Origin of the sequence: Georgenia ruanii (genome assembly GCF_009193175.1) — a bacterium.
Lineage (GTDB): Bacteria > Actinomycetota > Actinomycetes > Actinomycetales > Actinomycetaceae > Georgenia > Georgenia ruanii.
In genome coordinates this window covers 54,337-108,991 of sequence record NZ_VUKE01000016.1, presented here as the reverse complement: position 1 = coordinate 108,991, position 54,655 = coordinate 54,337, and the positions used below count along the sequence as shown (strand labels likewise).

The window sequence follows — 54,655 nt, the reverse complement described above, 5'->3', positions numbered from 1 at the left end:
AGCGGGTGCGCCCGAGGTCCAGGACGGTGCCGGTGAGGGGGTCGGTGACCAGGCGTTTCCAGGTCCCGCCCAGGGCCAGGGCGCGGGCGGTGGCGGGGTCGATGGGGCCGTAGCCGTCCAGGTGGCCCGCCTGGCCGCCGCCGAGGAGGGTCGTGAGGGGGACGGTGACGTGGATGCGCACCGGCACCCCGCCGACCTGGCCGAGCGGGAACCACGGCGCGGGCGGGGCCGCCGGCGCCGTCGTCGTGGCGGCCGCGTCCGTCTGCGTCGGCGTCGTCGTCGCGGTCGGCGTGGTCGTCGCCGTGGTCGCCGTGGTCGCCGCGGTCGCCGGCGTCGTCGGGGCGGCGGCGCCAGAAGCGGGCCTCGGCGCCGTAGTCGGCGTGGTCGCCGTGGGGCGGGGTGGTGGCTGGGGTGGGAGGCCGAAGCCGCCGCGGGTCAGGGCGTCGGCGCCGGCGGCGGTCAGGACGTCGGCGCGCAGCTGGTCGATGGTGCGCCGGTCGCCGCCGGCCTTGACCGCGCGGGCGGCCCCGTCCAGGGCCAGGTCCAGGGCGAGCGCGTCGGCGGCGGGCAACACCGCGTAGACCGAGGCCATCCCGTCCGCCAGCGGGCGCGGGTGGCACACCCGCCGCCGCGCCCGGGCGCCGCGCTGGCGGGCCTCGGCCTCGTGGTGGTCCACCGCGATCAGCGCCTCGACCACGTCCCGGGCGACCTGGGGCGCGGTGCGCCCGGGCGCCCGGGGCAGCACGACGTCCTCGACGTCGTGGCAGACCTGGTAGGGCAGGTGCTCCAGCCCGGCGGCGATGACGTCGGCCTTGCGCGGGTCCAGCGCCCCGCGGGCCAGCGCCTCCCCGGTGGCCTGCAGCGGCCCGGTCAGCGCCATCGCGGTGCGCACCAGGCGGGTGGCGCCCGGGCGGGAGATCCCCTGGCGCATGGCCACCTCGGTCGCCACCGCGGTCACGGCGTTGACCCCGTCGCGGTCGATGGCCTGCACGGCCAGGACCGCGAGGGTCTCGGCGCGCTGGTAGTGGGCCCAGGCGATCACCCGCGACCACTGCGCGGCCAGCTCGACCAGGTCGCCCGGGTCCTGCCCGTCCGGGACCACCGCGGCCAGCCCGACCGCCAGCGGCAACCCCACCAGCGCGGACACCGCCTGAAGCACCCCCGCCAGCCCGGCCGGCCCGTCGGCAGCGCTGGCCGCCTCGAGGCGATGCTCGGCGTCGCCGGCGGCGCCCGGGACGTCGTCGTGATCCACGGCGCCGGCGCCGTCGCCCGGAGTGTCGGGGGCGCCGTCGGGGACGGAACCATCGCCACCGGTGGGCCTGTCGTCCTGCTCATCATCGAACATGCATACAACCTATGACACCCCACCGACGTCGCGCCGAGCGCCGGCCCGGGCTGTGGATATGAACGCGATAGGCCAGCCACACGAGTACACCCATCGTCCCGCGCAGGCTAAACGGCGAGGCCACTCTCCATTCACGCCCAGAAGGCTCCCTCTCGCCGTGACCGCATATCTGGTACATCAGTACTACAGCGAGAGAGCCGGGGAAGCATCAGCAAGCTCGGCGACGGCGTCGCTGCATCATGCGAGTCGCCCCGCCCGCGAAGGCATCGCGTCCCGCTATCGTCTGGGGCCACGCCCCGGGCAATGGCGCCGGACGCGCCACGTCGCCAACTACGCTGAGCGCATGTCCGAGAGCGCTGACCGCACCACGTACCTCCTCGTCGACGGCGAGAACATCGACGCCACCCTGGGGATGAGCGTTCTCGGCCGCCGGCCCGAGCCCGCGGAGCGGCCGCGCTGGGACCGCATCCTCCACTTCACCCAGGAGGTCTGGCACGAGGACGCCCGCGGGCTGTTCTTCCTCAACGCCACCAGCGGGCAGATGCCGATGAGCTTCGTCCAGGCGCTGCTGGCGATGGACTTCCGCCCCATCCCGCTGGCGGGCACCGGCACCGAGAAGGTCGTCGACATCGGCATCCAGCGCACGATGGAGGCCATCCTCGCCCAGGGCAGCGGGGACGTGCTGCTCGCCTCGCACGACGGCGACTACATCCCCCAGGTCGAGCGCCTCCTCGACGACGGCCGCCGCGTGGGCGTGCTCTGCTTCCGTGAGTTCCTCAACTCCGAGCTCGCCGGGCTCGCCGACCGGGGCCTGCAGATCTACGACCTCGAGGACGACCTGGGCGCCTTCAACGCCGTCCTGCCGCGCGTGCGGATTATCCCGCTCGCGTCGTTCGACCCCAGCCGCTACCTGTAGGCCCCGTGCCCTCGCCGGCCGCGGCCTCCCGCCCCGGCGCCGTCCCGCCCGGGCCGGATGCCCGCACCGCCCCGCTGGTGCTGCGGCGGGTGCGGCTCGTGCCGGTCGCCGCGCGCGCCGGCCGCGCCCCCGCCCCGGCGGCCCCCGACGGCCCGGTCGACGTGCGCATCGCCGACGGCGAGGTCACCGCAGTCGCCCCGCACCTGGACCCGCGGCCCGGCGAGCCGGTCCTCGACGCCGGCGGCCGGTGGGCCGTCCCGGGGCTGTGGGACCGCCACGTGCACCTGGGGCAGTGGGCGGGCACGTTTGGCCGCCTGGACCTCTCGACGGCGGGCAGCGCCGCCGCCGTCCTCGACCTCGTCCGCGCCCGGCTCGCCGCCCACCCGGCCGGCCGGCCCCTGCTCGGGTTCGGCTTCCGCGACGCCCTGTGGCCCGACGTCCCCACCCTCGGCGCGCTCGACGCCGTCGCCGGCGCCACCGCGGTCGTGCTCGCCTCCGGCGACGTCCACAGCGGCTGGCTCAGCTCCGCCGCGCGCGCCCTGCTCGGCCTGCCGGCGGGCGGGCCCGCCGACGACGGGCTGGTGCGCGAGGGCCCGTGGTTCACCGCGCTCGCCAAGGTCCCGTCGCTGCCCGGCGCGGACGCGGCGGCCGGCTACCGCCAGGCGCTCGCGGACGCGGCGGGCCGCGGCGTCGTCGGCGTCGTGGACGTGGAGTTCGCCGCGAACGAGCGCGAGTGGCCCGAGCGGATCGGCCAGGGCCTGGACCTGCTGCGGGTGCGCGCCGGGGTCTACCCCGACCGGCTCGAGGCGGTCCTCGCGGCCGGGCTGCGCACCGGCGACCCGCTGCCCGGCGGGGCGGGCCTGGTCACCATGGGGCCGCTGAAGATCATCTCCGACGGCGCCCTCAACACCCGCACCGCCCACTGCCGCGACGCCTACCCCGTCCCCGGCGACGCCGGGCACCCGTGCGGGGTGCAGTCCGTCGGGCCTGATGAGCTCGACCGGCTGCTGCGTCGGGCCCGCCAGGGCAGGCTCGCCGTCGCCCTGCACGCCATCGGCGACGCCGCGGTGGGGCTGGCCCTGGACGCCTTCGCCGCCACCGGCGCGCGCGGCAGCATCGAGCACGCCCAGCTGCTCACCCCGGCCGACGCCGCGCGGATGGCCCGCCTTGGCGTCGTCGCCAGCGTCCAGCCGGCGCACCTGCTCGACGACCGCGACGTCGCCGAGCGGGTCTGGCCCGGGCGCACCGGGGACGCCTTCCCCTTCCGGACCCTGCTGGACGCCGGCGTCCCCCTGGCCCTGGGCTCCGACGCACCGGTGGCGCCGCTGGACCCGTGGCTGGCCATGGCCGCCGCCGTGCACCGCAGCGGCGACGACCGGGCCCCCTGGCACCCCGAGCAGCAGCTGAGCGTCGCCGAGGCGCTGGTGGCGAGCACCGACGGGCAGGGCACGCTGGGGGTCGGCTCGCGCGGCGACGTCGTCCTCCTCGACGCCGACCCGCTGGCCCCGGCGGCGACGACGGCGGAGGCGGCCGCCGGCCTGCGGGCGATGCCGGTGGCCGCGACGGTGCTGGGCGGGCGCGTCACCCACGACGGGCACTGATCCCGGGGACGCGCGCTGAGCCGGGCCGCCGCGCCGGTGTGTCGGCGGCCCCCGCTACGGTGAGCACCATGAACCCGCGCCGCTTCGCCCAGGTCGACGTCTTCTCCGCCGAGCCCTTCCGGGGCAACCCGGTAGCCGTCGTCGTCGACGGCGACGGCCTGAGCGACCACGACATGCAGGCGTTCGCCCGCTGGACCAACCTGTCCGAGACCACCTTCCTGCTGCCGCCCACCACCGCCGAGGCGGACTACCGGGTGCGGATCTTCACCACCGACGAGGAGCTGCCCTTCGCCGGGCACCCCACGCTCGGCTCCGCCCACGCCTGGCGCGCGGCCGGCGGCACCCCGCGCACGCCGGGCCGGCTGGTCCAGGAGTGCGCCGCGGGCCTGGTCGAGCTGCGTGAGCGGGAGGGCCGGTGGGCCTTCGCCGGGCCGCCGCTGACCCGGTACGAGCCGGTCGACCCGGCCACGCTGGCCCAGGCCGTCGCCGGGTTGCGGCTGGACCCGGCGGACGTGCTCGACAGCTCCTGGCTGGTCAACGGCCCGGTGTGGATCGGCCTGCGCCTGGCCTCGGCCGAGCAGGTCCTCGCCATCCGCCCCGACTCCGCCCGGCTCGGCGAGCTGTTCGTCGGGGTTGTCGGCCCCTACCCGGAGGACGACGGCGCCGCCGGCGGGGACGAGCGGCCCGACTTCGAGGTCCGCGCGCTCATGGGCACCGGCACCGAGGACCCGGTCACCGGCAGCCTCAACGCCGGCTTCGCGAAGTGGCTCATGGACACCGGCGAGGCCCCGGCGGCCTATCTCGCCGCCCAGGGCACCGTGCTGGGCCGCGCCGGGCGGGTGCACGTGGCGGCCGAGGACGGCGAGATCTGGGTGGGCGGGGACACCGCGACGATCATCGAGGGCACCGTGCAGATCTGAGCGGCGTCCCAGCCTCGCACCAGCCCGCTCCCAGGCAACCCCCAGCGCCACGCGTCACACTGGGAGCCATGGACGCCACCACCACCTCCCGTTCCCCGCGCCGCCCCGCCGGGGAGAAGCCGGCCGAGGCCCAGCTGCTGGTGGTCGACGACGAGCCGAGCATCCGCGAGCTGCTCTCCGCCTCGCTGCGCTTCGCCGGCTTCGACGTCGTCACCGCCGAGGACGGCAACGCCGCCGTGCGCGCGGCGGCCCAGCAGCGTCCCGACCTCGTCGTCCTCGACGTCATGCTGCCGGACATGGACGGCTTCACCGTGCTGCGGCGCCTGCGCGCACACGGCGACGCCATCCCGGTGCTGTTCCTGACCGCCCGCGACGACATGAGCGACAAGGTCCAGGGCCTGACCGTCGGCGGGGACGACTACGTCACCAAGCCCTTCAGCCTCGAAGAGGTCGTCGCGCGGATCCGGGCGATCCTGCGGCGCACCCGCCCCGCGGAGGAGGACGACGACGCCGTGCTGCGCTACGCCGACCTCGAGCTGGACGAGGACGCCCACGAGGTGCGCCGCGCCGGCCGGCTCGTCGAGCTCTCCCCCACCGAGTTCAAGCTGCTGCGCTACCTCATGATCAACGCCGAGCGGGTGGTGTCCAAGACGCAGATCCTCGACCACGTGTGGGACTACGACTTCGCCGGCGACGCCGCGATCGTGGAGTCCTACATCTCCTACCTGCGCCGCAAGCTCGACTCCGCGACCGCGCTGGGGCTGGCGCCGAACGCCGACATCCGCCCGCTCATCCACACCCGCCGCGGCGTCGGCTACGTGCTCCGCCAGCAGAGCTGATGCGGCGCCACCCCCGCGAGCGGCAGCATCCGCGCGAGCGGCAGCATCCGCGGGAACCGCGCCACCCCCGCCAGCGGCACCACCCGCTGGAGCGGTGGCGCGCCGTCCCGCTCAGCGCCCGGCTCGTCACGATCATCACGGTGCTGCTGCTCGTCGGCCTGGCCAGCGCGGGGGTCACCACCCTGACGGTGCTGCACGCCCACCTCGTCCAGCAGGTCGACGACGAGCTGACCTCCCGCGGGGAGGAGCTGGCCGAGCGCACGGTTGACCAGCTCGTGGCGGGCCGCGCGCAGCAGGCGATCCTGCCGTCGAACTACTACCTGGCGATCCAGCTCGCGGGCGGGCACACCGTCGAGATCCCCAACCCGCACCTGCAGCAGCAGCTCGGCACGCCGCGGCTGCCGGCCGTCGACCTCGACGACCTCAACCGCACCCCCACGCCGGTCACGCTGGACGGGCGCGGCTCGCACATCCACTGGCGCGCGGTGACCTACCCGCTCAGCGCCGGCGGGCCCACCGTGGGTGCGGTGACCGTGGCGCTGCCGCTGGTGTCCGTGGACGCCACCATGGCGAGCACCGGCAAGCTGCTGGTCGTCTCCGGGCTGCTCATCGCCGCCCTGGGCGCGCTGGCCGCGTGGGCGGCTGTGCGCCGGTCGCTGCGGCCGCTGCGCGAGATCGAGGCCACCGCCGGGGCGATCGCCGCCGGCGACCTCTCCCGCCGCGTCCCGACCCAGCCGCCGACGACGGAGGTCGGCTCGCTGGCCCACTCCCTCAACGTCATGCTCGCCCAGATCGAGCAGTCCTTCGCCGCCCAGCGCGCCTCGGAGCAGCGGATGCGCCGGTTCGTCTCCGACGCCTCCCACGAGCTGCGCACCCCGCTGTCGACCATCCGCGGCTACGGCGAGCTGTACCGCATGGGCGGGGTGGCCGACGTCGGGCAGGCGATGAGCCGGATCGAGGCCGAGTCCAAGCGGATGGGCGCGCTCGTGGAGGACCTCCTCCAGCTCGCCCGCCTGGACGAGGGGCGCCCGCTCGACCTGCGCCAGGTGGACCTCGCGGCCGTGGCGGCCGACGCCGTCGCCGACCTGCGGGCCGTGGCCCCCGACCGCCCCTCCCGGGCGGTCGCGCTGACCGGCGAGGGCGCGCCGGCGCCGCTGACCGTGCGGGCGGACGAGAACAAGATCCGCCAGGTGGTCGCCAACCTCGTGGGCAACGTCCTGCAGCACACCCCGGCCGGCACGCCGCTGGAGATCGCGGTCGGGCTGCCCGAGGCCGGCTGGGCGCTGCTGGAGGTCCGCGATCACGGCCCGGGCATCGCCGCCGAGGACGCCAACCGGGTCTTCGAGCGGTTCTACCGGGTGGACCCCTCCCGCACCCGCAGCTCCGGCGGCTCGGGCCTGGGCCTGGCGATCGTCGCCGCCATCATGGGCACCCACGAGGGCGGGGTGCGCATCGTGCCCACCCCGGGCGGGGGCACCACCGTGCAGGTGGCCATGCCCGTGGCCGGGCCGCGGGAGCACCACCCGCAGGGGCCGGAGGACGCGTCCGCGCCGGCGACCCCCGGCGGGGCGGGAGGCCTAGGCGAGCCGGCGGCCCCCGGCGGGGCGGGAGGCCTGGGCGAGCCGGCTGCGTCGCCGGCCGACGGCGACGCCCGACCGGCCCAGTCACCGGAGGAAGCCGGTGACGCCGGACCCCGCGAGGACACCGGACCGGCCCAGGCTGCGCCGTCGTCCCCGCCGGCGCCCGCACGCACCGAGGCGCCGAACCAGACCCCCCGGCGGTGACCGGCACGGCCCGGCGAGGTCGCGCTTCTCCGGCGAGGTCGAAGGCCCGGGCGAAGGCTCGGCCCCGGACACGAAACGGCCGGACGCCCACCCGGGCGCCCGGCCGTCCCTCGCCGCTGACCGCGGCTCACCAACGCTGAGCGCGGCTCACCGTTCGCCGGCAGCACGTACCCGCCGGCACACCGTCGAACCCGGCCCGCTCACCACTCCCGCTGGGCCGGGATGAGCGTGCCGGGGTTGAGGTTGCGACCCGGGTCGACCCCGCGCAGCAGCGCGACCATGACGTCCGTGCCGGCCTCGGAGATGTCCTCCTCGAGCCAGTGCGCGTGGTCGGTTCCCACACCGTGGTGGTGGGAGATCGTGGCGCCGGTGTCGATGAAGGACTGCTGGACGGCGCTCTTGACCTCCCAGTAGCGCGCGAGCTGCTCCTCGACGTCGTCGGTGCCGGGCGGGAACGCGAACGTGAAGTACAGGCACGCGCCGGAGTGATAGCTGTGCGAGAGGTGGCACATGATGAAGCCCTTGACCCCGAGCCGGTCGAACGCCTCACGGGCCGCGCGCACGCTGCCGGAGTAGACGTCCATGAGCTTCGACCACGGCGCGGCCGTCTCCGAGACGTCCGCGAGGCCACCGACGTCGAGCAGGAAGTCGCGGATGTAGGGGGTGTCGAACTTCTTCTGGTCGTACAGGGCGCCGGGGCCGGTGCCGAGCTTGATGCCGCCGTGCGCCTTGACGATCTTGCCGACGATCGCCTTCTCGCGGGCCACGCGCTCCTTGCCGCCCTCGTACCCGATGTAGGACAGGCACGCCTGGTCCAGGTCCCAGCCCCGCCGCTCCAGGACGGCGAACAGGGCCTTGGAGACCTTGCTCTTGACCCCGCGGCTCTTCTTCTGCGTCGCGAGGGAGAACTGCGTCTCGTTGGCGTCGGAGACCCGGGTGACCGACGGCGCGGCGTCGGAGGCCGAGATCTCGGTCATCGCGGCCAGCCCGGCCGCCCAGGTCGGGAACAGGTAGGCGATGATCTCGCGGTTCTCCGGCACGCGGTGGACGTTGACCCACGCCTCGGTGACCACGCCCAGGCGGCCCTCGGAGCCGAGGATCATCTCGCGCACGCTGGGGCCGGAGGAGGTCGAGGGCAGCGGGCGCAGCACGACCACCTTGCCGGGCTGGACCACCCGCAGGCCGCGGGTGATGTCGGCGATGTCGCCGTACTTGTCGGACTGCATGCCCGAGGAGCGGGTCGCGATCCACCCGCCCAGGGTGGAGTGGCGGAAGCTGTCCGGCTGGTGGCCCATGGTCCACCCGCGCGCGCCGAGCTGGTCCTCCAGGTCCGGGCCGAGCACGCCGGCCTGCACGCGGGCCAGGCCCGCGGCCTCGTCGACCTCGAGCACCCGGTTCATCCGGCCCAGGTCCAGGGAGACGACGACGCGTCCCTCCTCGGCCGGCGGGGTGAGCGAGCCAGAGATGTTCGACCCGCCGCCGAAGGGGATGAGGACCGCGTCGGCGGCGACGACGGCGTCGACCACCGCCCGGACCTCGTCCTCGTCGCCGGGGTAGACGACGACGTCGGGCACCCGCGGGAGGTGCCCGGCGCGGACCTTGACCAGGTCGGCCAGGCCCTTGCCGTAGGTGTGCACCACCCGGTCGAGGTCGGCGGTGACGAGGTAGTCCTCGCCGACGGCGCGGCGCAGCGTGGCGGCCAGCTCGTCCCCCAGCCGGGTGGCGGGCACGGCGAGGTCGTCGAACGCCGGCGGCGGGGTGCCGGGGGCGTGCAGGTCGATGCCGACCTTGTCCAGCACGAACGGCGCCAGCTTGGGCTTGTCCTCGTGGTGGAAGGCGACGCCCTCCACCCCCCAGCCCCACCACTTCTGGTGCGTGACACCGTTCACGAAGCCTCCTCCTGCTGCTTGTCCTCGGGGTGGTCGGATCCGCCCTGCGGCCCGTCGGCGAGCACGTAGGGGGTCTGCATGGTGAGCATGGTGGCGATGCGGGCCTGCACGCGGGCGTTGAAGTCGCGGGCCTTCTCGCCGGGGTGGGGCCGCATGGGCCGCCCGAGGAGCATCCGCACCGGGGGCCGGCCGGGCACCGGCCAGGACCGGCCCACCGGCATGGCCTCGGCGGTGCCGATGAGCGCCACGGGCACGCACGGCACGTCCTGGCCCACGCACAGGGCGGCGGCGCCGGGCGTGAAGCGCTTCATCCGTCCGTCGCGCGAGCGGGTGCCCTCGGGGAAGATCAGCACCGGCATCCCGGCGGCGAGCAGCCGGGCGGACATGCCCTTGCCGCGCCCGCCCCCGGTGCGGTGCACCGGGTAGGAGTTGAAGAACAGCGAGGTCGGCGCCTTGACCCACCACTGCTTGTAGAAGTAGTCGGCCGCGGCGGCCACGGCCAGGTGGGCGGTCAGCCGGCGCGGCAGGCCGGTGACGATCAGCGTGGCGTCCAGGTGGCTGGTGTGGTTGGCGACGACGACGAACGGGCCGCCGGCCAGCCCGTCGAGGTTGTCGGCGCCCTCGACGCTGACGTCGGTGGTGGTGCGCACCACCGAGCGCAGCACGAGGCGCTGGGCGACGAACCGGGCCCACCGGTGCCAGCGCGCCCGGTAGCGGCGCAGGCTCAGCGGGGCGCTCATCGCCGGCTCCGCGACAGCTGGGCGGTGACCCGGCGCACGGCCGGGCGCGGGCCGTGCTCGGCGAGGAAGGCCAGCACCGCGAACCGCTTGGACGGCACCGAGCGCAGCCGGCCCTTCTCGACGTCCTGCAGGCACTCGGCGACGACGTCGTCGGCCTCCAGCCACAGCGCGCCGGGGATCGAGCTCGCCCGGATCCCGGCCCGCTCGTGGAACTCCGTGCGCACCCAGCCGGGCAGCAGCGTGGTCACCCGCACCCCGGTGCCGGCCAGCTCCAGCGCCAGGCTCTCGGAGTAGGTGCGCACCCAGGACTTGATCGCCGAGTACATGCCCATGGGGATCAGCCCGGCGACGGAGGAGACGTTGATGATGACGCCGTGGCCGCGCGCGCGCATGGCCCGGCCGGCCGCGCCGCCGAGGACGAGGACGGCGCGCACCATGAGGTCGAGCGCGCTCTCGTGCTCGGTGGTGTCGGCGTCGAGGAGCCGCACGTGCACGCCCCGGCCGGCGTTGTTGACCAGCACCTCCACGGGGTTGTCGGCGTCCTCGAGGCGGGCGGCAACGGCGGCGACGTCGCCCCGGTCGGCCAGGTCCGCGCGCAGCGTCTCGACGTCGACGCCGTAGCGCCAGCGCAGCTGCTCCGCGGTCTTGTCCAGGCGGGCCGCGTCCCGGGCGACGAGCACGAGGTCGCAGCCGCGCGCGGCCAGGGCGTGGGCGAAGGAGAGCCCGATGCCCGAGGTGCCCCCGGTGATGAGGGCCCGCCCGCGCAGCACCGAGTCGCCCGGCGGCACGGCGCGCCGTGCCCCGAGCGTCGGACCTCGCTGTCCGGTTCCCGTGCTCATCGCCTCTGCGCCCCCTTGATGCTCCGCAGGACCGGGGAGAGCCGGCCCTCCGCGGTGGTGGTCCAGGTCAGAACGGGCCAGCGCCGCGACTTGGCATAACGGTAGAGGCTGGCGTCGGGGTTCACCGCGTGCGGGTGCCCGACCTCCTCCAGCCAGGACCGGTCGGCGTAGCTGTCGCCGTAGGCGTAGGAGGCGCTGAGGTCCAGGCCCTCCTCGCGGGCGTAGCGGCGCAGCCAGGCCGCGCGGGCCTCGCCCACCAGCGGCGAGGCGGCCAGGTGCCCGGTCCAGCGCCCGTCCGGGCCGACCTCCATCTTCCCGGCCTCGATGTGGTCGAACAGCGGGGCCAGGGGCTCGACGAAGACGTCGATCTCCCCGGTGAGCAGCACGGTGCGGTGCCCGGCGGCGCGGTGGGCCGCGACCCGGCGCAGCGCCTCCTGCAGCAGCCCGCGCCGCAGCGACGGCGTCACCCGCTTGGCGACCACCTCGCGCAGCTCGGCCTCGCTGACGCCCTCGTAGCGGCGCATGAACTGACGGATGAAGTCCCCGCGGTCGCGGCGCTCGGCCTGCAGGTAGCGCGGGCCCAGCGCGACGAGGTTGGCCAGCGAGGCCGGCCAGCTCGTCGCCGGCTTGGCGGCCAGCTCGACCCACAGGTACTGCTCCACGAGCGTGGCGGCGGCGACGGTGCGCTGCAGGTCGAACACCGCGAGGACGTCGGTGCGCTCGGTCAGCTCCGCCGGCGCCGTCGGCGAGGACGCCCCGCCGCGGCTGCGCATGAGCCCGGGGACGTTGGGGATGTGGATCTCCTGCAGGTAGCGGCGCCAGTCGATCTCGGTGACGTCGAACCCGTGGGCGTCCTGCCGCTCCGCCGGCAGCGCCGCGTGCAGCTCGCGCAGCCGGGCGTCGTCGAAGATCACCTCGGTCTGGGTGTACGGCTGGTAGAGGTTGGTGAACTTGCGCAGCGTGCCGAGGTCGCGGCGCGCCCGGTGCAGGCCGGAGATCCACTTGCGCGTGCGCACCGTGGCGGGCAGGCGGCCCACGGCGCGGTCGGCGAGCTCGACGGCGCGCTCGCGCCGGCGCAGCGCCCGCTCGACGGCCCCGGTGTGCGGGAAGGACCACGCGGGCACCGCCACGTGGGCGCCCTCGGCGTCGGTGAGGGGGTGCGCCTTGAAGTACTCGCGCACGAGCCGGACCAGCTGGCCCAGCGGCAGCGGGTTGGTCAGCCCGGAGGAGACCTGGTAGTAGTTCGCCCCGCCCGGCGCCGGCGGCGCGGCGGCCGCGGCGAGGATGGCGTTGACGACGAAGTCCACCGGGATGACGTCGAGCACGGTGTCCGCGAGCGCGGGGAACTCCGGCAGCATGCCGCGCCCGTAGGCCGCGATGAGCGGGTCGGCGACCTTGAACCCGTCGATCCAGCCCGGGTAGGGGTGCTTGAGCGCCGACTCGATGATGGTCGGGCGCACCACGGACAGCCGGTGGCCGGCGCCGGCCCACAGGTCCTCGGCGACGCGCTCGCCGAGCGCCTTGGTGAAGGTGTAGACGTCGGTCCAGCCCAGGGTGTTGGCGCGGGTGCGGCCGGCCTCGACGAGCTCGTGGCGCACCCACTCCTGGCGGGCCTCCTCGGCGGCCTCGGCGACGGCGCGGGCGCCGGCGCGGCGGTGGGCCGTCTGCGCCTCGGCCAGCAGCTGGCGCAGCACCTCCGGGCGGCGCGAGGCCGCCTCGACCTCCTCCCGGGCGGTCAGTGCGAAGGCGAACTCGCGCTCGCGGTCCACCGAGTGGTCCAGGGCGCGCTCCTCGGCCACGCCCTTGCGCAGGCCGGCGACGTAGCTGGTGGAGACGTGGACGACGTGCGGGTCCGCCCCGGTGGCGAGCAGCGCCTGGTACAGGGACAGCGGGCCGCCGACGTTCGCCGTGAACGCCTCGTCGATGGGCAGGTCGAAGGAGACCGTGGACGCGGAGTGGATGACGACGTCGACGTCGCCGGGCAGCGGGGGCAGGGCGCCCAGGTCGCCCTCGAGCACGGTGACGCGCTCGCGCACCGCCGCCGCGGCCGCCTCCTCGCCCACCGCCTCCCGCCAGGTGCGGAAGGCGGGCTTGCGCAGGAGCTTGTCCACGCGCATCTGCGCGGTGAGGTCGCCGCGGGGTCGGACGAGCACGCTCACCCGGGTGGTCGGGTAGGCGGAGAGGATCTTCTCGAGGACGGCCTGGCCGACGAATCCCGTGGCGCCCGTCAGGAGCACATGCGCCCCGTCCAAGGATGATGACATTCCGCTGACAATACCGGGGATCGGTGCCCGTACCCGACACCCTTCGCGGCCGGAACGGCGACGTGGGCGGGCCGCCGGCACCGTGGGTCGCCGTCGCCCGACGGCGGGGCGTTACGTTCGCCCGACGGCCGGGGTCACCGTCGACGGCGCGGGGTCACGTTCGACGGCGCGGGGTCGCCTTCGCCCGACGGCGCGGGTGACCTCCCCGACCGCCCTGGGCCTGGCCGGGCCGGGCCACGGTTGCCGTCAGGCCGGCGTCGGTGAGACGCGCCACCCCGGACGGTGCCGTCCCTATCGGGACTTGATTCCCTGCGGCGTCGGTCTACGCTCGGGGCTCTGGACACGAACCGTCAAGGGAACGGAGCCATGGGCGTCACCGACGTACCACAATGGTTGCCCTCCGCCTTCGTCCGCAGCGTCCTCGCCGTCGGCGCCACCGCGCCCCGGGAGGAGATCGAGGAAACCTGCCGCAGGCTTCTCGCGCGCTGGCAGGAGCCGGACCGCCACTTCCACAACCTCAAGCACCTCGTCGACGTCCTCGCGCGCGTCGATGAGCTCGCCGAGGAGACCCACCACCCCGACGTGGTCCGGCTCGCCACCTGGTACCACGGCGCCGTGTTCAGCTCCACGCCGTCCAAGGCCTACTCCCGCAGCGGCGGCGAGGACGAGGTGGCCTCCGCCGAGCTGGCCACCACCGAGCTCACCGCGCTGGGCGTGCCCGAGAAGGTCACCGCCCGGGTGGCCTACCTCATCCTCAACCTCAAGCGGCACGACGCCGACCCGCGCGACATCGACGCCCTCGCCCTGTGCGACGCCGACCTCGCCGTGCTGGCCGCGGACCCGCAGCACTACCGCGCCTACCGCACGGCGGTGCGCGAGGAGTACGCGCACCTGCCGCTGCGGCACTACCTCGAGGCGCGCCGGGCGATCGTCACCAAGCTCCTCGGCCGGCGTCAGATCTTCCTCAGCCCCCTGGGTGGGCAGTGGGAGGACAGCGCCCGCGAGAACCTCCAGGCCGAGCTCGAGCGGCTGCGCGGCGAGCTGGCCGTGCTCGGCACGCCCGCGCCCGGCGACTCCGTCACCGAGGCCGAGGCGGCGCACGGCCTGGTCGCCAGCGAGGCGGGCCCGGGCAAGCGGGGGACGGCGGAGCCCCACGCGTCGGTGGTCCGTCCCCACGACCTGGGCCCCTTGTCCGCGGCCACCCCGGCGTCGACCGTCGGCCCGCGCGGGGCCGAGTCCGGCCCTCCCGGGGTCCCCGGCGCCGGCGCCGCCGTCGTCCCCGTCCGCCCCGCGCCCAGCGCCGTGTCCCCCGCCCGCGCCGCCACCTCGCCCACGCCCGCCGAGGCGGGCCGGACGCCGGTCCCGGTGGAGCCGCGGACTGCGCAGGTCTCCTCTCTCGAGGCCATGCCCGACGATCTCGACCCGCTGGCGCCCCGCCCCCAGGTCGACGACGACGCCCCGGCCGGCCGCCGGGCGGCCGCGCAGAGCTCTCGCGAGCGGATCGAGGAGGCGGTGCGCCAGGCCCGCGCGGAGCGCGAGCGCAGCCAGCGCGACCGGCTCGCCGCCGTGCGCGCCGAACGCGAGGAGGCCCAGGCGGCCTTCCGCGAGCGCCGGCAGGCCCGCTCCGCTGCCTCGCCCGACACCGCCGACCCGGGCCTCGACCGCCCAGCCGGCCCGCCGGTGCCGGTCCCGCCCCAGCACGGCATGGAGCGCGAGCCGGAGCTGCTCGAACCGCGCCGCAAGCGGGACAAGCGGGCGCGCTGAGCCGGGCGCCCGGGCCGTCATTGCCGCCGCGTCCACAGCCCTCCACCACGGTGACGCGCACCGTCCCCGTGCGTCCCTAGCCTCGCCGGCGAGAGCGCACCGCAGGAGGTGCGCGCGAGCGAGGGAGGCAGCCATGGTGCGCTACCAGGTCGACAGCGCCGAGGTCGCCCAGGCGGCGGCGCAGACCCGCGCCACCGCCGGCACGATCCGGGCGGAGGTCGCCGCGATGCTGGGGCACCTCGTCCAGCTGCAGGGCAGCTGGACGGGCGGGGCGTCGGCGGCCTTCGGCGCCTGCGCCGACCAGTGGCGGGTGGCCCAGGCGCAGGTGGAGGCGGCGCTGGAGCAGATCACCGGCGCGCTGGACGTGGCCGCGCGGACCTACGCCGACGCCGAGGCCAGCGCCCACAGCCTGTTCTCCGGCTAGCGCCCGGACCTTGGCCCCTTTCCAGGCCCGGGAGCGCGCGGGAGACTGTCCGCACAGACGGTCGACGGTGCCCGTCGGCGGCGACGAGGTCGCCGCGTGCCGGCGGCCGCCGTCCGCGCGAGAGGGGTCCCGCCATGTCGTCCTCGTCCACCCCCGCCCCCGCCCCGCGGCCGGCCGTCACCCCGCACGGGACGAGCGGCGTGATCGTCGGGTTCGACGGGTCCGACCTGTCCCGGCAGGCCCTGGCCTGGGCGGCGGAGGAGGCGGTGCGGCGCACCGCGCCCCTGCACGTCGTCCAGGTGGTGCCCGACCTGTCGCTGAGCGCCGCATACGGGATCTTCGCCGAGGACCAGCCACCCCCGACCGCGGACTCCGACGTGGCGCAGGCGGCCGAGGAGGTGCGAGCGGCTCACGAGGGACTCGCCGTCACGTCGCAGTTCCTCCTGGGGCGCCCCGCACGCGAGCTGGTGCGGGCCTCGCTCGGCGCCGCGCTGGTGGTCGTCGGGGCTCACGGGCACGGTCGCCTCACGGGCAAGCTGCTCGGTTCCGTCTCCCAGCAGGTGGCGGCCCACGCCCACAGCTCGGTGGTGATCGTGCGCGGCGGCGAGCCCCGCACCGGCCCGGTGGTGGTCGGGGTCGACACCTCGCCCGGCGCCTCGATGGCCCTCGACTTCGCCCTCGCCCACGCGGCCCGCAGCGGGAGCCCCGTCCTGGCGGTGCACGCCGCGTACGTCGAGCCCGGCCTGCCGCTCAACGTGCCCCCGGGCTTCTGGGTCCGGTCGGAGGACGCCGCGCTGGAGGAGGAGGCGGAGGCGACCGCGGCCGCCGTCGACCGGGCGGCGGAGCGCTACCCGGACGTCACGGTCACCCTCAACAGCGCGCGCGAGCACCCCGTCGAGGCGCTGCTCCGGGCGGCGTCGGGCGCGTCCCTGGTCGTGGTGGGCAGCCGGGGCCTCGGCGGGTTCACCGGGCTGATGCTCGGCTCGGTGAGCCAGGGGGTGCTCAGCACCGCCGAGCGCCCGGTCGCCGTCGCGCGGACGGCGCGGTGAGCCGCGCCCCGTAGCATCGCGACGTGGCCATCCTCGTCGACCCGCCCCGCTGGCCCGCGCACGGGACGGTCTGGGCGCACCTGGTCTCCGACGCCTCGCTCGAGGAGCTGCACGCCTTCGCCCGGGCGGCCGCCGTGCCGCCGCGGGCCTTCGATCTCGACCACTACGACGTGCCGGCCGAGCGCCTGCCCGAGCTCGTGGCGGCGGGCGCCGAGCCGGTCAGCGCCCGGGAGCTGCTCACCCGGCTGCGGCGCTCCGGGCTGCGGGTGCGCGGCGCCGATCGGCCGGCGGTGCGCGCGCGCCGCCGGCGCGACGACCTGGCCCGCCGCTGGGCGTCCCTCGCCCACGAGTCCGACCCGTCCGCCTGGGCGGCGCTCGGGGCCTCGCTGCTGGCGCGGTGGACCGAGCCGCACCGGCGCTACCACGACGACGCCCACCTCGCCGACGTCCTCGAGCACCTCGAGGTGCTGGCCGCGGCCGGGGCGACGGTCACCCGCGCGGTGGTGCTCGCCGCGTGGTTCCACGACGCCGTCTACGACGGCGCGCCGGGCGCGGACGAGGAGCGCTCGGCGGACCTGGCCGACGGCTGGCTCGCCGACCACCTGCCCGCCGACGAGCGCGCCGAGGTGGTCCGGCTCGTGCGGCTGACCGCGACCCACGCGCCCGCCGCGGGCGACGTCGCCGGGGCCGCGCTGTGCGACGCCGACCTGGCCATCCTCGCCTCCTCGCCGACCCGCTACCGGCGCTACGCCGCCGCCGTCCGCGCGGAGTACCACCACGTGCCCGAGCCTCAGTTCCGCGCCGGCCGCGCCGAGGTGCTGCGCGCGCTGCTGGCCCACGCACCGCTCTTCGCCACCCCGCAGGGCCGGGCCCGGTGGGAGGACGCGGCGCGGCGCAACGTCACCGCCGAGCTCGAGCGCCTCGCCGGGGACTGACCGGCAGGCCGGCACCCGGGGCGGCCGTCGCGCGCGGGTATGGACGCCGTCCCCGCACGCGCCGGACCATGGTGGGAAACCGGCGAAGGAGCGTGCGTCATGACCGAGACGAGCAACGAGACCTGGAGCATCGCGATCGACGTCGTCATCTCCGGCGACAACGGCACCGCGCACGCGGTGCTGACCAAGGAGGGCGGCCAGCGGGTGGAGGGCTACGGGCGCGCCCGCCGCAACCCCGACGACGAGCCGCACCCCGAGGTCGGCCAGGAGCTCGCCACCGCCCGCGCCCTGCGGGACCTCGCCGACCGGCTGCTCAAGGCCACCTCCGACGACCTGTCGAAGATCGAGCACCAGAAGATCCGGCTGGCCCGGTAGCCGCCCGCCGCACGAGCCGTCACCCAGGTGGCCCCTCCGGCGGGCGCGGGCCCGGCCGCGCCGGGCGACCAAGGTCTCTGGACGCCGTCGGACCCGGTGCCGGACGATGGAGGGGCGACAAGGCCGTCGCCGCGAGAGGAGGCCCGTCATGGCGCACACGTGGAACGTCCGGATCCAGCTGTTCACCGCCGAGGAGGTCAGCTCGGACGAGCCGATCACCACGGCCCACGCCGTCCTCACGACCTCCGCGGGCGGCACGCTCGACGGTTACGGGCGGGCCCGCCTCAACCCCGACGACCACGACGTCCCGGAGATCGGCGAGGAGCTGGCCGCCGCCCGGGCGCTGCGCGACCTGGCCGACCGGCTGCTCCGCACCACCTCGGACGACCTGGCCGCCATCGAGCACCACAAGGTCCACCTGCACCCCTAGCGGTCGCCGCCCCCGCGGGCCCGCCGACGCGAACGGCCGGGCGGGTCCGCAGACCCGCCCGGCCGTCGCCGTCGTCCCGTCAGAACCAGCGCGGGATGTCCGGGATCTCCCCGTCCGAGCTGGTCAGGCGCCGCACGCCGCGGCCGGTCAGCCACCGCACGAGGTCCGGCAGGGCGCCGGAGACGGTGGGGCCGCCGTTCCCGACGACCACCGGCTCGCCCCCGGTGGGTGCGAGGGTGAGGCCGACCCGCTCCTCCCGGCGCGCCCAGGACCGCTGGACGTCCGCGAGCAGCTCGGCCAGCAGGTCGGGCGGGACGTCGTCGAAGCTCCCGCCGTTGTCCAGGTCGACGGCGTGCACCCACACCTCGCGGGTGCGCATCCACGCCGTCTCCCGCGCCGGGACGAGCCGGCCCTGCGCGGTGCGCACCTGGGCGTCCCACCCGGCGTCGGTCAGGTCGCGCCATTCGACGTTGAGGTGCACCTCGGCGTGGGCGAAGAGGTTGCGCAGCGCCCGCGCCGGCAGGGTCGCGCCCCGCTCGATCTCGGCATTGCGCTGCTCCGTGGAGGCGTACATGGGCGTCTCCACCCCGGTGCGCGCCCACTCCACCAGCCGGGTCAGCGCCCGGGCGTTGTAGCCCACGTGCGCCACCAGGTGCGCCCGGGTCCAGCCCGGCAGCAGGCTCGGGTCGTACAGCTCGGCGTCGGTCAGCTCGTTGAGCTTGCGCGCGAAGTACGCCGTCCCGCGCCGGGCCCAGGCCAGCTCGCGGGCCGGGGCGGCCGGGGAGTCGTACCGCGCCCCGGCGCCCTGCCGCTGGCGCAGGGCCTCCCGGGCGGCCTCCTCCGAGGTCACGCTCATGCCCGGGCCGCCTCCCCGGCCGCCGCGACCGCGTCCACCCGCTCGGCGACCGCGACGTTGACCAGCTCGCCGATCCCGTCGATCGTCGTCGTCAGGGTCTGCCCGGCGCTGATGTACCGGGCGGGCTTGCGGGCGTGGCCGACCCCGCCGGGGGTGCCGGTGGCGATCACGTCGCCGGGGTTGAGCGTGAAGATCGTCGAGATGTAGCGCACCAGGTCCACCGCGTTGAACACGAGGTCGTCGATCGGGGTGCGCTGGAGCTCCTCGCCGTCGAGCCGGGTGACCATCTGCGCGTCGCCCGGGATCTCGTCGGCGGTGGCCAGCACCGGGCCGATCGGGGTGCTGTTCTCCCAGGCCTTGCCCTGGAACCACTGCGGGGACCGGTACTGCCAGTCCCGCATGGTCACGTCGTTGAGGACGGCGTAGCCGGCGATCGCGGCCTCGGCCTCCGCGGCGGAGGCGCGGCGCACCGTTGTGCCGACGACGACGGCGAGCTCGCCCTCCCAGTCGATCTTGTCCGACTCCGGCGGGATCTGGATCTCGTCGCGCGGGCCGATGAGGGCCTCGGGGAACTTGGTGAACAGCGTGGGGTACTCGGGCAGCTCGCGACCCATCTCGAGGATGTGGTTGCGGTAGTTCAGCCCGACGCACACGATCTTGCCCGGCGCGGGCACCACCGGGGCGAGGTCGGCGCCGGCGAGATCGTGGCGGGCGCCGTCGGCCGCCGCGGCGGCCTCCAGGCCGCCGGCGCGCAGCAGCGCGCCGACGTCGGTGTGCCCGGTCTCGACGCCGGTCTCACCGTCCACCCGGACGGCGACGGTACGGCCCTCGGACAGGCGCAGGGTGGCAAGCTTCATCGGTTTCCTCCGTCGACGTGGACGCGGTCGAAGTGCAGACGCTCCATGATCGGAGCGTCCGAGAATCGGAACAGGTCGAACTGCTCCTCGGCCTGGAGCGACCACGGCACCCACGACGGGATGACGAACAGGTCGCCCTTGTCGAGCTTGTGCTCGGTGCCGTCGAGCACCACGGAGCCGTGGCCCTCGAAGACCTGGAACACGCTCGAGCCCACCTCGCGGCGGGTCGGCGTGGCGGTGCCGGCGCGCAGGCGGTGGAACTCCGCCCGGATCGTCGGCATGACGTCGCCGCCGGTGGTGGGGTTGACGTACCGGACGGCCGCGTGGCCCTGCTCGATCGTGGCCGGCTGCCCCTCGTCCTCGAGCAGCAGCTGCTCGGTCAGGGCCCGGTCGGTGAACTCCCAGCGGTACGCCCCGATCGGCGAGGAGACCGTGTTCTGCAGGCCCGACAGCGGGCGCAGGCCCGGGTGGCACCACAGCCGCTCGCCGCGGGAGAAGTTCGGGGTGGCGTAGTCGGTGACCCGCTCGGAGCCGAACTCGAAGAAGCCGACGTCGTTCTGGTACGAGAAGGGGATGTCGAGGCCGTCGATCCAGGCCATCGGCTGGTCGGTCTCGTTGTGGTGGCCGTGGAAGTTCCAGCCCGGGGTGAGCAGGAAGTCGCCGCGGGACATGCGCACCGGGTCGCCGTTGACGACCGTCCACACGCCCTCGCCCTCGACGACGAACCGGAACGCGTTCTGGGAGTGGCGGTGCTCCGGCGCCGTCTCCTTCGGGCCGAGGTACTGGATCGCCGCCCACAGGGTCGGGGAGACGTACGCGCGCCCGGGCAGCCCCGGGTTGGCCAGCGCGATGGCCCGCCGCTCGCCGCCGCGCCCGACCGGCACGAGGTCACCGGAGCGCTGGGCCAGCGGGTACAGCGTGGACCAGCGCCACACGTGCGGCACCGCCTTGGGCTGGGGGTGCATCGGCATGAGGTCGTCGATCTGGGTCCACAGCGGGATGAGGTGCTCGGCGCCGAAGTCCCGGTACAGCTGCCCCAGCTCGGGGCTGTCGCCCTGGGTCATCTGGTTCTGGACGGACGCGTGGTCGATGGGCTCGTCGGTGGTGGTCATCGTCGATCTCCTCCTCAGGCGTGGGCGGGGGTGCGGGTCGTGGACTCCGCCGGGGCGGCGGACGGGACGACCGGGGCGGCGCCGACGGGCTGCGCGGCGCCGTCCGCGGCCGGCTGCGCGGCGACGGCGTCCTGGACGGGACCGTACAGCCAGTCGACGAACGAGTAGTCGTACACGTCCCGGCTGCGGAACACCTCGTCGCGCAGGATCATCGGCACGTAGCCGTCGACGTGCCAGATGTCGCCCCAGGTCCGGGCGGTGGACTGGACGGTGCCGGCGAAGGCGACGCGCTCGTCCTCGTAGGTCTGGAGCGCGTCGGCCAGCGCCTCGCTGGACCAGGCGCCCTCCCCCAGAACGGGGAGCGCCCGGGCCAGGGCGGCGCCGTCGAGCAGGGACTGCCCGGCGCCCTGGGCGAGGTACTGGAGCATGGCGTGCGCGGCGTCGCCGAGCAGCGAGACCCGGCCCTTGGTCCACGTCGCGGCGGGCTCGCGGTCGAACATGGCCCAGCGGGCGTTGCGCTGCAGGGACGGGATGGCCACGCGCACCGACTCGCACATGCCTGCGTAGGTGCGGTCGAGCTCTTCGGGCGTGCCCCAGTCCTCCTTGCCCTCGAGGAACTCCTGGCTGCGGAAGACGGCGACCTGGTTGTACAGCTTGCCGGCGCGCACGGGGTACTGGACCAGGTGCATGCCCGGGCCCATCCACACGACGACCTCGTCCATGGCCATGCGGCGGTCGACGTCCTCCACCGGCACGGCGCCGCGGTAGGCGACGTAGCCCGAGTTGATGGGCTCGTCGTGGACGATCTCCTTGCGCACCCGCGAGTGCAGCCCGTCGGCGCCCAGCAGCAGCTCGCCGGTGTACTCCTCGCCGGCTGCGGTGCGCACCACGACCCGGTCGCCGCGGTCCTCGATGCCCTCGACCATGGAGTGGGTGTGCAGCGTGATGTTCTCCTCGGCCTGCGCGGCCTCGAGGAGGGCGTTGAGCAGGTCGCTGCGGTGCAGGACCACGTAGGGCGCGCCGTAGCGCCTCTCGGCGTCCGCGAGGTCGAGCGTGGTGAGCTGCTCGCCGGTCTTGGCGTTCATGAACACGAGGCGCTTGGGGAAGACGGACACCGGCGCGATCTTCTCGAAGACGCCGACCTCCTTGAGCATGCGGGTGATGTTCGGGGCGAGCTGCAGGCCCGCGCCCACCTCACCGAACTCCGGCGCCCGCTCGAGCACGCGGACCTTCACGCCCCGGCGGGCGAGCATGAGCGCCGCCCCGAGGCCACCGATTCCTCCACCGGCCATGATGACCTGGTCTGTCGACATGAGTGCCTCCTCCTCGAGAGCGCGGGGCGGTCGGCCGTACGGACGCGTCGTGACGACCACCACAAGGTTGATAGGACTTTAGCCACAGACTTCCACTGAACGCAACGAGCCGCTACGGTCGTTCCGTGCAGCAGAAAAGTGATCCGTACCGCATCGAGGCGGTCGACCGTGCCCTCACGTTGCTGACGCTCCTGGCCGACCGCGGCACCCTGAGCGTCACCGAGGCCGGGCGCGAGCTCGACGTCGCGGCGTCGACGGCGCACCGCCTGCTCTCCACGCTCGCCCACCGCGGGTTCGCCGTCCAGGGCGACCGGCGCCTGTACCACCCCGGCCCCGAGCTGCTCGGGCTGGGCCGGACGGCGGCGGCTCCCCCGCTGCCCGAGCGGGTCCGCCCCTACCTGGAGCACCTCTACGCCGAGGTGGGCGAGACGGTGCACCTCATGGTCCGCGACGGCGCGGAGGTGCGCTTCGCCGACGGCATCGAGGGCACCCAGCCGCTGCGCGTGGGGCTGCGCACCGGCGCGAACATGCCCGCGTACTGCACCTCCGGCGGCAAGGCGATGCTCGCCGACCTCGACGACGACGCCGTCGACGCCCTCCACCCCGGCGGCCTGACCCCCTGGCCCGGCGAGCAGATCGACAGCCTGCCGGCCCTGCACCGCGAGCTCGCGGCCGTGCGCGCCCACCGCTTCGGACTCAACCACGACGAGAGCGAGCCCGGGGTGACGGCGATCGGCGCGTCGCTGGGCGTCATCGACGGCGAGCACGCCGCCCTGACCGTCGCCCTGCCCACCGCCCGCTTCGCCACCGTCGACGCGACCGCCCTGGCCGACCGGCTGCTGCGGGCGTGCCGGCACGCGCGCCGGGCGCTCACGGGCGCCGGGGACGACAGCCCCAACTGACCGCGCCCACCGCACGGCCCCAGCCGAGCCGGAACGCGCGCGGGGTCAGCGGATCCGCTGCACCCGACGGCGCGCCAGCTCCTCGGCCGCGTCGGCGTCCTCCCGGCGCTGCAGGCGGCACCGCGCCATGGCCTCCGTGGCGGTGGCGAGGCCGGCGCGCACGCCCGCCCGCACGAGCACCGCGCGGCAGATCGTCACCTCCGACAGCACCGCCCCTGCGCAGCGCCGTCCTCGGAACTCCTGCACGAGCCGCTGGCCGACCTCGAGCAGGTCCCGCCGCTCGTCCACCACGCGCATGGCCGTGTGCCCCATCTGCAACCCCCCAGTCGCATCGCCAGCCGTCTCACGCTGGCCGTCTCCACTATGCCCCGGCGCGGGCGACAGATGTCGCGAATCTGGCACGGTCTCACGTGGTGGGAGGCGCGGCGCGGCGCCCGCCCGGGTACGCCGAGGGGCGGCACCCCTTCCGGGATGCCGCCCCTCGTCTGTGATCAGTCCTGGCGGCTGGCGCCAGGGGCTGGGCTCAGAAGCCCATGCCGCCCATGTCGGGCTCGCCACCGCCGGCCGGCGCAGCGGCCTTCTCCGGCTTGTCGGCCACGATGGCCTCGGTGGTGAGGAACAGGCCGGCGATGGAGGCCGCGTTCTGCAGGGCAGAGCGGGTGACCTTCACCGGGTCGTTGACGCCGGCGGCCAGCAGGTCCTCGTACTCGCCGGTGGCGGCGTTGAGGCCCTGGCCGGCGGGGAGGGAGCGCACCTTCTCGGCGACGACCCCACCCTCGAGGCCCGCGTTGATGGCGATCTGCTTGAGCGGGGCGTCCACCGCGACCTTCACGATGTTCGCGCCGGTCGCCTCGTCGCCCTCGAGGGAGAGGTTGGCGAACGCGTCCTTGGCGGCCTGGATGAGGGCCACGCCACCACCGGCGACGATGCCCTCCTCGACGGCGGCCTTGGCGTTGCGCACCGCGTCCTCGATGCGGTGCTTGCGCTCCTTGAGCTCGACCTCGGTGGCCGCGCCGGCCTTGATGACGGCGACGCCGCCGGCCAGCTTGGCGAGGCGCTCCTGGAGCTTCTCGCGGTCGTAGTCGGAGTCGGAGTTCTCGATCTCCTTGCGGATCTGCTGGACGCGCCCCTCGATCATGTCGGCGTCGCCGGCACCCTCGACGATGGTGGTCTCGTCCTTGGTCACCACGACCTTGCGGGCGCGGCCGAGCAGGGACAGGTCGGCGTTCTCCAGCTTGAGGCCGACGGTCTCGGAGATGACCGTGCCGCCGGTGAGGATCGCCATGTCCTGCAGCATCGCCTTGCGGCGGTCGCCGAAGCCGGGGGCCTTGACGGCCACGGACTTGAACGTGCCGCGGATCTTGTTGACGACCAGGGTGGCCAGCGCCTCGCCCTCGACGTCCTCGGAGATGATCGCCAGCGGCTTGCCGGACTGGATGACCTTCTCCAGCAGCGGCAGCAGGTCCTTGACGTTCGAGATCTTGGACTCGACGAGCAGGATGTAGGCGTCCTCGAGGACGGCCTCCTGGCGCTCCGGGTCGGTGACGAAGTAGGCGGAGAGGAAGCCCTTGTCGAAGCGCATGCCCTCGGTGAGCTCGAGCTCCAGGCCCAGGGCGTTGGACTCCTCGACGGTGACGACGCCCTCCTTGCCGACCTTGTCGAGCGCCTCGGCGATGAGCTCGCCGATCGCGTTGTCGCCGGCGGAGATGGCCGCGGTGGCGGCGATCTCGTCCTTGGTCTCGATCTCCTTGGCCTGCTTGAACAGCTGCTCGGTGACAGCCTCGACGGCCTTGTCGATGCCCCGCTTCAGGGCGATCGGGTTGGCGCCGGCGGCGACGTTGCGCAGACCCTCCTTGACGAGCGCCTGGGCGAGCACGGTGGCGGTGGTGGTGCCGTCACCCGCGACGTCGTCGGTCTTCTTGGCGACCTCCTTGACGAGCTCCGCACCGATCTTCTCGTACGGCTCGTCGAGCTCGATCTCCTTGGCGATGGACACGCCGTCGTTGGTGATGGTGGGGGCGCCCCACTTCTTCTCCAGAACGACGTTGCGACCCTTCGGGCCGAGGGTGACCTTCACGGTGTCGGCGAGGGTGTTGAGACCCCGCTCCATGCCGCGACGGGCCTCCTCGTTGAAGGCGATGGTCTTGGCCATGCTTCAATCCTCCACTGATGGCGGGTGTGGCTGACCAAGCGCCCGCGACGGACGACCCGGGCGCCGCCGGTCATGTCCCGACGGATCCCTGGCCTCGCCGGCCAGCCGGTAGTTCTTGTCACTCTCACCGGGAGAGTGCTAACTCGATATTGGCACTCTCGACCGGCGAGTGCAAGGCCCGCCCCCAGCCGTCTGCGACTCCCTCCGCTGGGCGCGAAACATGGCGTTCCGCGCCACGCCGAACGTCGCGCCACCTCGGCGCGCATGGGCCCCGGCGCGCGGCGGTCCCGCGCGAACCGCACCGCAAAATGCCACGAACGGTGCTGGAGTGACGCACGGGACGCGGATGGTCCCGAGATTCGCACCATCTGCACCGCTTGTGGCGCTCTGGCGCCTCTTCCCGTCGACGTCCTGCCGAGGCCCGCGTGAAGGATCCGCCACAGAAACCGGCGCCGGCCCGAGCAGGGCGGCATCACCCCGGTCACGTCAGATCTCAGAGCCGGGCGGTCGCCCACACCTGCCCGGCCGGGGTGACCAGCTGCAGCTCGCCGCCGGCCCGCGCCGGCGCGGGCACCACCCAGGTCGCCGCGTCCTGACCCAGCGTCCAGCGCCCCATCGTCTCGCTGGTGCCGTCCTCGTGAACCAGGCGGCACTCGTAGGTCGCGCCGGGCCGGCCGGCGACGTCGAGGACCAGCACGGGGCCGCCGTCGTAGTAGCTGGTGGCGACGCTGCCCACCCGGTCACCGCCGGCGGTGACCATCGGGGTCCCGGCGGCGACCTGCGCGGCGGGCTGGTCCCCCACGACGGTGGCGGTGACGACAGCGCCGAGCGCCGCGCCCGCCGCCGCGGCGACGGAGGCCGCGAGCACGAGGGCGCGGCGCCGTGGCCGGCGGGGACGGGCGGCGGGCGCCGTCGCCGGACGGGCAACAGCCGCCGTGGTCGGACGGGCGCCGGGCGCGGTGGTCGGACGCGCGCCAGCCGCCGAGGTCGGACGGGCGCCGGGCGCCGTCGCGGTGCGCTCCGACATCCCCATCGCCGCGAGGACGGCGCGGTCGAAGCCGGGCGGCGGGTCGGCGGCCGGGGCGGCGACGAGCACGCGGTCGACCCCGGCGACGAGCTCGGCGTAGTCGCGCCGGCACGCCTCGCACGTGGTGAGGTGGCGCAACAGCGCGCCGCGGCGGGGCTCACAGGCGTGGCCGAGCGCCAGGTCGAGGAGTGCGTCCGGGTCCGCGTGCCGGTCAGTCACGGTGGGCCTCCTCCAGCTGCTGGCGCACCCGGCGCAGCCCGGTGCGGATGCGGGTCTTCGCGGTCCCCAGCGGGATGCCCTCGAGGCGGCTGATCTCCAGCGCGGTGCACCCGCCGATGACGGCGAGCACCACCGCCCGCGCCTGCTCGGGCGGCAGCTCGCGCAGCCGGCGGAGCACCAGGTCCCGCTCGACGTTGCGCAGCGCGGTCTGCTCGGTGTCCGGCGCGCGCAGGGTCTCGGTGAGGATCTCCTCGAGCTCGGCCCCCTCGGTCGGGGTCGCGCGGCGCATGCGGACGGCGTCGATGGCGGCGTTGCGGGTGATGGTGAGCAGCCAGGTGAGCACGGAGGCGCGGCGCACGTCGTAGCTCGCCGCGGCACGCCACGCCCGCACGAACACCTCCTGGCTGACGTCCTCGGCCAGGGCCGCATCACGGGTGATGGACAGCGCGAGCCCGTAGACCGGCCGCTGGAAGCGGCGCACGAAGGCGGCGGCGGCCTGCGCGTCGTCGAGCGCCAGGCCGTCGACGAGCGCGGCGTCGGCGGCGCGGTCCGCCCGCGGGTACAGCTGCACGCCTGGAGGTACGGGGCCGGGCGGGGGCGGGATTGCGGGCAATCCGCCCGAGCCGTCGGGCCGTACCACTGCCGCGGGTGGGGGCCGCCGGGGTCTTCGCCGCATCGGCTCGCCTCTCGGAGGGGAACATGCGCACACACATCGGGCTGCGGGCGACGGCGGCGGGGCTGTTCACCGTCGCGCTGCTGGCGGGCTGCGGCGGGGGCGGCACCGGCTCCGGGTCCGCCACCGAGTCTGCCACCGGCGGGGCGACGACGAGCCAGCCCGGCACGGCCACGACCTCCCCGGGCGGCCAGCCCGGCACGGCGTCCGGGGAGGAGATCTCCACCGCGAGCACCGGCCTGGGCACGATCCTCGTCGACGAGGACGGCAAGACGCTGTACGTGTTCACCCAGGACTCCCCCGGCAAGAGCACCTGCGAGGGCCAGTGCCTCGCCATGTGGCCGCCGGTGAAGGGCCCCGCGAAGGCCGGCAGCGGCGCCGACGCCGCGCTCCTCGGCACGGCCCAGCGCAGCGACGGCTCCACCCAGGTGACGTACAAGGGGGCACCGTTGTACTACTTCTCCGCCGACCACAAGCCCGGCGACACCGGCGGCCAGGGCACCGGCGGGGTCTGGTGGGTGGTCAGCCCGCAGGGCGAGCCGATCAAGGGCAAGGCGCCGGCCGCGACGTCCTCCGGAGGCTCGGGCTACTGACGCCCGGAACGCGCCGCAAAGTCATCGTGGGGCACACGCTCACCTGCGCGTTTACCGAGGCGGGTAGCGCTCTGGGCGGACATTGTGGCGCGATCCGACGAGGCACGTCCTCCCACCGGATACCGCGCATTTACCGACGGGTCACATTCAGTAATCTCGGCGGGTGACGTCCCCGCTCGCCGCGCCGGCGAAGGCCCCGGCCGGCCGCGCGGCCCGCCTCCCCTTCCGGCTGCGCCCCTACCAGCGACGGCGCTGGCGCGGCTGGACGGCGGCCGCCCTCGTCTACGTCCTCGTCGCCGTGTGGTCCGTGCACCTGAAGGCGACCGAGTCCACCGAGGAGTTCGTGGACCTCTACCTGGACGGCATCCACCTGCAGGCCGACGGCACGGTCGCCGACGTGCCGGCGCGGGAGTCGGTGGAATACCTGCCCGGCTCCCGGGTGCTCGCGACCGACGCCGCCGACCCGGCCGCCCGCGCGCTCGCCGCCGAGCAGCGCGCCTGGCTGGCCGCCGGCACCGTGCCCGGCGCCGGCACGCCCTACGAGGGGCTCGTCGAGGGCGCGCTGCTCGACCTGCACACCCTCACCGGCGCCCGGTTCGACGTCGACGGCCGCACCATCACCGCCGCCCCCGGCGCCGCGGTCGCCGGCTGGACCAGCCGCTGGCGCTACGTCTGGCCGCGCGACGCCTCCTTCGTGGCCGCCGCGCTGGCCGAGACGGGCCACACCGACGACGCCGTCGCCGTGCTCGGCTTCCTCCGCGACGTGCAGAGCGGCGAGGGCGGGTTCCAGGCCCGCTACCTCGCCGACGGCTCCGGCGTGCCGGACGGGCGGGGCATCCAGCTCGACGGCAACGGGTGGGCCGTGTGGTCCGCGGCCACCGTGCTCGACGCCATCCCCGACCCGGCCGCGCGGGCGGCGGCCTGGAGGCAGCTGCGTCCGCTGGTGGACGGGTCGGTCGACCGCATCCTCACGCTCACCGCCGCGGCCCCGCACCTGCCGCCGGCCTCGGCGGACTACTGGGAGGTGGAGGAGGACGCGCTCACCCTCGGCACGGTCGCGCCGCTGCTGGCCGGGCTCGAGCACGCCGTGGCGATCTATGACGCCGCCGGGCTGCCCGACCGGGCCGCGGCGGCCGCGGAGCGCGCCGCCGAGGTGCGCGCCGCCGTCGAGCAGGAGTTCGGCGCCGCGGGCTACACCCGTTACGCCGGGACCGGCGGGCCGATGACCGCGCTGCTGGGCACGGACGGGCGGGACGCGGCGACGGCGATGCTGCTGCCGCCGTTCGTCGCCGAGCCGCCGGCGGGCGCCGAGGACGCCTGGCTCGCCTCCGCCGCCGAGATGGCGCGCCCGGCCGGCGGGCTGGCGCCGGGCGCGGGGTGGAAGCGCGACGGCATCTCCTGGACGCCGGAGACCACGCTGTACGCCCTCACCGCCGCCGCGACGGGCCACGAGGAGCAGGCCCGGGCGTGGCTGGACTGGGTGACGGCGCACCGCACCGGCTCCGGCGCGATCCCCGAGAAGGTGCTCGCCGGCGGCGCGCCGGCCGCCGTCGCGCCGCTGACGTGGTCGGGCGCGAACGTCATCCTCGCGGTCGCCGCCCTGGAGGACGCCGGGGCGTTGTGACGGCGGGGCGTTGTGCCGGGGGGGCGTAGTGCCGCCGGGGCCTTGTGACGGCGAGGCGTTTGTGACGGCGCCGGTCGCCGCGCCGAGCTGCCCCGCGCGGATCACGGCGCCCGCCCGCGCGGATGACGACGCCCGCCCGCCGGGACGCACCCGTGTGCCGGGACGCACCCCGCGTGCCGGGACGCGCCCCGGGTGCCGGAGGCATCATCGGGGGATGACCGTGCCGACCTCGTCCGCGACCACGCAGCCCCCGGCCGTCCGCGCGGCGCCGCCGTGGGGCCGGTTCGTGGCGCTGGGCGACTCGATGACCGAGGGCCTGTGGGACCTCGACCCCGCCGCGCCCGACACCCCGCGCGGGTGGGCGGACCTGCTCGCCCAGCGCCTCGCCGAGCGGCGCCACGCCCGCGACGCCGGTGCCCTGGAGTACGCCAACCTCGCTGTGCGCGGGCGGCTGCTGGGCGAGATCATCGACGAGCAGCTGCCGGTGGCGCTGGCGATGCGACCAGACCTGGTCAGCCTGGTCGGCGGCGGCAACGACCTGCTGCGCCCCGGCGCCGACCCCGACCGGCTCGGCGCCCGGCTCGAGCGGGCGGTGGTCCGGGCCCGGGAGGCGGGCGCCGCCGTGCTGCTCGCGACCGGCATGGACCCGCGCGCCACCCCGGTGATCCGCACCACCCGCCCGCGGGTGGCCGTCTTCAACGCGCACGTGTGGTCGATCGCCCGCCGCCACGGCGCCCACGTCCTGGACGTGTGGGGGCTGCGGGCCCTGCAGGACTGGCGGATGTGGGCCGCGGACCGCATCCACCTCACCACCGCCGGGCACGAGCGGGTCACCCAGGCGGCTCTGGTCGCGCTGGGCCTGCCGCCCGACGACGTCGCCTGGGAGGACCCGCTCGCACCGCTGCCGCCGGTGGCCCGCGCCGCCCGGCTGCGCCAGGACCTGGGCTGGGTGCGCGAGTACGCCGGGCCGTGGGTGGGCCGGCGGCTGCGGCACCGCTCTTCGGGCGACACCCGGCTGCCCAAGCGGCCGGAGCTGGGGGTGGTGGTCCCCGCCGCGCAGGGCTGAGGGGCAGCGGACGCTGAAGGTCAGCGGACGCTGACTGTCAGCGCACGCTGACTGTCAGCGGACGCTGACTGTCAGGGGACGACGACGCCCACGCCGCCGTCGCCGTAGCCGCGGATGCTCACCCCGGCGTCGACCCGGGGGCCGTAGCTGCGCAGCCAGGTGGCCACGTCGGCGGGGAGCAGCTCGGTGGGCCCGTGCACGCGGTGGAGCCGCACGTGCGGGGCGTCGTCGGCGTTGAGCAGCGAGGCCATGACGTTGAGGATCTCTGCGACGTTCTCCATGAGCTGCTCGGGCAGGTACTGGTGGCCGATGGCCGCCTCCGCCGTGCGCGAGGGCAGCAGCGCCAGCGCCGCCCCGGCCCGGGCGGCCAGCGGCACGTCCAGCGCGATCAGCGCGGCGGTGCGCAGGCCCTCGGTGGTGTACACGCCCACGACCACCCCGCCGGGGGTCGCCGGGGTCAGGGCGTCGATCGTGCCGGTGACGTCCACGTCCCGGCCCAGCATGGCGTGCAGCAGGTCGCGCACGTCCTTGATGCTCGGCAGCGGCGTCTGCCCCGCCAGCACGCTCATCGCAGCACCGGCTCCAGCACCTCGCGGAACGTCTCGGCGGTGAACGGCTTGGCGATGAGGAAGGACGCGCCGGACTCCTCGGCGAGCTGGCGCATCGGGGTCGAGCCCTCGGAGGTGACGAACCCGATCGGCATGGCGGCGCCGCCGGCGCGCAGGGTGCGCAGCACGTCGAGGCCGGAGAGCTCGGGCATGTTCCAGTCCAGCAGCACGAGGTCGAGCGGCTCGGTCTGGGCGATCTTGAGCGTCTCGGCGCCGTCGGCGGCCTCGAGGATCTCCCAGCCGTCGTACCCCGCCTGGCGCAGCGCGCGGACGACGATGCGCCGCATGACGCGGCTGTCGTCGGCCACCAGCACCCTCATGTCACGTCCCCCGTCATCCCGTCAGCGCGAGCATCGAGACCACGATCTCGTCCCCGCGCCACTCCAGCGTCACATCCACGCGGTGCTCCCCGGCGGGCGGCTCCTCGGCCACCACGGGCAGCCCGAGCCGGCTGCCCGGCGGCAGCGTGCCCTTGAGGTTGCCCCCGATCATGTTCGCCACCTCGCCGAAGGCATCGTCCACCTCGGCGTCGTCCACGTCCTCCTCCGGCCCACAGCCCGCGAGCGCGCGGGCGAGGCGCCGGGCGGTGTCATGGGCCGCGGCGAGCACCACGCGTACAGAGTACGTTCCCGTGATGTCGACCCAGGCGTGCAGCCGCTCGCCGGACGGCGCCGCCGCCCCCTGGCAGAGCCGGAGGTGACCAGGCTCACCGTCGACCATCGTCGCGAAGACGTCCTCGGCCACGACCCATACGCTGGCCGCCCGCGCGTCCTCGATGGCGGTGTCGGCCGTGGTCATGAGCGCACCTCCACCAGCCCGAGCAGGGCGATCTTCTCGCGCAGCTGCTCGGCGGTGAACGGCTTGACGAGGTACTCGTGGGCGCCGGCCGCCAGGGCGCGGACCACCTGGCTGTGCTCGCTCTCGGAGGTGATCATCATCATCGTCAGCGCCCGCCACTCGCGCCGGCGCCGGATGTGCCCGACAAGCTCGAGGCCGTCCATGACCGGCATGTTCCAGTCGATGCAGATCAGCTCGAACCCGTCGGGGCCCACCCCGTGCGCCTCGAGCAGGTCCAGCGCCTCGCGCCCGTGCCCGGCCTCGGCCGTGACCAGGCCGGCGTCGGTGAGCATGCCGGTGATGATGCGCCGCATCGCGCGGGAGTCATCGGTGACCAGAGCCCTCATGCGGAACCTCCCATGAGTCGGTAGATGGACGTGCCGGGGATCTTCACCCGGTACCAGGCGGGGTCGATGCCCAGCGGCGTCTCGGTCGACCCGAGCACGAGGAAGCCGCCCGGGGCGAGGCTGCGGCGCAACCGGCGCAGCACCACGGCGCGCGCGGGCAGGTCGAAGTACATGAGCACATGACGCAGGAAGACGACGTCGAACGTCGCCACGGTCGGCGTGGGGCTCGGCTCGAGGAGGTTGTGTCGGCGCAGCGTCACCCGCTCGCGCACCCGCGTCGTCGCCTGCCACTCGCACCCGCGCGGGGCGAAGTACCGGGCGCGCGCCGAGAGCGGCAGCCCACGCCCCATCTCCAGGGCGCTGTAGCGCCCGGCCCGGGCCCGCTCGAGCACCGCCGCGGAGACGTCGGTGCCGAGCACGGAGAAGTCGTCGACGCCGGCGCCGAGCAGCGCCATGACCACCGAGTAGGGCTCCTGCCCGGTCGAGCACCCGGCCGACCACACCCGCAGCGGGCCGCGGTCCGGCAGCGCCGGGAGCAGGTGCCGGGTCAGCGCGTCGAAGGTGGGTCGGTCGCGGAACCAGGAGGTCTCGGTGGTGACCAGCGCGTCGACGAGGGCGCCCGCGCCCCGCTCGGACCGGCGCAGCAGGTGCACGTACCGGTCGACCGCCCGGGTGCCGACGATCCCGGCGGCGCGGGCGAGCGGGGCGAGCCGGGACTCGACCAGGTACTCCTTGCCGTCCAGCTCCACCGCGCTCTCGCGGCGCACCAGGGCGGCGACGTAGTCGAAGGACTCCGGAGACAGGCTCATCGGCGCGCCTCCGCCCGCCCCGGCGCGCCGGCGGTGGCGATGACCCGCGCCAGGTGCTCGAGGGACAGCACGTCGTGGGCCAGCCCGGCCTCGGCGACCGCGCCGGGCATGCCCCACACCACCGAGCTGGCGGCGTCCTGCACGTGCACCGTCCCGCCGGCGGCGACGACGGCGGCGGCGCCGTCGCGCCCGTCGGTGCCCATGCCGGTGAGCACGACGGCGTGCAGGGCGGGGCCGTAGACCTCCGCGGCGGAGCTGAAGAGCACGTCGACGGAGGGGCGGTAGAAGTTCACCGGCGGGTCGTCGCGCACCACCGCGCGCACCAGGCCGCCGTCGGCGACGACGGCGAGGTGGTGGTCGCCGGGCGCGATGTAGGCCCGGCCCGGCTCCAGCGCCTCGCTGCCGGCGGCCTCGGCGACGCTGGTGGGCCCGACCCGGTCCAGCCGCCCGGCGAGCTGGCGGGTGAAGACCGCCGGCATGTGCTGGACGACGAGCAGCGGCACCGTGGGCGGCGCGGGCAGCGCCGCGAACAGGCGGGAGAGCGCCTCCGGCCCGCCGGTGGAGGCCCCGAGCACGACGGCGCGGGCAGCCACCGGCGCGCGCCGCGGCGGCGGCGGGTTGGCCGGCTCGCGGGGCGGGCCGCCCAGGGCCAGGGCGTGGATCCGCGGGAGCAGCTCGCCGGTGAGGTGGCGCAGGGAGTCGTTGAGGCTGACGGTGCCGGTCGGCTTGGTGACGTAGTCGCTGGCGCCGGCCGCGAGGGCGTCGAGGGTGGCGGTGGCGCCGTGCTCGGTGAGGGTGGAGAGCATGATCACCGGCACGTGCAGGCCGGCCCCGCGCAGCGCCCGCACCGCCCCGATGCCGTCGAGCTGGGGCATCTCGACGTCCATGGTGACGACGTCCGGCAGCAGCTCGACCACCTGCGCCAGCGCGCTGCGCCCGTCCGCGGCGGTCCCCACCACCTCGACGCTGCGGTCGCGGCCGAGCGCGCCGGTGACCAGGCGGCGCATGACGGCGGAGTCGTCGACGACGAGCACCCTCACCCGGCGGCCGGGCGCGCCGGACCTGCCGCGCCAGGGCGGCAGGGAGGGCGGGCGGAGGGTGGTCATGTCAGTACCGGAACTGCGCCACGCGGGTGCGAAGGTCGTCCGACATCTTCGCCAGCTCGTCGATGGACGCGTTGATCTGGGTCATCGCCCCGTAGCCGGAGGCGGTGGTCTGGGCGACGTGGGCGATGTTCGCGGCGATCTCCTCCGAGCCGGACGCTACCTCCCCCACGCCGCGGAGCATCTCGCTGGTCGTGGCGGTCTGCTCCTCCACGGCCGAGGCGATGGTGAGCTGGTGGGCGCTGATGGAGGAGACGATCGAGGAGATCTCGGTGATGGCCTCGACCGCGCCCGCGGAGTCGGTCTGGATCGCCTGGATGCGGCGGGCGATGTCGTCGGTGGCGCGGGCGGTCTCCTGGGCGAGCTCCTTGACCTCGCTGGCGACGACGGCGAAGCCCTTGCCCGCCTCCCCGGCCCGGGCCGCCTCGATGGTGGCGTTGAGCGCGAGCATGTTCGTCTGCTCGGCGATGGAGGTGATGACCCGCACGACGTTGCCGATCTCCTGCGAGGACGTGCCCAGCTTGGTCACGGTCGCGTTGGTGGAGGCGGCGACCTCGGTGGCCCGGGTGGCGACGTCGGCCGCCTCGTTGGCGTTGGTGGCGATCTCGCGGATGGAGGCGCCCATCTGCTCGGCGCCGGCGGCGACGGTCTGGACGTTGTGGGAGACCTGCTCGGCGGCGGCCGCGGCGGTGCCGGCCTGCTCGCTGGTCTGCTCGGAGCCGGCGGCGAGCTGGCTGCCGGCGCTGGCGAGCGCCTGGGCGGCGGCTGCCACCGCGTTGGAGGTGGCGGCGAGGTCGGCGACGAGGGTGCGCAGCCCCGTCTGCGCCCGCGCCAGGCTGCGGGCCATCCGGCCGACCTCGTCCTCGCTGGTGACGTCGGCGTGGACGGTGAGGTCGCCGTCGGCGAGGGCGTCCACCGAGGCGCCGACCTTCTGCAGCGAGCGGCGGATGGACATCGCCAGGCGGTACCCGGCGACGAGGGCCAGGACGAGGGCGACGGCGGAGGTCACCGCCAGGATCGCCATGCCCTGCAGCGCCCGGTCCCGCGCGTCGTCGGTGACCCGGGCGACGACGACGTCCATCTCCTGGGCGGCGGCGTTGAGGGCGTCGGTGTACTGCTGCGCCAGCTTCTCGCTCGTGTCGGTGCTGGTCCGCGAGTAGATCTCCCGCAGGCCGTTGGGCACGAGGGTCTCGTCGCGCAGCGTGCTCCACTGGCCCCAGGCGTCGAGGAAGTCCTGCCAGTGGGGGGACGTGCCGGCGTCGGTGGCGCTGTAGCGGGCGATGGCGTGCTCGACGTCGCCGGTGACGCCGTCGAGCTCGGCGACCAGCTCCTCCTCCGTCTGCTCGTTCGTCCGGGAGTCGATCTGCTCGACGAGCAGCCGCGAGCGCAGCGCCCCGTTCTGGATCACCTGGCGCGGCTCGACGACGTTGCTCTGCAGGTCGGCGAGGTAGGCGGTGTCGTCGGCCATCGCCCGCATGAGGGTGGTGGCGTAGATGGTGTTGCCCAGGACCACGATCGCGAGCATCACGACGATCGTGAAGATCCGGGTGCGGATGGAGGTGAACCGGCGCCGCTCCCGCCGGGCGCGCGGCGGACGCCGCGGGCCGCGCCCGCGGGGCCCGCGCCCGGACCGGGCGCCCGTCGCGCGCGCGCCTGCGGGACCGTCCGGCCGCTCGCCGGCGTCCTCCGCCGGGAGGGCCGGGCCCGCGCCGTCCTGTCCGGCGCGCCCGGCGCCACCGAGTGCCGCCCGCCCGCTGGCCTGGTCGGCCCGCGCGCCGCCGGCCACGTCCGGGCTGACCGGGGTGGCAGCGACGACCTGGGCCCACGCCGGCGCGCCGGGCGCCGGGATCGGACGCGGGGTCGCCACCGGGGGCGCCGCGCCGTCGCCAGGGGCCGAGGCCGGGACCGCGGGGTCCTGGGCGGAGGTCGTCATGGGTGCTCCTTCGGGGCGGAGGGGTCGGGCACGAGGAGGGCGTCGAAGTCGAGCACGAGCAGCAGGCGCTCGGGCAGGGGGTGGGCGCCGGTGATGAAGCCGCGCAGGGGCGCGGCGAGGGTGCTGGGGGGCGGGCGCAGCTCGGCGGGGTCGACGTCGAGCACCTCGCCGACGTCGTCGACGAGGAGTCCGACGGGCTCCCCGGCGAGCTCGACGACGAGCAGCATCTGGGCCGCGCCGGCCTCCGGGGCGGGCAGCGCGAGAAGGGGCCGCAGGTCGAGGCACACGAGGATCTGGCCGCGCAGGTTGGTCAGCCCGGCCACCTCGGGCAGGGTGAGCGGCACCGGGGTCAGCGCGCCGGCGCGCACCACCTCGCGCACGCGGCGGACGTCGGCGGCGTAGTGGTCGCCGGCCAGGGTGAAGGTGACGAGCTGGGTCATGGCCGCACCAGCTCTCGCAGCGCCGCCGCCATGCCCTCGCCGTCGCCGCCGAAGAAGGCGGGGGCGACGGCGGCCACGAGCGCGTCGCCGTCGAGCAGCTCGGTGACGTGGCTGTCGAGCACGGCCGAGCCGACGAGACCGGCGTCCTCGATGGCGCTGTGCCGGCCCTCGTCGGTGACGATGTCGATGATCCGCCGCACGGCCAGCGCCACCACCCGATCCTCGTGGTGGTAGAGGATGACGACGAGCTCCTCGGGGTCCGGCTCCTCGGCCGCGCCCAGCGCCCGGTCCAGGCGCACCAGCGGCACGATGACCCCGCGGACCTGCACCACCTCGTGGCGGCCCACCCGTTCCAGGCCCGCGCTCGGGATCCGCTCGATGCGGGCGACGGAGGAGATGGGCACGGCGACCCGCCGGCCGTCGCCGATGGTGGAGACGAGCATCTGCACGGCCTCGGCCGCGGGCGGCGCCTCGACCTTCGCCGTCTCCGGCGCGGCGACCCCGACGACGACCCCGGAGCGGCGGGCGACGGCGCGCGGGTCGAGCACGAGGGCGACCTCGCCGCCGTCGCGCAGCATGGCGCCGAGATAGCCGCCGGCCTCGCGCAGCCGCGCGGGCAGCGGCGTGAGCATGGTGTGCATGACGTCGAGCACCCGGTCGACGACGAGGACGAAGCGCCGCCCGGAGGTCTTGAGCACGACCAGCGCGCCGTCGGCGTCGGGCCGGGCCGGCAGGCCCAGGGACTCGTCGAGGCGGACGACGGGCAGCAGCTTGCCCCGGTGGCGGTACACCGCGGCGGTGCCGACGTGCTCGATGCCGGTGGCGCCGGGCTGGACGGCGATGAGCTCGCGCAGGGAGGTCTGCGGCAGGGCGTAGACCTCCCCGGCGCAGGTCACGCCGAGGACCGGGATGATGGCGACGGTCAGCGGGATGCGCAGGTGCCAGGTGGTGCCCACGCCGACCTGGGAGGTGAAGTCGACGGTGCCGCCGACCGCCTCGACCTTGGTGCGCACGACGTCCATGCCGACCCCGCGCCCGGAGACCCGGCTGACGTGCTCGGCGGTGCTGAAGCCGGGCTCGAAGAGCAGCTGGAGGATCTCGCCGGTGCCCATGGCGGCGATCTGCTCGGCGGTGCGCAGCCCACGCTCGACGGCCTTGTCGGCGACCCGGTCGGGGTCGATGCCCCGGCCGTCGTCGATGACCTCGATGGCCACGTGGCCGCTGGTGTGCACCGCCTGGATGGTGAGCGTGCCGAAGGGGGGCTTGCCCGCGGCGAGGCGTTCGGCGGCGGGCTCGATGCCGTGGTCGACGGCGTTGCGCACCAGGTGGGTCAGCGGGTCGCGGACGGCCTCGAGGAGGCTGCGGTCGGCCTCGGTCTCCCCGCCGCCGAGGGTGAGGTGGACCTGCCGCCCGCAGGCGGCGGCCAGCTCGCGCACCAGGCGCGGCAGGGAGGCGAAGAGGTGCTCCACCGGCTGCATGCGCGAGCGCAGGATGTCGTCCTGGAGGGCGCCGGTGACGACGTCGAGCTGCTGGGCCAGGCGGGCGAGCTCGTCCTGGGCGGTGGTGCGGGCGAGCTGGCCGATCTGGTTGCGCACCACGACGAGCTGGCCGGCCTGCTGGACGAGGCGGTCGAGCAGGTCCACGCGCACGCGCACGGTGGTGTCGTGGGGCTTGGCGGCCGCCGCGGTGGCGCCTCCCGGGGCGCCCGCCGGTCCGGGCTCGCCGGCGGCAGACGCCGCGCCCGGCGCGCCGGGCGGGACCGTCTCCTCCGGCGGGTCGTCTGCGGAGGGCAGGTCGTCGTCCTCCGCCGGTAGGTCGTCTTCCGCCGGCAGGTCGTCCTCGGGCAGGTCGGGATCCTCACCGGGCGCGGCGGGGGACTCACCCGGCGCCAGGGGGCGCTTCCCCGCCGTCGGCCCGTCCGCGGGCGCCGCCGCGTCCGCCGCGGCGCGCGGGTCCGCTCCGCGCCCGTCCCGGGCCGGCTGCTCGCCTCCCGCGGTGTGGCCGTCCGTGAGCGGCCCGGCCGGCCCCGGCCGCTCGCCCGCCGCGCTGCGCGCGTCCCCGGACGCGCGCCTGCCCGGCTCGGGCGGGGCGTCCGTCCGCCGCTCCGGCGCCGCGGTGGCGCGTCCGGTGCGGCCCGACGCCACGGCGCGCCCGGGCGTGGTGGCGCCACCGCCGCGTAGCTGCTCGAGCCGGGCGATGAGGGGGGCCACGTCCACGCCGTCGTCCGCGCCGGCGGTCTCGATCGCGTCGAGCACGTCGCGCACGCGGTCCGCGAGCGCGAGCAGCGCGTCGGTGGTCGGGCCGTCGAGCCGGTGCGCCCCGTCGCGCAGATCCACGAGCAGCCCCTCGGCCACGTGCGTGAGCCGCTCGAGGTTGCTGAAGGCGAGGAACCCGCTGGTGCCCTTGATGGTGTGCAGGGTGCGGAAGATGCTGTTGAGGAGGTCGCGCGAGGTAGGGGCGGACTCCAGGGCGACGAGGTCGCGGTCGAGCTGGTCGAGGTTCTCCCGGCTCTCGACGAGGAATTCCTCGACGATGTCGTCCATCTCGTCGTCCATGCCCTACCTCCTCTCCCGTCGCGCTGGTCCGGGCACTATCGCCCTCAGTGGGGAAATCGGCCCTGCCCACGAGGAATTGAGGAATTGTTGTTACTGGTGTTACTGATGAGGTGAAAGAGGAAACTCCGGGCGAAACGGATTCAGCAGGCCGGCGACACCGGGCAGTTTCGTGAATTGCCGTTGACCCGTCCCAGAGCAAGCCGCCCTCACCGACACGGCGGCGTCCGGCATGCCGGGCCCGGGCACGCGGCGAGATGGTCGCCGTCGGGGGCCTCACCGAGCGAGGAGTTCACCGACCACGCCGAAAGAGGTGCTCAGCGGCACGCCGAGGGAACTGCTGACGGGTGGCTGGCCACCGGGCGACCCACCTCACCGGCTCGCTGCACCCAGGGGCGCTCCTACTGCTGCTGGCCGGTCCCGCCCTGTTTGGGCCGGGCCGTGAGGGCGCGCAGGGCCTCGACGGCCGCATCGTCGGCGGCGCTGGCCTCGCGGTTGGCGTCCTCGACCGCCTTGCGGACCTCGGCGCGGTTGACGCTAACGCTGCGGGGGGCGGCGATGCCCAGGCGCACCGTGTCGTTCCGGACGTCGACGACGGTCAGGACGATGTCCTCACCGATGACGATCTGCTCGCCCACGCGTCGACTCAGCACCAGCACGCGACGACCCTACCGGGCGCGTGTCGCCCCGGCCCCCGGGCCGCACCGCGCCGGACCCGCCCCGGCAGCGACGGGTGCCGCCCGGGGCGCGGCTCAGCCGGCGGCGGGCCGCGCCGGGCGGGCGCGGGCCTCGTCGAGCACGCACGCCCACACCGTCGGCGTGGCGGGGAGCCCGTCGAGCCAGCCCACCGGCGCGCCCAGGTCGAGCAGGCTGCCCGGGCGGGCCGCCTCCCAGGCCCGCTGCCCGGCGACGGCGTCGACCCGAGGCACGGGCAGCGCGGCCAGCTGGGCCGCCAGCTCGCCGGGGCTGCGCCGGGCGTCCAGCGCGGCCCACACCTGGTCCGGGGCCAGCGCGGCGAGCACGCCCTCGGTGAGGCGCCGGCCCGCGCGGGAGTCGTCGGCCCCGGCGGCCACGACGAGCGCCTGGCCCGCCGCCTCCTGCCGCAGCCGGGCCGCCCGGCGCGGGCTCGTCAGCCGGGTGCCGGCGCCGGGCAGGGTGTCCTCCTCCCCCACCAGCACCAGCTGGTAGGGGTGGGCGCGCAGCCGGACGAGCATCTGCGCGCAGGTCTCCAGGACCTCGTCGGCGGTGCCGACGACGGCGAGCACCTTGCCCGGGCGCAGTGCGGGAGTCACCGGGCGGGGCAGCCGGGCCGCCAGGGCCAGGAGCGCGGCGGTGACGTCGGCGGTGCCGGTGGGCACCAGCGCCGCGGGGACGCCGAGGTCGCGCAGCAGCGCGGGCGCGGCCATCGCGGAGCGGCCGATCGCCCGGGAGGCGGCATCCCGGGCCGCGGCCGCCGCGCCCGCCTCGGCGGCGGAGGCGGCCGAGAGCGCCGAGCGCGGAGAGCCGGAGCCGGCCGACGCGGCGGCTCCCGCGCCCCCGGAGGCGCTCGCCGTGCTCGGCGCGCTCACCGGCGCCCAGGCGGGCGCGCCCACGCCGTCGCCGTGCTCGGCCGCGGCGAGCAGGGCCGCCAGCCCGGCCGGGCCGCCACCCGCGGCCCCCGGCCCGGCACCCGCCGCGCTGACGCCCGCACCGGGCCGGGCCGCGCCGGAGCCACGGCCCGGGGGCAGGGCCGGTGCCACGGAGGCGGCGCCGTCGGACAGGCCCAGGACCTCGACGGTCACCTCGTAGCGGGCCTTGCCGAACATGCGCCGGACCCGCTCGGCCCGGACCACCCGGCCGCCGATCTCCCGGGCCCGCTCGAGCAACGGGTCCAGCTCGGGGCCGTCAAGCAGCAATTGCGTGTCCGACACTCACCACTCCCACCGTGTCGATCGTCATCATCGTCCCGGAGACCTCGCTGTAGGACAGCACGGGCAGGCGCGGGACGGCGAGCGCGACGAGCCGGCGCAGCGCCGGGCGGATGGCCGGCGCGCACACGAGGACCACCTGCTTGCCGCCGGCCTCGGCGGCCTCCACCTGGCCGCGCACCGCGGCCAGCAGCGCCTCGACCCGGTCGGGGGCGAGGGAGAGCTGGGTGCCGCCGTCGCCCGGGCGCAGCGACTCCAGCAGCAGCTGCTCGGTGCCCGGCTCGATGGTGAGCACGCGCAGCACCTGGTCGGCGGCGTGGCGGTCGACGATGGTGTCGCCCAGCGCGACCCGGGCGGCCTCGACGAGGCCCTCGGCGTCGGTGGAGACCTTTGCCCGCAGGGTCAGCGCCTCGTAGATGCGGGCGAGGTCGAGGATCGGCACCTGCTCGGCGAGCAGGCCCTGCAGCACCCGCTGGACCTCCCCGAGGGACAGCAGCGCCGGCACGAGCTCCTCGACCACCGAGGGGTTGGTCTGCTTGAGGCCCTCGTTGAGCACGCGCACGTCCTCCCGGCCCAGCAGCCGCGGGGCGTGCGAGCTGACCAGGGCCGACAGGTGGGTGATGATCACCGAGGTGCGGTCGACAACCGTGGCGCCGGCCATCTCGGCGCTGTGGCGCAGCTCGGCCGGGATCCACTTGCCGGGCAGCCCGAAGACCGGCTCGTTGACGAGCGTGCCGGGCAGGTTGTCCAGCCCGTCGCCCAGGGCCAGCATCCGCCCGGCCGGCGCCTGGCCGCGGGCCACCTCCACCCCGGACATGCGGATGGCGTAGGTGGCCACCGGCAGGTCCACGGAGTCGCGGGTGCGCACCGGCGGCAGCACGAAGCCCATCTCCAGGGCGGTCTTGCGGCGCAGCGCCCGCACCCGGGCGAGCAGGTCCTGGTCGGCGGAGCCGCCGACCAGGTCGACGAGGTCGGGGGCGAGCAGGATCTCCAGGGCGTGCACCCGCATCTGCTCGATGAGCTGCTCGGTGGTCTCCGGCGCCGGCTGCAGCGCGGTGCCCGCCGGCGCCTCGGCGGCGGCCGCCGCCCGCGCGTCGGCCTTCTTCACCCGCTGGGCCAGCACCAGCAGCACGATGCCGACGACGATGAACGGCAGCTTGGGCAGACCGGGGATGAGCCCCATGGCCAGCGCGGCCACGCCGGCGATGGCCAGGGCGTTGCGCGACTGCAGCAGCTGGGCGGAGGCGGCGGTGCCCATGTCCTCCTCGGCCGTGGCCCGCGTGACCACGAGGCCGGTGGCCACCGACATGAGCAGGGCCGGGATCTGGGTGACCAGGCCGTCGCCGACGGTGAGGATCGCGTAGGTCTCGATCGACTCCCCCGCGCTCATCCCATGCTGGAGCATGCCGATGATGAAGCCGCCGATGAGGTTGATGATCGTGATGACGATGCCGGCGATGGCGTCGCCCTTGACGAACTTCGACGCGCCGTCCATCGCGCCGTGGAAGTCGGCCTCGGCGGCCACCTCGGCGCGGCGGCGCCGGGCATCGTGCTCGTCGATGAGGCCGGCGTTGAGGTCGGCGTCGATGGCCATCTGCTTGCCCGGCATGGCGTCGAGGGTGAAGCGGGCGCTGACCTCGGCGGCGCGGCCGGCGCCGTTGGTGATCACCGCGAACTGGATGACCACGAGGATGAGGAAGATGACCAGGCCGATGACCAGCGAGCCGCCGACGACGAAGTGGCCGAACGCGTCGATGACCTGCCCGGCGTAGGCGTCGCGCAGCACCAGCCGGGTGGAGGCGACGTTGAGCCCGAGGCGGAACAGCGTGGCCACGAGCACCAGCGAGGGGAAGATCGAGAAGTCCAGCGGCTTCTTGATGTACATCGTGGTGAGCAGCACCAGCACCGAGACGGTGATGTTCACGGCGATGAGGACGTCGAGCAGCGGGGCGGGCAGCGGCACGACGAGCAGCAGGACGATGCCCACCACCCCGATGGGGGCCATGAACTGGGTGACCTTGAGGTTCTTCACGGGCGGTCCTCTCGGGGAGCGCGGTGGGCGGCCCGGCGGGCGCGCCGGGTGCCGGCGCCTGCCGGGCCCCGGTGGGCCCCGCCGTCTGCGGGGCCGCGGTGAGCCCCGGCGGTGGCGGGGGCGGGCACCCGGTGGACCCCGGCGGCGCTGCCGCGCCGGCGCAGCGACATGACGAAGGCGAGGACCCGGGCGACGGCCTCGTAGAGGTGCTCGGGCACCTCCTGGCCCAGCTCGCAGGCGGCGTGCAGGGTGCGGGCCAGGGTGATGTCCTGCACGACGGCGACGTGGTGCTTCGCGGCCCGCTCGCGGATGCGGGCGGCCACGTGCCCCTGGCCCTTGGCGACCACCCGCGGGGCGCCCTGCCCGGGCTGGTAGCGCAGCGCGACGGCGACGTGGGTGGGGTTGACGATGACGACGTCGGCGTCGGCCACCGCCGCCATCATCCGGTTGCGGCTCATGGCCAGCTGCCGGGAGCGGATGGCGCCCTTGACGTGCGGGTCGCCCTCGGTGGCCTTGTTCTCCTCCTTGACCTCCTGCTTGGTCATCCGGGTCTGCTTGCGGTTGCGCCGCATGACCACGACGACGTCGACGACGGCGAGCGCCAGGCCCGCGACGACCCCCCAGACCAGCAGGCTGGAGATGCGCGACCCCACCTCGCCGAGCAGGCCGCCCAGCGGCATCTGCCCCGAGGTGAGCACCAGCGGCACCATGCCGACGACGGTGACGTACAGGACGACGCCGACCACCGCGGTCTTCAGCGCCGCCTTGGCGCCCTGCCACCACGCCTGCAGCCCGAAGAGACGCTTGACGCCCTTGGCGAGGTTGAGGTTGGTGAACTTCGGCTTGAGGCTCTTGAGGTGCACCCCGCCCTGCACGGCGTTGCCGACGAGCGCGGCCAGCGCGGCCGCGGCGAGCACCGGCAGCAGCGTGGGCAGCACCGAGGACAGGCCGTTCTGCAGGGCCCGCAGCGCCGTCGCCGCCTCCGGGGCGGCCGCGGCGGCGCCGACCATGCGCAGCTGCGCGCGGGCGGCGTCGGTCCCGGCGGCGAGCACGGTGGGCAGCATGACCGCGGCCGCGCCGACCACCAGCCAGGCGGCGAGGTCCTGGGAGCGGCCGAGCCCGCCGTCGCGGCGGAGCTTCTTCATCCGCTGCGGGGTGGCCTTCTCGGTCTTCTCCCCCGAGGGCTGGCTCATCCGGCCACCCCCGCGATCCGGCTCATCCGGCCACCCCCGCGATCCCGCCGAGCGCGTCCTGGGCCAGGCCCGCGACGACCCGGGGCAGCGCCACCAGGGCGAAGGTGCCCAGGACCAGGGTGATGAGGATCTTCAGCGGGAAGCCGAGCGCGAAGGCGTTGAGCGCCGGGGCGACCCGGGTGAGCAGGCCGAGGCCGACGTCGGCGAGGAAGAGCACCGCGATGAGGGGCCCGGCGACCTGCAGCGCGGCGACCATCATCTGCCCGACGGCGCCGGTGAGGGAGCCGGCCAGGGCGGGCAGGTCGAGGGTGGCGCCCAGCGGCAGGGCGTCGAAGCTGCGGGCCAGGCCGCCGATGACGAGCTGGTAGCCGTCGGAGGCGAACAGCAGCACGGTCGCGGCCAGGGCGTAGAGCTGGGTGAACTGCCCGCCGGAGGTCATGGACATGGGGTCGAAGGCCATGCCCATCTCGAAGCCGCCGAGGTTGTCGATGAGGCGTCCGGCGGTCTGGACCGCGGCGAAGACGACGGCGACGAGGATCCCCAGGCCGCCGCCGATGACCGCCTCGCTGACCAGCTGGCCGATGAAGCCGGCGGTGGACAGGTTGGGCGCGGCCAGCGGCGGGGCGAGGGCGAAGGCCAACCCGACGCCGAGGATGGCCTTGACCGCCGCGGGCACCGCGCGGTGGGCGAACGGCGGGGCCAGCACGAGGAAGACGGTCACCCGCACCGCGGCCAGGAGCAGCGGCTCGAGCTCGCGCACGAGGTCCATCTCAGCTCTCCAGGAGCTGGGGGATGCGCGCGAAGAGCTCGTGGGTGGTGACGACCAGCTCGGAGATCATCCAGTTGCCCGCGATCACCAGCGCGAGCGCGACGGCGATCGCCTTGGGCACGAAGCTGAGGGTGACCTCCTGGATCTGCGTGACCGACTGCAGCAGGGAGACGGTAAAGCCCACCACCAGCGCGGTGATCAGCGCCGGGGCGGCGAGCTTGGCGGCCAGGCCGAGGGCGACGGCGGCGATGTCCAGGACGGCGTTGGTGTCCATCAATAGCTCCCGACCAACGTCGTGACGATGAGGCCCCAGCCGTCCACGAGCACGAACAGCAGGATCTTGAAGGGCAGGGAGATCATCACCGGCGGCAGCATCATCATGCCCATGCTCATCAGGACGGCCGAGACGACCAGGTCGATGACCAGGAACGGCACGAAGATGACGAAGCCGATGACGAAGGCGGCGCGCAGCTCGGAGAGCATGAACGCCGGGATGAGGGTCTGCAGCGGCACGACCTCGGGGCTGGCCGGGTTGGGCAGGTCGGCCGCCCGGGTGAGCAGGGCGATGTCCTCCTCGCGGGTCTGCCCGAGCATGAAGGTCCGCAGCGGGTCGGAGGCGGCGCCCAGGGCGTCGGTGAAGCTGACGCCCCCGGCGAGGTAGGGCTGCACGGCCGCGTCGTTGATGTTCCCCAGCACCGGGAACATGATGAAGATCGACAGGAACAGGCTCAGCCCGGCGAGCACCTGGTTGGGCGGTACCCCCTGCAGGCCCAGCGCGTTGCGGGTCAGCGCCAGGACGACGAAGAGCTTGGTGAAGCTCGTCATCATCAGCAGCAGCGAGGGCGCCACCGACAGCAGCGTGATGCCGAGCAGGACCACGACGGAGGTCGACGGCGCCGTCGGCTCGCCGTTGACGGTGATGTCCAGCGGGCCGGTCGGGGGCGTGGGGTCGGTGGGGTCCCGGGGGGCGATGGGCGCGGCGTGCGCCGCGGCCGCACCGAGCACGAGCACGGCGAGGACGACGGCGAGCCCGGCGGCGGCGAGGGCCAGCCAGCGCCAGTGGTGCCCCGCGTGCTCCGGCCGCGCCGTCGCGAGCGGCAACCCCTGCCCCGCCTCGATCGGCGCGAGCGGGCCGTGCGGGAGGTGGTCGCGCGACTGGCGACCCGGCGCCGCGAGGGCGGCCCCGTCGAACGCGCTCATCGGGACGACCGCTCCTGCAGGACCGCCCACGCCCGGGTCCACGTCGTCTTGTCCAGCACGGAGCCGGCCAGCGGGCCGGTGGAGAGCTCGGGCACGTCGGCGCGCCGGGCGGCCGTGCGGCGGCGGGACCGGTGGCGCGGGGTCACCTCCGCGGCGAGCACATCGTCGAAGGAACGCACCGGCCCGATGATCCGGGCCAGGCCTGTGGCACCAGCCGCGGCGTCGTCGGTGCCGGTGCGCCCGCGCAGGTCCGCCCGGCGGGCCGGCAGCTCCGCCCCGCGCCCGGGCGCGCTGAAGCGGCCGGCGATCACCTGGCCGCCCGGCGCGTCCTCGGTCGTCGTCGGCTCGGCCGACGGGCCGGCCTCGAGCAGCCCCGGCCCGGCCTCGAGGGCGCGGCCGGCGTCGTCGAGCTCGGTGAGCAGCCGCACGCCGTCGTCGCTGACCCCCAGCAGCAGGGTGCGCCCGGCCACCTCGACCACCGCCACGCCGGAGCGGCGCCCCAGCGACTGGCGCCCGAGCACGGTGACGGGCACCCGCCGGGACGCTGAGGTCCCGGCGTTCACCTTGCGGGCGATGACCCACAGGATGACCAGGACGAGGGCGAGGGACAGGGCGACCCGCAGGCCCAGCAGCACGCTGTCGAGCACTAACCCAGGTTTTCGGTGGAGACGATCTCGGTGATGCGCACGGCGTACTCGTCGTCGACCACGACGACCTCGCCGCGGGCGACCAGGCGGCCGTTGACCATGACGTCGGCGGGGCTGCCGGCGGAGCGGTCGAGCTCGAGGACGGCGCCGGGGGTCAGCTCCAGGACGTCGCGCACCGGCAGGCGGGTGCGGCCGATCTCGGTGGTCAGGGTCATCTCGACGTCGTAGAGCACCCGCATGGCGCCGCTGGGCAGCGGCGCGGCGGGCGCCGCGGCGTCGGCCGCGGAGCCCTTGGCGCGGATGCCGAACCAGGCCTGGGTGGCCACGCCGGCGTCGAGGGCGTAGACCACGGTGCCCGGGCCGGTGAAGACCTCCCCGGCGGGGCGGGTCTCGGCGGTGCCGAGCACACCGGGGCCGAGGGTGCGGCTGGCCGCCTCCAGGGCGGGGCGCAGCGCCTCGGCGAGGGAGAGGGCGCCGGCGCCGGCCATCGCGTCGGTGACCGACTGCTGGGCGACGACCATGAGCTCGGCGCTGGTCTGACCGACGAAGGTGGCCACGACGGCGGTGGCGTCGGGCGCCGGGCGCTCGAACTCCCCCGCGCGGCGCGGCGCCAGCGGCACCGGCGAGGGCAGCAGCCGCGCCAGCTCCGCCACGGCCTGCTGGTCGTTGACGGTTGCGGTGGGGTTCATCAGTTCTCCTTGACGTGGACGACCATGCCGGCGAGCCGGCTGCCCTGGGTGCCGGGGGCGGCCTGGGCCAGCACCCGGTCCCCGACGACCACGTCGAGCGGCCGGGAGGCGGGGTGGTGGAGCGGGAGGACGTCACCGGGGCGCAGCGCGACCACCTCGCGCGGGTGGACGGTGACGGGGCGGAAGCGCACGGCGACGTCGACCGGGACCTGCTGGACGGCGACCTCGAGGAGCCGGCTCTGCACCTTCTCCTCGGCGATCTCCTCGGCGGTGCGCAGGTCCACGTGCTCGCCGTCGCGCAGGGCGGTCATCAGGCCCTCGGCCGGCAGCATGACCGAGACCGGCACGTCCTGCTCGTCCACGTGCAGCTCGAAGCGGGCCACGATCACCGGCGTCGACGCCTCGGCCGCCTGGACGAACTGCGGGGTGTACTGGATCTGCTTGAACTCGGCCTCGAGGCGCACGATCGCCGCGAAGGAGTAGTTGAGGTCGGCCAGGGTGCGGCGCAGCAGCTCCATGATGAGCGCCTGCTCGATCTCGGTGAGCTCGCGCTCGGGCACCGCACCCGGGGTGCCCGGCCCACCGAGCATGTGGTCGATCCACACGAGGGCGGCGTCGAGGGGGAACTGCACGAGGGCGATGCGCCGGCCCGGCTCGACCGAGCACAGCACCACGGTCGTCGTCGTCGGCAGCGAGGCGACGTACTCGTCGTAGGAGCACATCTTCACCTCGGTCACCGCCGAGGAGACGGACACCCGCAGGCGCGCGACGAGCTGGTTGGCCCAGTGCCGGGAGAAGGTGCCGAAGGCCATCTCCAGCATGCGCGCGTGCTCGCGCGGCAGCGTCATGGGCCGCCGGAAGTCGTAGGCCATCGGCGTGCGGATGGCGCCGGGCACGCTGGATGGGACCGTCACACCCGGTCAATCGGTCGGGTGGCGGCCTGTATGAGGGAAAGGGTCAGACGGAGTTGGGCCTCACTGGGTGACGTAGTCCGTGAGGTAGACGTCCACCACCTCCTTGAAGGTCGCGCTCAGCTGGGTCAGGAGCTCGGCCTTGAGCTCCTCGCGGCGGGCGGGGTCGTTGACCTCGGCGACGTCCTTGCCGGAGTAGGTGGCGATGGCGATGTCGAGCGCGCGGGCCACCTGCAGGTCCTTCGTCGCGCCCTTCTTGAGCTGGATGGAGAAGCCCAGGCGCAGGTAGTGCCCGTCGGCGAGGTTGACGCTGATGGGGTCCACCGGGACGACGAGGCCGAGCTCGGGCGCCTTCTCCGGCGCGGCGGCGTCGCTCTCCCAGGGCCGCAGCACGTAGGCGGCGGCCGCGGCGGCGAGCACGACGACCAGCACCACCAGCACCACCAGCCCGCGCCGGCGGCGCGGCGGCCCCTCCTCGGCGTGCGTCATCGTGCTCCTCGTCTCCTCCTGCGCGGGCGCGCCCCGGACGTTGACGGGGCGCCCCACGGTGCGCTGCTCGACCATCAGCGGTCCTCCAGATCCGTGGTCTCGTCCATGTCAGGTTCCTCCCGTCTCGGCGGCGACCTGCGGCATGAGCACCCGGACGGCCTCGGGGGCGTCGGAGAGGACGACGACGTCGACGCGGCGGTTGATCGTCAGGGGGTCCTGCCCGGCGGCATCGATCGGGTGGGCGTCGCCGAGGCCGACGGCGCGCATCCGGTCGGCGGGGACGCCGCCGCTCTCGACCATGCGGCGCAGCACCTGGCTGGCGCGGTCGGCGGACAGCTCCCAGTTGGTGGGGTAGCGCACGGTGGGCACGGTGTTGGCGTGCCCCTCGACGGACAGGTCGTAGCGCGTGGCGGCCAGCTCGGGGGAGAGGGCGTCGATGACCAGCAGGGCCTCGTCGGTGAGCTTCGCGCTCTCGGTGGAGAAGAAGACGTCGGCGCTGACCAGGCCGATGATCAGGCCGCGATCGGTGATGGCGAAGGTGACGTCGCTGGCCACCTGGCGCTGCTCGAGGGCCTCCTGGATGCGCCGCTGCAGCTCGCGCAGGTCGGCGACCTCCTGGCGGGCCTTCTCGATGTTGCCGGCCTCGTCGACGCCGTGGACGGGGCCGCCGGACTGGTTGGTGACGTCCGGCGGGTCCGGGACCACGGAGTCGGCGGCGAGGACGCCCTGGCCGCCGTCGAGCACCTGGAGGTTGGCGCCGGTGGGCTGGCCGAAGGTGGCGGCGAGGGACTCGCGCAGCGCGAAGAACTTCTGCTGGTCCACCTGGCTGATGGCGAACAGGACGATGAAGAGGCACATCATCACGGTGACCATGTCCATGTAGCTGGTGGTCCACCGCTCGACGTTGACCTCTTCCTCGTGCTCCTCGCCGCCGCGGCGGCGCCGGGGGGACCTCATGCCGCCGCGTCCTCGACGATCTCCGAGGCCGGCACGAGGCTGCGGAGGCGCTCGCTGACCATGCGCGGGTTGGCGCCGGACTGCAGGGCGAGCAGGCCCTCGAGGGTGACCTCCATCTGCGCGCACTCGAGGTCGGACAGGCGCTTGAGCCGGGCGCCCAGTGGCAGCCAGATCATGTTTGCCGACAGGATGCCCCACAGGGTGGCGACGAAGGCGGCCGCGATGAGCGGGCCGAGGCTGTCCGGCTCGGTGAGGTTCTCCAGCACGTGGACCAGGGAGACGACGGTGCCGATGATGCCGATCGTGGGCGCGTAGCCACCGAGGGAGGTGAAGAAGCCCGAGGCGATCCGGTCCTGCTTGCGCTTGGTGTCGATGCGGTCCTCGAGCAGGGCGCGCAGCTCCTCGGGGTCCGCGCCGTCGATGGCCGCGGTGAGCCCGTCGCGCAGGAAGTCGTCGTCGATGTCGCGGGCCTCGTCCTCCAGGGCGAGCAGGCCCTCGCGGCGGGCGCGGTCGGAGAGCGCGACGAGCGTGGGGATGGTGGCGCCCTGCCGCGGGGCCTTGCTGGTGAAGGCCCGTGGGAGCTGCCTGACGGCGTGGAGGGCGTCCTTGAGCATGCCGCCGGCCAGGCCGGCGCCGATGGTGCCCAGGAAGACGAGCAGCATCGGCCCGGGCAGCAGGATCGACATCACGTGCGTGCCCTCGAGGGTCATCGCCCCCCAGATGGCGACGAACGCGACGGCGATGCCGATGATCGTTGCGGGATCCACCTACTTCTCCCCCCTGGGACGGGTCGGCAGGGGAACGATGACGTTGTCGTCGTCCGCGGGCCGCTCGACGGGGGCGGCGTCCGTGGCGGAGATGTTCAGCGAGCGCGCGACGATGGCGGCGCGGTGGTCCTGGATCAGGGCGACGATCTCGTCCAGTGACTCGTTGACGATGTACCGGGTGCCGTCGAGCAGCACGAGGATCGTGTCCGGGGTGCACTCGATTCGCTCGATCAAGTCGGGGTTGATCGCGAAAGGTTGCCCCGTGAGGCGTCGCACGATGATCACGGTCGTTCCATCCTGTGTCTTCGGGCCCGTCCATGAGCCCTGCGCAGGCCCCGTCCATGAGGCCTGCACTCGTCTCATCGGCCGCCGGTGGGCCGTGATGAGGAATTGCGGCTCAAGAATGCGCAAGGACGACCGCGTGTCGTCGGCGTGGTGCCGCGCTTTGGGTTGACGAGTCTGCTATCGGGCCATTTTGCCGCTGTTTCACAGCAGTCACACCAGCCCCACGGAATATCATCGCTCGGCGAGATGTCGACGTCTCGGCCTGATGACTCATCCTCGAGCGGGGCCGGACCGCTAGCTTCTTCGGCCCGCCGACCGGCGCCTCGGGCCAGCCGCACCCACCTCCTCAGCTCCCCGACGGCTGACCCTGCGTCTCGGGGACGGGCGTCGCTCCGGCGTCGGCGAGGTCCTCGCCGTCCTCGTCGTCGGCGCCGGCGATCGCGCCGACCATCCGCAGCGGCGAGAGCGCCAGGGGCAGCGCGACCAGGGGTGCGGCCACCGCCGCCACCGCCACCGCGGCGTGGAGTCCGGCCGTGGTCGCCAGCAGGGCGCCGGTGGCGGCGCCCAGGGGCATCGCGCCCCATAGGAGGAACCGGGTGGTGGCGTTCATCCGGGCCAGGAGCGCCTCGGGGGTGGCGGCCTGGCGCAGGCTCACCGCGTTGACGTTCCACAGGCTCACGCCGACGGCCTGCACCGTGAAGGCCGCGACCAGCCAGGGCAGCGGCGTCGCGGCCGGCGCCAGTACGACGCCGATGAGGCCGCCGTGCAGGAGGACGCCGGCGATGACCGTCGGCCCGGCCCCGAGCCACCGGTTCAGCCGCGGCACCAGCAGGGACCCCAGCAGGTAGCCGGCGTTGGAGGCGGCCAGCACCAGGCCGATCGTCGCCGGGGTCTGGTGGAGCTCGCGGACGGCGTAGACGACGAAGACGGCGAGCAGCACGTGGGTCCAGAAGTTCAGCCAGGCCCCGCCGCCGGCCAGCGCCCGGATCACCGGGTGGCGCAGGCAGAACGCCAGCCCCTCGGCGATCTGACGCCGGACGGGCCGGCGCTCGGCCGCCTGCTGGGTCGCCGGAAGTAGCGGCAGCCCGCGCAGCAGCACCGCGGAGACGACAAAGCTGACACCGTCGGCGAGCAGGGCCAGCGGGGCGGACACCGCCTGGACCAGCACGCCGCCCAGCGCTGGCCCTGACGTCTGCGCCACAGCCCGGGCCGCCTCCAGCGACCCGTTGGCCGCAGCCAGGTGGTGCCGGGCGACCAGCGCCGGAAGCACGGAGAGCGCCGCGACGTCGAAGAGCACGCTCAGCGATCCCACGGCGAAGGCGACGACGGCGAGGTGCGCCAGCGTCAGCATCCCCAGCACGTAGGCCACCGGCACGCTGGCGAGGAGCACCGCGCGGGCCCAGTCGGTGCGGACCATCACCGTGCGGCGCGGCCAGCGGTCGACCCACACCCCGGCGGGCAGCCCCAGCAGCAGGAACGGCGCGGTGCCGGCCGCCGACAGCAGCGCCACCTCCGGCGCCGAGGCGTCCAGCACCGCCACCGCGGCGAGCGGCATCGCCAGGGTCGTGATCTCGGAGCCTAGGAGGCTGACCCCGACCGACCCCCACAGCCGCCGGTACCGGCGGTCGGCCCAGACGCCCGCGGCCGCCGCACCCGAAAGAGTGACGTTCATCCGTACAACGTACAACTCGATGCGTACGATGTACGGCCAGTAGCGTTCCGGCTCTCGCGGAAGTCCTACCGCTCGCGGTGGCGCCGCAGGCCGGAGACGAGCAGGACGACGCCGACGATGGCGACGATCGGCCCGATCACCGCCCACGCCCGCACGCCGGTCATGGGGCTGCCGGCGAGGTACCCCAGCCCCTGCAGCGTCCAGACGACGCCGACGATGGCGACGAGCACCCCGACCACGGCCAGCACAGGGCTGCGTTTCACGACTCGGCCCTCCCGGGTGACGCCTCCGTCCAGTGTGCGCCGGTCGGCCGGGAACTGGCTGCCACGCTCTCAGCGGCGGCGGACTCCGTGTACTGATCGGCACCGGTTGTCCCACCCGCCCACGTCGTCCCGCGCACCGCATGCCGCCACGCGCGCCGTCGCGGAAGATGGCGACCGTGACCGCGTTGCTGTGGCTGCGCCGCGACCTCCGCCTGCACGACCTGCCGGCGCTCCTCGCGGCGCACGAGGCGGGCGGCGACGTCCTGCCCGTCTTCGTCGCCGACCCGACGCTGCTGGCCTCCGCCGGCCCGGTGCGCCGCGCCCACCTGTCTGCGGCGCTGCACGCGGCTCAGGAGTCCTACGACGGCGCCCTCGTCGTCCGCGAGGGCCGCCCCGAAGACGTGATCCCGCCCCTGGCCCACGAGGTCGGCGCCGCCAGCGTCCACGTCAGCCGGGAGACCACGCCGTACGGCCGACGGCGGGACCGTCGCGTCGAGCGGACCCTGGGCGACGTCCCGCTCGTGGCCACCGGCACGCCCTACGCCGTCGGCCCGGGCCTGGTGCACAAGGACGACGGCACGCCGTTCCAGGTGTTCACCCCGTTCTCCCGCGCCTGGCGCGAGCATGGGTGGCCCGCGCCCGCGCCGGTTCCCGCGGGCGTGCGCTGGCGCCGCGGCGTCGAGTCGGCGGCGCCGCCCGGGGGTGACGACGTCGCCGTCGTGCCGACCGGCGAGGAGGCCGCTCGGGAGCGTTGGGAGGAGTTCCTCGACGACGGGCTGGCGCACTACGACGAGACCCGGGACCGCCCGGACCTCGACGCCACCTCGCAGATGTCGGTGCATCTCAAGTACGGCGCGATCCACCCGCGCACGATGCTGGCCGACGTCGCCGCCCACCCGGCCGGCACGTCCCCGGGCGCCGAGCGGTTCGTGGCCGAGCTGTGCTGGCGGGAGTTCTACGCCGATGTCCTCTGGCATCGGCCGGACTCGGCGTGGACGGACCTGCGCCAGGACCTGCGCGGCATGGCCTACGCCGACCCGGCGAACGCCGGCCACGTGCGCGCCTGGGAGGAGGGGCGGACCGGGTTCCCGTTCGTCGACGCCGGCATGCGGCAGCTGCTCGCCGAAGGGTGGATGCACAACCGGGTGCGGATGGTGGTGGCGAGCTTCCTCGTCAAGGACCTGCACGTGTGGTGGCCGCACGGCGCCCGGTTCTTCCTCGAGCACCTGCGCGACGGCGACATCGCCTCGAACAACCACGGCTGGCAGTGGGTGGCGGGCACCGGCACGGATGCTGCGCCGTACTTCCGGGTGTTCAACCCGGTCACCCAGGGCGAGAAATTCGACCCTGACGGCGAGTACGTGCGCCGGTACGTGCCCGAGCTGGCGCACGTGCCCGGCGCGGCGGTGCACCAGCCGTGGCGGGTGCCCGACGGGCTGGCACACGGCTATCCGGAGCGGATCGTCGACCACGGCGCGGAGCGGGCCGAGGCGCTGCGGCGCTACGAGGCGGCGCGGGGGTAGGTAACGGGCCCGCTGTGCCGCCGGGCGTTCGGGAGCGGCCCGCTCCCCTACTGTGCGTTATGCATCCGCATGCCTTGAGGCAAGCCGTCGCGACGAAGGGCCCGACATGAGCCGCACCGCAGTGAGCGCCGAGCGTGGGCACCGGTTCTTTGCGTGGTTCTACGCCCGGGCCAGCGCCGCCGCGGAGAAAGGACCGCTGGGCGAGCATCGACGG

General features: G+C 75.0%; 55 protein-coding genes (1 of these 55 cut by a window edge). 17 read left to right on the top strand and 38 right to left on the bottom strand.

Annotation, left to right across the window (positions count from 1 at the left end):
* On the bottom strand, positions 1–1,345 hold a 1,345-nt coding region (locus GD880_RS15495), incomplete at its 3' end, for a DUF222 domain-containing protein (RefSeq protein WP_152232520.1).
* A 343-nt stretch (positions 1,346–1,688) separates the two neighbouring features.
* On the opposite strand from GD880_RS15495, the gene GD880_RS15490 reads away from it, so the two are divergent.
* The 5 genes from GD880_RS15490 (at position 1,689) to GD880_RS21060 (ending at position 7,405) form a co-directional block, all read left to right on the top strand.
* The gene (locus GD880_RS15490) at positions 1,689–2,261 is read left to right on the top strand and encodes an NYN domain-containing protein (protein ID WP_152232519.1); all 573 of its coding nucleotides are present in this window, start codon (positions 1,689–1,691) and stop codon (positions 2,259–2,261) included.
* 5 nt (positions 2,262–2,266) lie between these two features.
* Positions 2,267–3,862, top strand: coding sequence for an amidohydrolase (locus GD880_RS15485; protein WP_226909711.1), 1,596 nt, complete (start codon positions 2,267–2,269; stop codon positions 3,860–3,862).
* 68 nt (positions 3,863–3,930) lie between these two features.
* Positions 3,931–4,782, top strand: coding sequence for a PhzF family phenazine biosynthesis protein (locus GD880_RS15480; protein ID WP_152232518.1), 852 nt, complete (start codon positions 3,931–3,933; stop codon positions 4,780–4,782).
* 68 nt (positions 4,783–4,850) lie between these two features.
* Positions 4,851–5,621 carry a response regulator transcription factor gene (locus GD880_RS15475; protein WP_152232517.1) on the top strand — a complete coding sequence of 257 codons (771 nt, stop codon included), beginning with the start codon at positions 4,851–4,853 and terminating at the stop codon, positions 5,619–5,621.
* Positions 5,621–7,405 carry a sensor histidine kinase gene (locus GD880_RS21060; protein WP_152232516.1) on the top strand — a complete coding sequence of 595 codons (1,785 nt, stop codon included), beginning with the start codon at positions 5,621–5,623 and terminating at the stop codon, positions 7,403–7,405. The genes GD880_RS15475 and GD880_RS21060 overlap by 1 nt, the downstream gene beginning before the upstream one ends.
* Positions 7,406–7,605: 200 nt before the next feature.
* On the opposite strand, the gene GD880_RS15465 is transcribed toward GD880_RS21060, so the two are convergent.
* Genes GD880_RS15465 through GD880_RS15450 form a run of 4 tightly spaced genes read right to left on the bottom strand, consistent with a single transcriptional unit; the run spans position 7,606 to position 13,137 of the window.
* Positions 7,606–9,294 (bottom strand): FAD-binding oxidoreductase, encoded by a 1,689-nt coding sequence (locus GD880_RS15465; protein ID WP_152232515.1) that lies wholly within the window; start codon positions 9,292–9,294, stop codon positions 7,606–7,608.
* A complete protein-coding gene (locus GD880_RS15460) occupies positions 9,291–10,034 on the bottom strand; it encodes a lysophospholipid acyltransferase family protein (RefSeq protein WP_152232514.1) in 744 nt (247 codons plus the stop codon). The genes GD880_RS15465 and GD880_RS15460 overlap by 4 nt, the downstream gene beginning before the upstream one ends.
* Positions 10,031–10,873, bottom strand: coding sequence for an SDR family NAD(P)-dependent oxidoreductase (locus tag GD880_RS15455; protein ID WP_152232513.1), 843 nt, complete (start codon positions 10,871–10,873; stop codon positions 10,031–10,033). Before GD880_RS15455 ends, GD880_RS15460 begins: the two co-directional genes overlap by 4 nt.
* Positions 10,870–13,137 (bottom strand): HAD-IB family hydrolase, encoded by a 2,268-nt coding sequence (locus GD880_RS15450; protein ID WP_152232512.1) that lies wholly within the window; start codon positions 13,135–13,137, stop codon positions 10,870–10,872. The genes GD880_RS15455 and GD880_RS15450 overlap by 4 nt, the downstream gene beginning before the upstream one ends.
* Before the next feature lie 366 nt (positions 13,138–13,503).
* Here GD880_RS15450 and GD880_RS21135 point away from each other — a divergent pair, with 366 nt between their 5' ends.
* The 6 genes from GD880_RS21135 (at position 13,504) to GD880_RS15420 (ending at position 18,114) form a co-directional block, all read left to right on the top strand.
* On the top strand, positions 13,504–14,901 hold the full coding sequence (locus tag GD880_RS21135; RefSeq protein WP_152232511.1) for a hypothetical protein: 1,398 nt from the start codon (positions 13,504–13,506) through the stop codon (positions 14,899–14,901).
* 133 nt (positions 14,902–15,034) lie between these two features.
* Positions 15,035–15,325, top strand: a complete 291-nt coding sequence (locus tag GD880_RS15440) for a WXG100 family type VII secretion target (RefSeq protein WP_152232510.1) — start codon at positions 15,035–15,037, stop codon at positions 15,323–15,325.
* Positions 15,326–15,459: 134 nt separating this feature from the next.
* Positions 15,460–16,374 (top strand): universal stress protein, encoded by a 915-nt coding sequence (locus tag GD880_RS15435; RefSeq protein WP_152232509.1) that lies wholly within the window; start codon positions 15,460–15,462, stop codon positions 16,372–16,374.
* Between the two features lie 23 nt (positions 16,375–16,397).
* Positions 16,398–17,309 (top strand): DUF4031 domain-containing protein, encoded by a 912-nt coding sequence (locus GD880_RS15430; RefSeq protein ID WP_152232508.1) that lies wholly within the window; start codon positions 16,398–16,400, stop codon positions 17,307–17,309.
* Positions 17,310–17,408: 99 nt separating this feature from the next.
* Positions 17,409–17,684, top strand: a complete 276-nt coding sequence (locus GD880_RS15425) for a dsRBD fold-containing protein (protein WP_152232507.1) — start codon at positions 17,409–17,411, stop codon at positions 17,682–17,684.
* Between the two features lie 148 nt (positions 17,685–17,832).
* A complete protein-coding gene (locus tag GD880_RS15420) occupies positions 17,833–18,114 on the top strand; it encodes a dsRBD fold-containing protein (RefSeq protein WP_152232506.1) in 282 nt (93 codons plus the stop codon).
* Between the two features lie 79 nt (positions 18,115–18,193).
* On the opposite strand, the gene GD880_RS15415 is transcribed toward GD880_RS15420, so the two are convergent.
* From GD880_RS15415 to GD880_RS15400, 4 genes are read right to left on the bottom strand one after another with little or no spacing between them, the layout of a single operon-like run.
* Positions 18,194–18,970: a maleylpyruvate isomerase family mycothiol-dependent enzyme gene (locus GD880_RS15415; protein ID WP_152232505.1), complete on the bottom strand. Its 777-nt coding sequence runs from the start codon at positions 18,968–18,970 to the stop codon at positions 18,194–18,196.
* A complete protein-coding gene (locus GD880_RS15410) occupies positions 18,967–19,827 on the bottom strand; it encodes a fumarylacetoacetate hydrolase family protein (RefSeq protein WP_152232504.1) in 861 nt (286 codons plus the stop codon). The genes GD880_RS15415 and GD880_RS15410 overlap by 4 nt, the downstream gene beginning before the upstream one ends.
* Positions 19,824–20,939, bottom strand: a complete 1,116-nt coding sequence (locus GD880_RS15405) for a cupin domain-containing protein (RefSeq protein WP_152232503.1) — start codon at positions 20,937–20,939, stop codon at positions 19,824–19,826. Before GD880_RS15405 ends, GD880_RS15410 begins: the two co-directional genes overlap by 4 nt.
* A gap of 14 nt (positions 20,940–20,953) precedes the next feature.
* Positions 20,954–22,252 carry an FAD-dependent monooxygenase gene (locus tag GD880_RS15400; protein ID WP_152232502.1) on the bottom strand — a complete coding sequence of 433 codons (1,299 nt, stop codon included), beginning with the start codon at positions 22,250–22,252 and terminating at the stop codon, positions 20,954–20,956.
* Between the two features lie 125 nt (positions 22,253–22,377).
* Between GD880_RS15400 and GD880_RS15395 the strand changes: the two genes are divergently transcribed.
* The gene (locus GD880_RS15395) at positions 22,378–23,154 is read left to right on the top strand and encodes an IclR family transcriptional regulator (RefSeq protein WP_152232501.1); all 777 of its coding nucleotides are present in this window, start codon (positions 22,378–22,380) and stop codon (positions 23,152–23,154) included.
* A 45-nt stretch (positions 23,155–23,199) separates the two neighbouring features.
* Here GD880_RS15395 and GD880_RS15390 read toward each other — a convergent pair whose 3' ends face one another.
* The 4 genes from GD880_RS15390 to GD880_RS15375 all read right to left on the bottom strand — a co-directional run bounded on the left by GD880_RS15390 (position 23,200) and on the right by GD880_RS15375 (position 27,123).
* A complete protein-coding gene (locus GD880_RS15390; RefSeq protein WP_152232500.1) occupies positions 23,200–23,466 on the bottom strand; it encodes a hypothetical protein in 267 nt (88 codons plus the stop codon).
* 211 nt (positions 23,467–23,677) lie between these two features.
* Positions 23,678–25,306: a chaperonin GroEL gene (gene groL, locus GD880_RS15385; protein WP_152232499.1), complete on the bottom strand. Its 1,629-nt coding sequence runs from the start codon at positions 25,304–25,306 to the stop codon at positions 23,678–23,680.
* Positions 25,307–25,799: 493 nt separating this feature from the next.
* A complete protein-coding gene (locus tag GD880_RS15380; RefSeq protein ID WP_152232498.1) occupies positions 25,800–26,552 on the bottom strand; it encodes a hypothetical protein in 753 nt (250 codons plus the stop codon).
* A complete protein-coding gene (locus tag GD880_RS15375; protein WP_226909710.1) occupies positions 26,545–27,123 on the bottom strand; it encodes an RNA polymerase sigma factor in 579 nt (192 codons plus the stop codon). The genes GD880_RS15380 and GD880_RS15375 overlap by 8 nt, the downstream gene beginning before the upstream one ends.
* Before the next feature lie 128 nt (positions 27,124–27,251).
* Between GD880_RS15375 and GD880_RS15370 the strand changes: the two genes are divergently transcribed.
* From GD880_RS15370 to GD880_RS15360, 3 genes are all read left to right on the top strand, one after another.
* Positions 27,252–27,818, top strand: a complete 567-nt coding sequence (locus GD880_RS15370; RefSeq protein ID WP_152232496.1) for a COG4315 family predicted lipoprotein — start codon at positions 27,252–27,254, stop codon at positions 27,816–27,818.
* Positions 27,819–27,981: 163 nt separating this feature from the next.
* A complete protein-coding gene (locus GD880_RS15365) occupies positions 27,982–29,442 on the top strand; it encodes a glycoside hydrolase family 15 protein (RefSeq protein WP_152232495.1) in 1,461 nt (486 codons plus the stop codon).
* A 214-nt stretch (positions 29,443–29,656) separates the two neighbouring features.
* On the top strand, positions 29,657–30,508 hold the full coding sequence (locus tag GD880_RS15360; protein WP_152232494.1) for an SGNH/GDSL hydrolase family protein: 852 nt from the start codon (positions 29,657–29,659) through the stop codon (positions 30,506–30,508).
* A gap of 71 nt (positions 30,509–30,579) precedes the next feature.
* On the opposite strand, the gene GD880_RS15355 is transcribed toward GD880_RS15360, so the two are convergent.
* The 25 genes from GD880_RS15355 to GD880_RS15235 all read right to left on the bottom strand — a co-directional run bounded on the left by GD880_RS15355 (position 30,580) and on the right by GD880_RS15235 (position 52,918).
* A complete protein-coding gene (locus GD880_RS15355) occupies positions 30,580–31,077 on the bottom strand; it encodes a hypothetical protein (RefSeq protein WP_152232493.1) in 498 nt (165 codons plus the stop codon).
* On the bottom strand, positions 31,074–31,436 hold the full coding sequence (locus tag GD880_RS15350; RefSeq protein ID WP_152232492.1) for a response regulator: 363 nt from the start codon (positions 31,434–31,436) through the stop codon (positions 31,074–31,076). The genes GD880_RS15355 and GD880_RS15350 overlap by 4 nt, the downstream gene beginning before the upstream one ends.
* A gap of 13 nt (positions 31,437–31,449) precedes the next feature.
* Entirely contained in the window at positions 31,450–31,914 is a 465-nt protein-coding gene (locus GD880_RS15345) for a chemotaxis protein CheX (protein WP_152232491.1), read from the bottom strand.
* Entirely contained in the window at positions 31,911–32,300 is a 390-nt protein-coding gene (locus GD880_RS15340; protein ID WP_152232490.1) for a response regulator, read from the bottom strand. The genes GD880_RS15345 and GD880_RS15340 overlap by 4 nt, the downstream gene beginning before the upstream one ends.
* Positions 32,297–33,109: a CheR family methyltransferase gene (locus tag GD880_RS15335; RefSeq protein ID WP_152232489.1), complete on the bottom strand. Its 813-nt coding sequence runs from the start codon at positions 33,107–33,109 to the stop codon at positions 32,297–32,299. The genes GD880_RS15340 and GD880_RS15335 overlap by 4 nt, the downstream gene beginning before the upstream one ends.
* Positions 33,106–34,215, bottom strand: a complete 1,110-nt coding sequence (cheB, locus tag GD880_RS15330) for a chemotaxis-specific protein-glutamate methyltransferase CheB (protein ID WP_152232488.1) — start codon at positions 34,213–34,215, stop codon at positions 33,106–33,108. Before cheB ends, GD880_RS15335 begins: the two co-directional genes overlap by 4 nt.
* Position 34,216: 1 nt before the next feature.
* Positions 34,217–36,145, bottom strand: a complete 1,929-nt coding sequence (locus GD880_RS15325) for a methyl-accepting chemotaxis protein (RefSeq protein ID WP_226909709.1) — start codon at positions 36,143–36,145, stop codon at positions 34,217–34,219.
* The gene (locus GD880_RS15320; protein WP_152232487.1) at positions 36,142–36,585 is read right to left on the bottom strand and encodes a chemotaxis protein CheW; all 444 of its coding nucleotides are present in this window, start codon (positions 36,583–36,585) and stop codon (positions 36,142–36,144) included. Before GD880_RS15320 ends, GD880_RS15325 begins: the two co-directional genes overlap by 4 nt.
* Entirely contained in the window at positions 36,582–39,140 is a 2,559-nt protein-coding gene (locus GD880_RS15315) for a chemotaxis protein CheA (RefSeq protein WP_152232486.1), read from the bottom strand. Before GD880_RS15315 ends, GD880_RS15320 begins: the two co-directional genes overlap by 4 nt.
* Before the next feature lie 398 nt (positions 39,141–39,538).
* Positions 39,539–39,796, bottom strand: coding sequence for a carbon storage regulator CsrA (gene csrA, locus GD880_RS15310; protein ID WP_152232485.1), 258 nt, complete (start codon positions 39,794–39,796; stop codon positions 39,539–39,541).
* Between the two features lie 93 nt (positions 39,797–39,889).
* The gene (locus tag GD880_RS15305; protein ID WP_152232484.1) at positions 39,890–41,047 is read right to left on the bottom strand and encodes a hypothetical protein; all 1,158 of its coding nucleotides are present in this window, start codon (positions 41,045–41,047) and stop codon (positions 39,890–39,892) included.
* Positions 41,022–43,049 (bottom strand): flagellar biosynthesis protein FlhA, encoded by a 2,028-nt coding sequence (gene flhA / locus GD880_RS15300; protein ID WP_264372291.1) that lies wholly within the window; start codon positions 43,047–43,049, stop codon positions 41,022–41,024. The genes GD880_RS15305 and flhA overlap by 26 nt, the downstream gene beginning before the upstream one ends.
* Before the next feature lie 23 nt (positions 43,050–43,072).
* Entirely contained in the window at positions 43,073–44,269 is a 1,197-nt protein-coding gene (locus GD880_RS15295) for an EscU/YscU/HrcU family type III secretion system export apparatus switch protein (protein WP_152232482.1), read from the bottom strand.
* Positions 44,270–44,291: 22 nt separating this feature from the next.
* Complete coding sequence (locus GD880_RS15290; protein WP_152232481.1) at positions 44,292–45,038, bottom strand: flagellar biosynthetic protein FliR; 747 nt, start codon at positions 45,036–45,038, stop codon at positions 44,292–44,294.
* Between the two features lies 1 nt (position 45,039).
* On the bottom strand, positions 45,040–45,312 hold the full coding sequence (locus GD880_RS15285; RefSeq protein WP_152232480.1) for a flagellar biosynthetic protein FliQ: 273 nt from the start codon (positions 45,310–45,312) through the stop codon (positions 45,040–45,042).
* Positions 45,312–46,238 (bottom strand): flagellar type III secretion system pore protein FliP, encoded by a 927-nt coding sequence (fliP, locus tag GD880_RS15280; protein WP_152232479.1) that lies wholly within the window; start codon positions 46,236–46,238, stop codon positions 45,312–45,314. The genes GD880_RS15285 and fliP overlap by 1 nt, the downstream gene beginning before the upstream one ends.
* A complete protein-coding gene (locus GD880_RS15275; protein WP_152232478.1) occupies positions 46,235–46,885 on the bottom strand; it encodes a FliO/MopB family protein in 651 nt (216 codons plus the stop codon). The genes fliP and GD880_RS15275 overlap by 4 nt, the downstream gene beginning before the upstream one ends.
* Positions 46,885–47,574, bottom strand: a complete 690-nt coding sequence (fliN, locus tag GD880_RS15270; protein ID WP_152232477.1) for a flagellar motor switch protein FliN — start codon at positions 47,572–47,574, stop codon at positions 46,885–46,887. The genes GD880_RS15275 and fliN overlap by 1 nt, the downstream gene beginning before the upstream one ends.
* Entirely contained in the window at positions 47,574–48,488 is a 915-nt protein-coding gene (locus GD880_RS15265; RefSeq protein ID WP_226909708.1) for a flagellar motor switch protein FliM, read from the bottom strand. The genes fliN and GD880_RS15265 overlap by 1 nt, the downstream gene beginning before the upstream one ends.
* A 60-nt stretch (positions 48,489–48,548) precedes the next feature.
* On the bottom strand, positions 48,549–49,049 hold the full coding sequence (locus tag GD880_RS15260) for a flagellar basal body-associated FliL family protein (RefSeq protein ID WP_152232476.1): 501 nt from the start codon (positions 49,047–49,049) through the stop codon (positions 48,549–48,551).
* 33 nt (positions 49,050–49,082) lie between these two features.
* The gene (locus GD880_RS15255; RefSeq protein ID WP_152232475.1) at positions 49,083–49,931 is read right to left on the bottom strand and encodes an OmpA/MotB family protein; all 849 of its coding nucleotides are present in this window, start codon (positions 49,929–49,931) and stop codon (positions 49,083–49,085) included.
* Positions 49,928–50,698 carry a motility protein A gene (locus tag GD880_RS15250; RefSeq protein WP_152232474.1) on the bottom strand — a complete coding sequence of 257 codons (771 nt, stop codon included), beginning with the start codon at positions 50,696–50,698 and terminating at the stop codon, positions 49,928–49,930. Before GD880_RS15250 ends, GD880_RS15255 begins: the two co-directional genes overlap by 4 nt.
* On the bottom strand, positions 50,699–50,932 hold the full coding sequence (locus GD880_RS15245; protein WP_452176750.1) for a flagellar FlbD family protein: 234 nt from the start codon (positions 50,930–50,932) through the stop codon (positions 50,699–50,701). It abuts the gene before it with no gap.
* Positions 50,933–51,329: 397 nt separating this feature from the next.
* Positions 51,330–52,655: an MFS transporter gene (locus GD880_RS15240; RefSeq protein ID WP_152232472.1), complete on the bottom strand. Its 1,326-nt coding sequence runs from the start codon at positions 52,653–52,655 to the stop codon at positions 51,330–51,332.
* Positions 52,656–52,720: 65 nt separating this feature from the next.
* Positions 52,721–52,918 (bottom strand): hypothetical protein, encoded by a 198-nt coding sequence (locus GD880_RS15235; RefSeq protein WP_152232471.1) that lies wholly within the window; start codon positions 52,916–52,918, stop codon positions 52,721–52,723.
* A gap of 167 nt (positions 52,919–53,085) precedes the next feature.
* Here GD880_RS15235 and GD880_RS15230 point away from each other — a divergent pair, with 167 nt between their 5' ends.
* On the top strand, positions 53,086–54,441 hold the full coding sequence (locus GD880_RS15230; protein ID WP_152232470.1) for a cryptochrome/photolyase family protein: 1,356 nt from the start codon (positions 53,086–53,088) through the stop codon (positions 54,439–54,441).
* Between the two features lie 106 nt (positions 54,442–54,547).
* Positions 54,548–54,655, top strand: the 5' portion of a protein-coding gene (locus GD880_RS15225) for a class I SAM-dependent methyltransferase (RefSeq protein ID WP_152232469.1). 528 nt of this gene lie beyond the right edge of the window; 108 of the gene's 636 nt are visible here — the first part of the coding sequence; its start codon is at positions 54,548–54,550; its stop codon lies beyond the right edge, outside the window.

Excerpts from the sequence above, each read along its gene's own strand:
- GD880_RS15490 (WP_152232519.1), top strand. The coding sequence starts at position 1,689 with ATGTCCGAGAGCGCTGACCGCACCACGTACCTCCTCGTCGACGGCGAG.
- GD880_RS15480 (WP_152232518.1), top strand. The coding sequence starts at position 3,931 with ATGAACCCGCGCCGCTTCGCCCAGGTCGACGTCTTCTCCGCCGAGCCC.
- GD880_RS15475 (WP_152232517.1), top strand. The coding sequence starts at position 4,851 with ATGGACGCCACCACCACCTCCCGTTCCCCGCGCCGCCCCGCCGGGGAG.
- GD880_RS21060 (WP_152232516.1), top strand. The coding sequence starts at position 5,621 with ATGCGGCGCCACCCCCGCGAGCGGCAGCATCCGCGCGAGCGGCAGCAT.
- GD880_RS15460 (WP_152232514.1), bottom strand. The coding sequence starts at position 10,034 with ATGAGCGCCCCGCTGAGCCTGCGCCGCTACCGGGCGCGCTGGCACCGG.
- GD880_RS15455 (WP_152232513.1), bottom strand. The coding sequence starts at position 10,873 with ATGAGCACGGGAACCGGACAGCGAGGTCCGACGCTCGGGGCACGGCGC.
- GD880_RS15450 (WP_152232512.1), bottom strand. The coding sequence starts at position 13,137 with ATGTCATCATCCTTGGACGGGGCGCATGTGCTCCTGACGGGCGCCACG.
- GD880_RS21135 (WP_152232511.1), top strand. The coding sequence starts at position 13,504 with ATGGGCGTCACCGACGTACCACAATGGTTGCCCTCCGCCTTCGTCCGC.
- GD880_RS15440 (WP_152232510.1), top strand. The coding sequence starts at position 15,035 with ATGGTGCGCTACCAGGTCGACAGCGCCGAGGTCGCCCAGGCGGCGGCG.
- GD880_RS15435 (WP_152232509.1), top strand. The coding sequence starts at position 15,460 with ATGTCGTCCTCGTCCACCCCCGCCCCCGCCCCGCGGCCGGCCGTCACC.
- GD880_RS15425 (WP_152232507.1), top strand. The coding sequence starts at position 17,409 with ATGACCGAGACGAGCAACGAGACCTGGAGCATCGCGATCGACGTCGTC.
- GD880_RS15420 (WP_152232506.1), top strand. The coding sequence starts at position 17,833 with ATGGCGCACACGTGGAACGTCCGGATCCAGCTGTTCACCGCCGAGGAG.
- GD880_RS15415 (WP_152232505.1), bottom strand. The coding sequence starts at position 18,970 with ATGAGCGTGACCTCGGAGGAGGCCGCCCGGGAGGCCCTGCGCCAGCGG.
- GD880_RS15410 (WP_152232504.1), bottom strand. The coding sequence starts at position 19,827 with ATGAAGCTTGCCACCCTGCGCCTGTCCGAGGGCCGTACCGTCGCCGTC.
- GD880_RS15405 (WP_152232503.1), bottom strand. The coding sequence starts at position 20,939 with ATGACCACCACCGACGAGCCCATCGACCACGCGTCCGTCCAGAACCAG.
- GD880_RS15400 (WP_152232502.1), bottom strand. The coding sequence starts at position 22,252 with ATGTCGACAGACCAGGTCATCATGGCCGGTGGAGGAATCGGTGGCCTC.
- GD880_RS15390 (WP_152232500.1), bottom strand. The coding sequence starts at position 23,466 with ATGGGGCACACGGCCATGCGCGTGGTGGACGAGCGGCGGGACCTGCTC.
- groL (WP_152232499.1), bottom strand. The coding sequence starts at position 25,306 with ATGGCCAAGACCATCGCCTTCAACGAGGAGGCCCGTCGCGGCATGGAG.
- GD880_RS15370 (WP_152232496.1), top strand. The coding sequence starts at position 27,252 with ATGCGCACACACATCGGGCTGCGGGCGACGGCGGCGGGGCTGTTCACC.
- GD880_RS15360 (WP_152232494.1), top strand. The coding sequence starts at position 29,657 with ATGACCGTGCCGACCTCGTCCGCGACCACGCAGCCCCCGGCCGTCCGC.
- GD880_RS15355 (WP_152232493.1), bottom strand. The coding sequence starts at position 31,077 with ATGAGCGTGCTGGCGGGGCAGACGCCGCTGCCGAGCATCAAGGACGTG.
- GD880_RS15350 (WP_152232492.1), bottom strand. The coding sequence starts at position 31,436 with ATGAGGGTGCTGGTGGCCGACGACAGCCGCGTCATGCGGCGCATCGTC.
- GD880_RS15345 (WP_152232491.1), bottom strand. The coding sequence starts at position 31,914 with ATGACCACGGCCGACACCGCCATCGAGGACGCGCGGGCGGCCAGCGTA.
- GD880_RS15340 (WP_152232490.1), bottom strand. The coding sequence starts at position 32,300 with ATGAGGGCTCTGGTCACCGATGACTCCCGCGCGATGCGGCGCATCATC.
- GD880_RS15335 (WP_152232489.1), bottom strand. The coding sequence starts at position 33,109 with ATGAGCCTGTCTCCGGAGTCCTTCGACTACGTCGCCGCCCTGGTGCGC.
- cheB (WP_152232488.1), bottom strand. The coding sequence starts at position 34,215 with ATGACCACCCTCCGCCCGCCCTCCCTGCCGCCCTGGCGCGGCAGGTCC.
- GD880_RS15325 (WP_226909709.1), bottom strand. The coding sequence starts at position 36,145 with ATGACGACCTCCGCCCAGGACCCCGCGGTCCCGGCCTCGGCCCCTGGC.
- GD880_RS15320 (WP_152232487.1), bottom strand. The coding sequence starts at position 36,585 with ATGACCCAGCTCGTCACCTTCACCCTGGCCGGCGACCACTACGCCGCC.
- GD880_RS15315 (WP_152232486.1), bottom strand. The coding sequence starts at position 39,140 with ATGGACGACGAGATGGACGACATCGTCGAGGAATTCCTCGTCGAGAGC.
- flhA (WP_264372291.1), bottom strand. The coding sequence starts at position 43,049 with ATGGCCCCCATCGGGGTGGTGGGCATCGTCCTGCTGCTCGTCGTGCCG.
- GD880_RS15295 (WP_152232482.1), bottom strand. The coding sequence starts at position 44,269 with ATGAGCCAGCCCTCGGGGGAGAAGACCGAGAAGGCCACCCCGCAGCGG.
- GD880_RS15290 (WP_152232481.1), bottom strand. The coding sequence starts at position 45,038 with ATGGACCTCGTGCGCGAGCTCGAGCCGCTGCTCCTGGCCGCGGTGCGG.
- GD880_RS15285 (WP_152232480.1), bottom strand. The coding sequence starts at position 45,312 with ATGGACACCAACGCCGTCCTGGACATCGCCGCCGTCGCCCTCGGCCTG.
- fliP (WP_152232479.1), bottom strand. The coding sequence starts at position 46,238 with ATGAGCGCGTTCGACGGGGCCGCCCTCGCGGCGCCGGGTCGCCAGTCG.
- fliN (WP_152232477.1), bottom strand. The coding sequence starts at position 47,574 with ATGAACCCCACCGCAACCGTCAACGACCAGCAGGCCGTGGCGGAGCTG.
- GD880_RS15260 (WP_152232476.1), bottom strand. The coding sequence starts at position 49,049 with ATGGTCGAGCAGCGCACCGTGGGGCGCCCCGTCAACGTCCGGGGCGCG.
- GD880_RS15255 (WP_152232475.1), bottom strand. The coding sequence starts at position 49,931 with ATGAGGTCCCCCCGGCGCCGCCGCGGCGGCGAGGAGCACGAGGAAGAG.
- GD880_RS15240 (WP_152232472.1), bottom strand. The coding sequence starts at position 52,655 with ATGAACGTCACTCTTTCGGGTGCGGCGGCCGCGGGCGTCTGGGCCGAC.
- GD880_RS15230 (WP_152232470.1), top strand. The coding sequence starts at position 53,086 with ATGGCGACCGTGACCGCGTTGCTGTGGCTGCGCCGCGACCTCCGCCTG.